The sequence below is a fragment of the Cryobacterium sp. Hh11 genome (genome assembly GCF_004404045.1).
Taxonomy (GTDB): domain Bacteria; phylum Actinomycetota; class Actinomycetes; order Actinomycetales; family Microbacteriaceae; genus Cryobacterium; species Cryobacterium levicorallinum.
Map to the genome: position 1 here is coordinate 114,238 of NZ_SOHF01000007.1, position 56,668 is coordinate 170,905.

The 56,668-nt window shown below is 65.4% G+C and carries 53 protein-coding genes and 1 pseudogene (2 of these 54 running past the window's edge); 28 read left to right on the plus strand and 26 right to left on the minus strand.

Annotation, left to right across the window (positions count from 1 at the left end; all coding sequences use genetic code 11):
• Together E3T46_RS02515 and E3T46_RS02520 are read left to right on the plus strand one after the other, a co-directional pair.
• On the plus strand, positions 1-215 hold the 3' portion of the coding sequence (locus E3T46_RS02515; protein WP_134577336.1) for a long-chain-fatty-acid--CoA ligase. It extends 1,471 nt beyond the left edge of the window; 215 of the gene's 1,686 nt are visible here — the last part of the coding sequence; its start codon lies off the left edge, out of view; it ends in the stop codon at positions 213-215.
• Between the two features lie 27 nt (positions 216-242).
• Entirely contained in the window at positions 243-665 is a 423-nt protein-coding gene (locus tag E3T46_RS02520) for a nitroreductase family protein (RefSeq protein WP_134577337.1), read from the plus strand.
• On the opposite strand, the gene E3T46_RS02525 is transcribed toward E3T46_RS02520, so the two are convergent.
• The 3 genes from E3T46_RS02525 to E3T46_RS02535 are packed head-to-tail and all read right to left on the minus strand — an operon-like array spanning position 662 to position 4,455.
• On the minus strand, positions 662-1,132 hold the full coding sequence (locus E3T46_RS02525; protein ID WP_134577338.1) for a hypothetical protein: 471 nt from the start codon (positions 1,130-1,132) through the stop codon (positions 662-664). The genes E3T46_RS02520 and E3T46_RS02525 overlap by 4 nt on opposite strands.
• A gap of 32 nt (positions 1,133-1,164) precedes the next feature.
• Positions 1,165-2,214 (minus strand): zinc-dependent alcohol dehydrogenase family protein, encoded by a 1,050-nt coding sequence (locus E3T46_RS02530; protein WP_134470835.1) that lies wholly within the window; start codon positions 2,212-2,214, stop codon positions 1,165-1,167.
• A 60-nt stretch (positions 2,215-2,274) separates the two neighbouring features.
• The gene (locus tag E3T46_RS02535) at positions 2,275-4,455 is read right to left on the minus strand and encodes an AAA family ATPase (protein ID WP_134577339.1); all 2,181 of its coding nucleotides are present in this window, start codon (positions 4,453-4,455) and stop codon (positions 2,275-2,277) included.
• Between the two features lie 271 nt (positions 4,456-4,726).
• Here E3T46_RS02535 and hisC point away from each other — a divergent pair, with 271 nt between their 5' ends.
• The 5 genes and pseudogenes from hisC to E3T46_RS18650 all read left to right on the plus strand — a co-directional run.
• Entirely contained in the window at positions 4,727-5,794 is a 1,068-nt protein-coding gene (hisC, locus tag E3T46_RS02540) for a histidinol-phosphate transaminase (RefSeq protein ID WP_134577340.1), read from the plus strand.
• Positions 5,795-5,865: 71 nt separating this feature from the next.
• Positions 5,866-6,861, plus strand: coding sequence for an ABC transporter substrate-binding protein (locus E3T46_RS02545; RefSeq protein WP_134577341.1), 996 nt, complete (start codon positions 5,866-5,868; stop codon positions 6,859-6,861).
• Positions 6,862-6,874: 13 nt separating this feature from the next.
• Positions 6,875-7,774 carry an ABC transporter permease gene (locus E3T46_RS02550; protein WP_134577342.1) on the plus strand — a complete coding sequence of 300 codons (900 nt, stop codon included), beginning with the start codon at positions 6,875-6,877 and terminating at the stop codon, positions 7,772-7,774.
• 7 nt (positions 7,775-7,781) lie between these two features.
• The gene (locus tag E3T46_RS02555; protein WP_134577343.1) at positions 7,782-8,573 is read left to right on the plus strand and encodes an ABC transporter ATP-binding protein; all 792 of its coding nucleotides are present in this window, start codon (positions 7,782-7,784) and stop codon (positions 8,571-8,573) included.
• A gap of 549 nt (positions 8,574-9,122) precedes the next feature.
• Positions 9,123-9,287 (plus strand): annotated as a pseudogene (locus E3T46_RS18650) (hypothetical protein); the annotation flags it as partial.
• A 28-nt stretch (positions 9,288-9,315) separates the two neighbouring features.
• Here the strand turns inward: E3T46_RS18650 and E3T46_RS02570 are convergent.
• Genes E3T46_RS02570 through E3T46_RS02585 form a run of 4 tightly spaced genes read right to left on the minus strand, consistent with a single transcriptional unit; the run spans position 9,316 to position 12,565 of the window.
• Positions 9,316-10,086, minus strand: coding sequence for an alpha/beta fold hydrolase (locus E3T46_RS02570; RefSeq protein WP_134577344.1), 771 nt, complete (start codon positions 10,084-10,086; stop codon positions 9,316-9,318).
• 2 nt (positions 10,087-10,088) lie between these two features.
• Complete coding sequence (locus E3T46_RS02575) at positions 10,089-10,418, minus strand: biotin/lipoyl-containing protein (RefSeq protein WP_134577345.1); 330 nt, start codon at positions 10,416-10,418, stop codon at positions 10,089-10,091.
• Positions 10,411-11,493, minus strand: coding sequence for an alpha-ketoacid dehydrogenase subunit beta (locus E3T46_RS02580; protein ID WP_241980414.1), 1,083 nt, complete (start codon positions 11,491-11,493; stop codon positions 10,411-10,413). The genes E3T46_RS02575 and E3T46_RS02580 overlap by 8 nt, the downstream gene beginning before the upstream one ends.
• Positions 11,486-12,565 (minus strand): thiamine pyrophosphate-dependent enzyme, encoded by a 1,080-nt coding sequence (locus E3T46_RS02585; RefSeq protein ID WP_134577436.1) that lies wholly within the window; start codon positions 12,563-12,565, stop codon positions 11,486-11,488. The genes E3T46_RS02580 and E3T46_RS02585 overlap by 8 nt, the downstream gene beginning before the upstream one ends.
• 235 nt (positions 12,566-12,800) lie before the next feature.
• On the opposite strand from E3T46_RS02585, the gene E3T46_RS02590 reads away from it, so the two are divergent.
• The 4 genes from E3T46_RS02590 to E3T46_RS02605 all read left to right on the plus strand — a co-directional run bounded on the left by E3T46_RS02590 (position 12,801) and on the right by E3T46_RS02605 (position 19,041).
• Positions 12,801-13,316 carry an Lrp/AsnC family transcriptional regulator gene (locus E3T46_RS02590; protein WP_134577346.1) on the plus strand — a complete coding sequence of 172 codons (516 nt, stop codon included), beginning with the start codon at positions 12,801-12,803 and terminating at the stop codon, positions 13,314-13,316.
• Positions 13,317-13,501: 185 nt separating this feature from the next.
• Positions 13,502-16,960: a DEAD/DEAH box helicase gene (locus tag E3T46_RS02595; RefSeq protein ID WP_134577347.1), complete on the plus strand. Its 3,459-nt coding sequence runs from the start codon at positions 13,502-13,504 to the stop codon at positions 16,958-16,960.
• Between the two features lie 168 nt (positions 16,961-17,128).
• On the plus strand, positions 17,129-18,451 hold the full coding sequence (locus E3T46_RS02600) for a glycosyltransferase 87 family protein (protein WP_134577348.1): 1,323 nt from the start codon (positions 17,129-17,131) through the stop codon (positions 18,449-18,451).
• Positions 18,448-19,041: a histidine phosphatase family protein gene (locus E3T46_RS02605; protein WP_134443384.1), complete on the plus strand. Its 594-nt coding sequence runs from the start codon at positions 18,448-18,450 to the stop codon at positions 19,039-19,041. Before E3T46_RS02600 ends, E3T46_RS02605 begins: the two co-directional genes overlap by 4 nt.
• A gap of 113 nt (positions 19,042-19,154) precedes the next feature.
• Here the strand turns inward: E3T46_RS02605 and E3T46_RS02610 are convergent, their stop codons facing one another.
• The 5 genes from E3T46_RS02610 to dnaK form a co-directional block, all read right to left on the minus strand.
• On the minus strand, positions 19,155-20,321 hold the full coding sequence (locus E3T46_RS02610) for a methyltransferase (RefSeq protein WP_134471945.1): 1,167 nt from the start codon (positions 20,319-20,321) through the stop codon (positions 19,155-19,157).
• 75 nt (positions 20,322-20,396) lie between these two features.
• Entirely contained in the window at positions 20,397-20,813 is a 417-nt protein-coding gene (locus tag E3T46_RS02615) for a MerR family transcriptional regulator (protein ID WP_092447960.1), read from the minus strand.
• A gap of 2 nt (positions 20,814-20,815) precedes the next feature.
• On the minus strand, positions 20,816-21,817 hold the full coding sequence (locus E3T46_RS02620; protein WP_092447961.1) for a DnaJ C-terminal domain-containing protein: 1,002 nt from the start codon (positions 21,815-21,817) through the stop codon (positions 20,816-20,818).
• Entirely contained in the window at positions 21,810-22,424 is a 615-nt protein-coding gene (locus E3T46_RS02625) for a nucleotide exchange factor GrpE (RefSeq protein WP_134577349.1), read from the minus strand. The genes E3T46_RS02620 and E3T46_RS02625 overlap by 8 nt, the downstream gene beginning before the upstream one ends.
• Before the next feature lie 9 nt (positions 22,425-22,433).
• Positions 22,434-24,308 (minus strand): molecular chaperone DnaK, encoded by a 1,875-nt coding sequence (dnaK, locus tag E3T46_RS02630; protein ID WP_134577350.1) that lies wholly within the window; start codon positions 24,306-24,308, stop codon positions 22,434-22,436.
• Positions 24,309-24,511: 203 nt separating this feature from the next.
• Here dnaK and E3T46_RS02635 point away from each other — a divergent pair, with 203 nt between their 5' ends.
• From E3T46_RS02635 to E3T46_RS02645, 3 genes are all read left to right on the plus strand, one after another.
• Positions 24,512-25,822, plus strand: a complete 1,311-nt coding sequence (locus E3T46_RS02635; RefSeq protein WP_134577351.1) for an MFS transporter — start codon at positions 24,512-24,514, stop codon at positions 25,820-25,822.
• 138 nt (positions 25,823-25,960) lie between these two features.
• Positions 25,961-27,082, plus strand: a complete 1,122-nt coding sequence (locus E3T46_RS02640) for a Gfo/Idh/MocA family oxidoreductase (protein ID WP_241980415.1) — start codon at positions 25,961-25,963, stop codon at positions 27,080-27,082.
• Positions 27,083-27,127: 45 nt separating this feature from the next.
• Entirely contained in the window at positions 27,128-27,808 is a 681-nt protein-coding gene (locus tag E3T46_RS02645; RefSeq protein WP_134443390.1) for an FCD domain-containing protein, read from the plus strand.
• Positions 27,809-27,814: 6 nt separating this feature from the next.
• On the opposite strand, the gene E3T46_RS02650 is transcribed toward E3T46_RS02645, so the two are convergent.
• Complete coding sequence (locus tag E3T46_RS02650; protein ID WP_134443391.1) at positions 27,815-28,480, minus strand: transaldolase family protein; 666 nt, start codon at positions 28,478-28,480, stop codon at positions 27,815-27,817.
• A gap of 131 nt (positions 28,481-28,611) precedes the next feature.
• On the opposite strand from E3T46_RS02650, the gene E3T46_RS02655 reads away from it, so the two are divergent.
• The 11 genes from E3T46_RS02655 to E3T46_RS02705 all read left to right on the plus strand — a co-directional run bounded on the left by E3T46_RS02655 (position 28,612) and on the right by E3T46_RS02705 (position 40,384).
• Positions 28,612-29,583: a ribokinase gene (locus E3T46_RS02655; protein WP_134577352.1), complete on the plus strand. Its 972-nt coding sequence runs from the start codon at positions 28,612-28,614 to the stop codon at positions 29,581-29,583.
• 3 nt (positions 29,584-29,586) lie between these two features.
• On the plus strand, positions 29,587-30,447 hold the full coding sequence (locus tag E3T46_RS02660) for a GntR family transcriptional regulator (protein WP_134577353.1): 861 nt from the start codon (positions 29,587-29,589) through the stop codon (positions 30,445-30,447).
• A 72-nt stretch (positions 30,448-30,519) separates the two neighbouring features.
• Positions 30,520-31,107 carry a glucose-6-phosphate isomerase family protein gene (locus E3T46_RS02665; RefSeq protein WP_241980416.1) on the plus strand — a complete coding sequence of 196 codons (588 nt, stop codon included), beginning with the start codon at positions 30,520-30,522 and terminating at the stop codon, positions 31,105-31,107.
• The gene (gene xylB, locus E3T46_RS02670) at positions 31,104-32,603 is read left to right on the plus strand and encodes a xylulokinase (protein WP_134577354.1); all 1,500 of its coding nucleotides are present in this window, start codon (positions 31,104-31,106) and stop codon (positions 32,601-32,603) included. Before E3T46_RS02665 ends, xylB begins: the two co-directional genes overlap by 4 nt.
• On the plus strand, positions 32,603-33,559 hold the full coding sequence (locus E3T46_RS02675) for an NAD(P)-dependent oxidoreductase (RefSeq protein ID WP_134577355.1): 957 nt from the start codon (positions 32,603-32,605) through the stop codon (positions 33,557-33,559). The genes xylB and E3T46_RS02675 overlap by 1 nt, the downstream gene beginning before the upstream one ends.
• 2 nt (positions 33,560-33,561) lie before the next feature.
• Positions 33,562-34,215: a bifunctional 4-hydroxy-2-oxoglutarate aldolase/2-dehydro-3-deoxy-phosphogluconate aldolase gene (locus E3T46_RS02680; protein WP_134577356.1), complete on the plus strand. Its 654-nt coding sequence runs from the start codon at positions 33,562-33,564 to the stop codon at positions 34,213-34,215.
• A complete protein-coding gene (locus E3T46_RS02685) occupies positions 34,212-35,126 on the plus strand; it encodes a shikimate dehydrogenase (protein WP_134577357.1) in 915 nt (304 codons plus the stop codon). Before E3T46_RS02680 ends, E3T46_RS02685 begins: the two co-directional genes overlap by 4 nt.
• Complete coding sequence (locus E3T46_RS02690) at positions 35,123-36,076, plus strand: aryldialkylphosphatase (RefSeq protein ID WP_134577358.1); 954 nt, start codon at positions 35,123-35,125, stop codon at positions 36,074-36,076. The genes E3T46_RS02685 and E3T46_RS02690 overlap by 4 nt, the downstream gene beginning before the upstream one ends.
• An 87-nt stretch (positions 36,077-36,163) precedes the next feature.
• Positions 36,164-37,126, plus strand: coding sequence for a LacI family DNA-binding transcriptional regulator (locus E3T46_RS02695; RefSeq protein ID WP_134577359.1), 963 nt, complete (start codon positions 36,164-36,166; stop codon positions 37,124-37,126).
• 64 nt (positions 37,127-37,190) lie between these two features.
• Positions 37,191-38,750 (plus strand): FGGY-family carbohydrate kinase, encoded by a 1,560-nt coding sequence (locus E3T46_RS02700; protein ID WP_174845370.1) that lies wholly within the window; start codon positions 37,191-37,193, stop codon positions 38,748-38,750.
• Complete coding sequence (locus E3T46_RS02705; RefSeq protein WP_134577360.1) at positions 38,747-40,384, plus strand: fucose isomerase; 1,638 nt, start codon at positions 38,747-38,749, stop codon at positions 40,382-40,384. The genes E3T46_RS02700 and E3T46_RS02705 overlap by 4 nt, the downstream gene beginning before the upstream one ends.
• Before the next feature lie 74 nt (positions 40,385-40,458).
• Here the strand turns inward: E3T46_RS02705 and E3T46_RS02710 are convergent, their stop codons facing one another.
• The 3 genes from E3T46_RS02710 to E3T46_RS02720 form a co-directional block, all read right to left on the minus strand.
• Positions 40,459-41,439 carry an ABC transporter substrate-binding protein gene (locus E3T46_RS02710; RefSeq protein ID WP_134577361.1) on the minus strand — a complete coding sequence of 327 codons (981 nt, stop codon included), beginning with the start codon at positions 41,437-41,439 and terminating at the stop codon, positions 40,459-40,461.
• A gap of 169 nt (positions 41,440-41,608) precedes the next feature.
• Positions 41,609-42,628, minus strand: a complete 1,020-nt coding sequence (locus tag E3T46_RS02715; protein WP_134577362.1) for an ABC transporter permease — start codon at positions 42,626-42,628, stop codon at positions 41,609-41,611.
• A gap of 5 nt (positions 42,629-42,633) precedes the next feature.
• Entirely contained in the window at positions 42,634-44,145 is a 1,512-nt protein-coding gene (locus tag E3T46_RS02720; protein WP_134577363.1) for a sugar ABC transporter ATP-binding protein, read from the minus strand.
• A 210-nt stretch (positions 44,146-44,355) separates the two neighbouring features.
• On the opposite strand from E3T46_RS02720, the gene E3T46_RS02725 reads away from it, so the two are divergent.
• Positions 44,356-45,225 (plus strand): sugar phosphate isomerase/epimerase, encoded by an 870-nt coding sequence (locus E3T46_RS02725; RefSeq protein WP_134577364.1) that lies wholly within the window; start codon positions 44,356-44,358, stop codon positions 45,223-45,225.
• 49 nt (positions 45,226-45,274) lie between these two features.
• Here the strand turns inward: E3T46_RS02725 and E3T46_RS02730 are convergent, their stop codons facing one another.
• Genes E3T46_RS02730 through E3T46_RS02745 form a run of 4 tightly spaced genes read right to left on the minus strand, consistent with a single transcriptional unit; the run spans position 45,275 to position 48,784 of the window.
• A complete protein-coding gene (locus E3T46_RS02730; protein ID WP_134443405.1) occupies positions 45,275-45,688 on the minus strand; it encodes an RbsD/FucU domain-containing protein in 414 nt (137 codons plus the stop codon).
• 15 nt (positions 45,689-45,703) lie between these two features.
• Positions 45,704-46,552 carry an amidohydrolase family protein gene (locus E3T46_RS02735; RefSeq protein ID WP_198418253.1) on the minus strand — a complete coding sequence of 283 codons (849 nt, stop codon included), beginning with the start codon at positions 46,550-46,552 and terminating at the stop codon, positions 45,704-45,706.
• Complete coding sequence (locus E3T46_RS02740) at positions 46,549-47,505, minus strand: aldo/keto reductase (RefSeq protein WP_134443406.1); 957 nt, start codon at positions 47,503-47,505, stop codon at positions 46,549-46,551. The genes E3T46_RS02735 and E3T46_RS02740 overlap by 4 nt, the downstream gene beginning before the upstream one ends.
• Positions 47,498-48,784, minus strand: a complete 1,287-nt coding sequence (locus E3T46_RS02745; protein ID WP_134577365.1) for an L-fuconate dehydratase — start codon at positions 48,782-48,784, stop codon at positions 47,498-47,500. The genes E3T46_RS02740 and E3T46_RS02745 overlap by 8 nt, the downstream gene beginning before the upstream one ends.
• 109 nt (positions 48,785-48,893) lie before the next feature.
• On the opposite strand from E3T46_RS02745, the gene E3T46_RS02750 reads away from it, so the two are divergent.
• Entirely contained in the window at positions 48,894-49,766 is an 873-nt protein-coding gene (locus tag E3T46_RS02750) for a fumarylacetoacetate hydrolase family protein (protein WP_134577366.1), read from the plus strand.
• Positions 49,759-50,508, plus strand: coding sequence for an SDR family oxidoreductase (locus E3T46_RS02755; protein ID WP_134577367.1), 750 nt, complete (start codon positions 49,759-49,761; stop codon positions 50,506-50,508). Before E3T46_RS02750 ends, E3T46_RS02755 begins: the two co-directional genes overlap by 8 nt.
• 109 nt (positions 50,509-50,617) lie before the next feature.
• Here E3T46_RS02755 and E3T46_RS02760 read toward each other — a convergent pair whose 3' ends face one another.
• The 6 genes in view from E3T46_RS02760 to E3T46_RS02785 are tightly spaced (at most 32 nt apart) and all read right to left on the minus strand, a layout consistent with a single transcriptional unit that may run on beyond the window.
• Positions 50,618-51,721 carry a C45 family peptidase gene (locus E3T46_RS02760; protein WP_134577368.1) on the minus strand — a complete coding sequence of 368 codons (1,104 nt, stop codon included), beginning with the start codon at positions 51,719-51,721 and terminating at the stop codon, positions 50,618-50,620.
• The gene (locus tag E3T46_RS02765) at positions 51,718-52,554 is read right to left on the minus strand and encodes an ATP-binding cassette domain-containing protein (RefSeq protein WP_134577369.1); all 837 of its coding nucleotides are present in this window, start codon (positions 52,552-52,554) and stop codon (positions 51,718-51,720) included. The genes E3T46_RS02760 and E3T46_RS02765 overlap by 4 nt, the downstream gene beginning before the upstream one ends.
• Positions 52,551-53,354, minus strand: a complete 804-nt coding sequence (locus E3T46_RS02770) for an ABC transporter ATP-binding protein (protein WP_134577370.1) — start codon at positions 53,352-53,354, stop codon at positions 52,551-52,553. Before E3T46_RS02770 ends, E3T46_RS02765 begins: the two co-directional genes overlap by 4 nt.
• On the minus strand, positions 53,354-54,241 hold the full coding sequence (locus tag E3T46_RS02775) for an ABC transporter permease (RefSeq protein ID WP_134577371.1): 888 nt from the start codon (positions 54,239-54,241) through the stop codon (positions 53,354-53,356). The genes E3T46_RS02770 and E3T46_RS02775 overlap by 1 nt, the downstream gene beginning before the upstream one ends.
• Positions 54,238-55,176, minus strand: coding sequence for an ABC transporter permease (locus E3T46_RS02780; protein ID WP_241980427.1), 939 nt, complete (start codon positions 55,174-55,176; stop codon positions 54,238-54,240). The genes E3T46_RS02775 and E3T46_RS02780 overlap by 4 nt, the downstream gene beginning before the upstream one ends.
• A 32-nt stretch (positions 55,177-55,208) precedes the next feature.
• On the minus strand, positions 55,209-56,668 hold the 3' portion of the coding sequence (locus tag E3T46_RS02785) for an ABC transporter substrate-binding protein (RefSeq protein WP_134577372.1). It continues 169 nt past the right edge of the window; only the last 1,460 of its 1,629 coding nucleotides appear in the window; its start codon lies off the right edge, out of view; its stop codon occupies positions 55,209-55,211.

A 56,668-nucleotide genomic window follows, 5' to 3' on the forward strand; every position in this document is an offset into this window, starting at 1 on the left:
GTCTGCCGAGCGCGAACGGCGGCGAAGACGTCGTGGCCGTGGTCGTATTGGCTGGCGGCGCCGAACTCGACGTGGCCGCGGTGCGCGAGTACTGCCGCACCCGGCTCTCGGCGTACAAGGTGCCGCGCCGCATTGTCGAGGTCGACGACCTGCCGCGCAGCCTCCTCGGAAAGGTGCTGCGCCGCGAGGTGCGGGGCCGGCTACAGGGCAAGTAGACCGGTTGGGCTCCGTCGGCGAGCAACATGCAGCCGGCTCGGTTCATTGTTGCCCGCCGCGGCTCGGCGAGCTTTGCGAAGATCAACGATCTTCTCAGGGGCTTCAACAAGGCGTGGGCCGACGCGGCATCCGTTCTGATCGTCAGCGTGGCGAAGCTGTCGATCGATGAGACCCGCGAGAACCCGTGGGCACGCTACGACATCGGTCAGGCCGTTGCCCACCTGTCGATCCCGGCCCAGCACGACGGACTGCACACCCACCAGATGGGCGGATTCGATGGTGCAGCCATCGCCGCAGCGTTCAACCTCCCCGAGGATCAGGCCGTCGTCACCGTCACGGCGCTCGGAGTGCTGGGCAATGCCGACGATCTCACCGCCGAGCTGCGCGAACGCGAAGTTGCCCCGCGCAGCTGCACGCCGCTCACCGAACTGCTGCTCGTCAACGACTAGCTCGCAGCGCGTGGCCCCCGGAGTAACAGCGTCGGAATCAACGAACCGACAATGATCAGGGCCGTGAGCCACACGAGGTGTACGTCGAGCGGGAACGGCCAATACATGGTCACCCCCACGCCGGCAAGGGTGACAATGAGTGCCCCCAGGGCCGGCCCCCACACTCTCCGCCACGCCACCACGAGGGCGGCGGCGGGTAGCCAGTAGGCGACTTGGCTGCCCGCGCCCATGCCCCGAACCATGTCGGCCGGTGCCAGCAGAAACGACACGGCGTCGACCCAGGGCCCGAAGAACATCGCGGCGCAGTGAAAAACCAGGGCAAGCCCGCTGACGAACGCCACCACAGCCCCCAGCCATCCCACGCGCACCGAACGTTCTCGCAGCAGCGGGTGCCCCACCACGAGCCGCAGAATCGCGGCGGCGATGGCGAAGGCCAGTAACCCTCCCCAGAGGAACGGTTGGTTCACAATTGTCCCTCCAGAGCGGGCCAGACGGTGGGTCAGGGGCGGAGCAGCACCTTGATGGCGCGGCGCTCGTCCATCGCGGCGTAGGCCTCGGCCACCTCGGCCAGCGGCAGCTGCAGGTCGAACACCCGGCCCGGGTTGATCTGGCCGGAGAGAACCTCGGGCAGCAACTCCTCGACATAGCTGCGAACGGATGCGACACCACCGTTCACGCCCACGTTTGTTCCAAACAGGGTGCGGATCGGCAGTTCGGCGCCGCCGTTGGGTACGCCGACGTAGCCGACCATTCCGCCGGGGCGAGCCGATCGGATGGCCTGATCCATGGATTCCTGGGTTCCGACGCACTCGAGCACGTAGTCAGCGCCGACGCCGTCGAACAGGGCCTGCACGGCGGCAACGCCCTCATCGCCGCGCGCCTCGATAATGTCGGTCGCACCGAATTCGCGGGCGACGGCCTGGCGGTCGGCGTGGCGGGACATGGCCACGATGCGGCTCGCGCCGAGGCGCTTGCTCGCGAGAATGGCGCAGAGTCCAACAGCTCCGTCACCGACGACGACCACGGTGCTGCCCGGTTCCACGCCGGCCGAGACGGCCGCGTGGTGTCCGGTACCCATGACGTCGGCGAGGGTGAGCAGGCTCGGAACGAGGTCATCGCTCGGAACTGTCGGCGTGGCAACGAGCGAACCGTCGGCGTGGGGAACACGCACGCGCTCGCCCTGGGCTCCGTCGGCGAATCCGCCGAGCTGGTCGTCCGCGCCCCACCAGCCGCCGTTGAGGCAGGAGGTGCTCACACCGTTCTGACAGTTGACGCAGGTGCCGTCGCAGTCGTAGAAGGGCGCAATGACGAAGTCACCGACCTTGACGGTCGAGACGTCGGGACCGATGGCTTCGACGATGCCGACGAATTCATGGCCGATCCGGTGCGGTTCCTTGGTGGGGGCGATACCCCGGTACGGCCACAGGTCTGACCCGCAGACGCAGGCCGCAGTCACGCGAACAATGGCGTCACCACCGGTCGAGAGTACGGGTTCGGGAACTTCTTCGAGGCGAACATCCCGTTCGCCATAAATCACAGTTGCGAGCATGAATTAAGCGTAACCCGCGACTCTGGACATCTCCCTTTTACACGCGAGAGCGGGAATCGGCTAGAGCAGGTCCTCCTCGAGGGGAACGTCCAACAGCGCGGGGGCGGATTCGACGGTGAGCGAGTCCCCGTCGGCTTCCAGACTCACGAGCACCGTGTCGCCGTCGCGAATCTCCCCGGAGAGCAGCGCCCGCGCCAGGCGGTCGTCGATCTCGCGCTGCATGAGGCGTCGCAACGGACGCGCACCGTAGATCGGGTCATAGCCGCGTTCGGCCAGCCAGCGGCGGGCATCCGGTGTCACTGCCAGCTCGAGCCGGCGCTCGGCCAGGCGCTTCTGCAGCCGGTCGACGTCGAGTTCGACGATCTCACCGAGCTCATCGGTGGTGAGCGAGGAGAACACCACGATGTCGTCGAGCCGGTTGACGAACTCGGGCTTGAAGGCCTGCCGCACGAGGCCTTGCACGGCCTGTTCCTTCTGCTCCACCGACAGGGTCGGATCGACCAGAAACTGCGAACCGAGGTTCGAGGTGAGCACGAGGATGGTGTTGCGAAAGTCCACCGTGCGGCCCTGGCCGTCGGTCAGCCGGCCGTCGTCGAGCACCTGCAACAGCACGTCGAATACCTCGGGATGCGCCTTCTCCACCTCGTCGAACAGAATCACCGAGTACGGGCGACGCCGCACGGCCTCGGTGAGCTGCCCACCCTGCTCGTAACCGACGTAGCCCGGAGGCGCTCCGACCAGGCGCGACACCGAGAACTTCTCGCCGTACTCGCTCATGTCGATGCGCACCATGGCTTTTTCATCGTCGAATAGAAACTCGGCGAGCGCCTTGGCGAGCTCGGTCTTGCCGACGCCTGTCGGGCCGAGAAAGAGGAAGGATCCGGTCGGCCGGTCGGGGTCGGAGATTCCGGCGCGTGAACGCCGCACGGCGTCGGCGACCGAGCGAACTGCCCGCTTCTGCCCGATCAGGCGGTGGCCGAGCTCGTTTTCGAGGTTCAATAGTTTTTCGGTTTCGCCCTGCAGCAGCCGGCCGACCGGAATGCCGGTCCAGGCGGCGACGACAGCGGCGATGTCCTCGCTCGTGACCTGGTCGTTGACCATGCGGGGTCCGACTGATTCTTCTTTTTCGGCGTCGGCGAGCGCGCGTTCCATCACCGGAATATCCCCATAGAGCAGCCGGGAGGCCTTTTCGAGGTCGCCTTCCCGCTGAGCCCGGTCCGATTCGATGCGCGCGGTGTCCAGCCGCTCGCGCAGTTCGCCGACCCGGTTGAGCGAGGCCCGCTCGGCGTCCCAGCGCGCCTGCAGTTCCCCCAGGTTCGCCTGGCGCTCCGAGAGGTCGCTGCGCAGTTTTACCAAACGTGCTTTCGACGCGTCGTCTTTCTCCTTCTTCAACGCCAGTTCTTCGAGCTTGAGCCGGTCGACGCTGCGCCGCAGCTCGTCGATCTCCACCGGAGAGGAGTCGATCTCCATGCGCAGCCGGCTCGCGGCCTCATCGATCAAGTCGATGGCTTTGTCGGGCAGCTGGCGGGCGGTGATATACCGATTCGAGAGGGATGCCGCGGCCACGAGGGCAGAATCGGCAATCGTCACCTTGTGGTGGGCTTCGTAGCGTTCCTTGAGCCCGCGCAGAATGGCGACGGTGTCTTCGACCGAGGGTTCGCCGACGAGCACCGGCTGAAAACGGCGCTCGAGCGCGGCATCCTTTTCAATGAATTCGCGGTACTCGTTGAGGGTCGTAGCGCCGATCAAGCGCAGTTCGCCGCGGGCGAGCATGGGCTTGAGCATATTGCTGGCCGCGACGGAGCCTTCGCCGCCGCCCGCGCCCATGAGCGTGTGCAGTTCGTCGACGAAGGTGATGATCGCTCCGTCGGCGTCATTGATCTCCTTGAGCACGGCCTTGAGCCGTTCCTCGAACTCGCCGCGATACTTGGCGCCAGCCACGAGGGCGGCCAAGTCGAGCGAGACCAGCTGTTTGTCCTTGAGCGAGTCGGCAACGTCACCGGCCACGATGCGCTGGGCCAGCCCCTCGACCACGGCGGTCTTACCGACGCCGGGTTCGCCGATCAAGACCGGGTTGTTCTTGGTGCGCCGGGTGAGCACCTGGCTGATCCGGCGAATCTCGGCGTCGCGCCCGATCACCGGGTCGAGCTTGCCGCTGCGGGCGATGTCGGTGAGGTTCACCCCGTAGAGCTCGAGGGCCGTCTTGGCGTCTTGCTGCGGTGGTCGCTGACCGGCTTGCATGAGCTGTCTCCTCTAAAGTTGAGCCTTCCTGGCTCAAGTTTAGTACCCCCAGACTGACCTCCGAAATAGGCCGCCGAAAATTACAAAACTGAACAACTTGTTCAGCCAAGCCCGCTGAACACCAGTCAGATAGTGCAGTTTGTGACGTGCTGATTAGTCGAATTGTCAAACTTCTGCTGCATCACTACGCTCTGAACCAGACCCGTCATTGCCGACGCTTTACTCGACGCGCATGTCTGGCACACCCATTCCGAGTTGAGGTTGAAAAGTTATGGTGCAGCAACGCGAAGCCATCAGCAGACTGCCCGCCTATAAGCAGGGCGCCGCAGCGGGCGATTCCGGAGCGTTCAAGCTCTCCTCGAACGAGAACCCGTTTGCACCGCTCGCCTCGGTGACCGAGGCAATCGCATCCGCTCTCGGGGAGATTCATCTGTACCCGAGCATGGCCGTCGCCGAAGTCACCGACCGTATTGCGGCCCGGTTCGACGTCTCGAGCGACAACGTGGCCTTCGGTGCCGGGTCGGTCGAGGTGCTGTCCCAGATCATCCACGCGAGCGCCGGGGCCGGTGACGAGGTCATCTTCGCCTGGCGGTCATTCGAGGCTTACCCGATTCTGGTGCAGGTCGCCGGTGCGACGCCGGTGCCGGTCGCGCTCACGAGCGATGAGTGCCACGATCTGAACGCTATGGCCGATGCCATCACCGCGCAGACGCGACTGATTTTGGTCTGCAACCCCAACAACCCGACCGGCGCCTTCGTCACCAGCGAGGAACTGCACGCGTTTCTGGCCCGGGTCCCCGAGAACGTGCTGGTCGTCGTCGACGAGGCCTACGTGCACTTCAACCGTGACGCCTCCTCCGCTGTTGGCATTGATTTCTTTCGCCGTTACCCCAACGTGGCCGTGCTGCACACCTTCTCCAAGGCCTATGGCCTGGCCGGCCTGCGCATCGGCTACGCGATCGCACCGACTGCTGTTGCCGCGAACCTGCGCCGGGTGGCCCTGCCGTTCGGCGTAACCGCGCTCGCCCAGCGCGCGGCCCTCGCCTCCCTCGACGCGGAGGCCGAGCTGACCGTGCGCATCGACCAGATCGTCGCCGAACGCACCCGGGTGCTCGGGTCATTGCAGGCGAGCGGATGGCGCGTAACCGACTCGCAGGGAAACTTCGTCTGGCTCCGCACCGGCGACGACACCGACCGGGTGAACGCTGCGTTCATCGCCGAAGGCATCCTGGCCCGCGCTTTCCCCGGCGAAGGCCTGCGCGTGACGATCGGCACGGCCGAGCAGAACGACCGCTTCCTGGTCGCCGCCGCGGCAGCCCTGGTGCCAGCCACCGCCTAGCACCCCCTCACCGTTCGGCCGCAGGTTCCCGCGCGCCGTAGCAGCATGAATTCAAAGGAGAATTTCCCAGCATGAAGCACACCAAATCCCTGTCAGCCCTCGCTCTCGTTGCCGCCGGCGCCCTCACCCTCAGCGGCTGCGCGGCCAGCGAGCCGACAGCATCCGCTTCAGACGACCTGATCACGATCGGCATCAGCCAGATCGTGCAGCACCAGGCGCTCGACGACGCCCGCGAGGGTTTCAAGCAGGCCTTCGCTGACGCCGGCTACGTCGAGGGCGCCGACATTGAGTTCGACGAGCAGAACGCGCAGGGCGAGCAGGCCACCGCGAGCACCATCGCCGCGAAGTTCGCCGCCGACAAGGTCGACCTCGTGCTCGCGATCGCCACGCCCACCGCGCAGGCCGCCGCGCAGACGATCATCGACATTCCGGTGCTGTTCACCGCCGTGACCGAGCCGGAGGAAGCCGGACTGGTCGAGAGCTGGGAGAAGCCGGGCAGCAACATCACCGGCACCAGCGACCTGAACCCGGTCAAGGAGCAGCTCGAACTGATTCAGGAGATTCTGCCGGACGCCCAGTCGGTCGGCATTATCTACAGCTCGGGCGAGGTCAACTCCGACGTGCAGGTTGAACTCGCCAAGGAGGCAGCCAACGACCTCGGCCTGACCATCAAGGAAGCCACCGTCACCAACTCGAGCGAGGTCGCCCAGGCCACCGAGTCGCTCGGCGACGTCGACGCCATCTACATTCCCACCGACAACCGCGTCACCGAGGGTCTCGAAGCCGTCATCCAGTATTCCGAGGCCAACCAGATTCCGCTGTTCGGCGCCGAAAACGGCCAGGTCGAGCGTGGCGCCATCGCGACCTACGGCATCAGCTACACCGACCTCGGCTACCAGACCGGCCAGATGGCCATGCGCATCCTCGAAGACGAAGAAGACCCCGCCGACATGCCGGTCGAGACCCTCGACACGATCGAGTTCATCCTCAATCCGGCCGCTGCCGAGCGGATGGGAGTGACCCTCACCGAGGAACTCATCGCCAAGGCCGACCGAATCATCGAGTAGAAGGACTAACCAGATGAATGCGGCTCTCGAACTCGGCCTGCTCTACGGAATCATGGCGTTGGGTGTCTACCTGACGTTTCGAATCCTCAACTTTCCCGACCTCACGGTCGACGGAAGTTTCACGACCGGGGCCGCGGTTGCCGCGTCGCTCATTATCAATGGTGTGCCGGCTCCCCTCGCCACCCTCGCCGGGGCGGCGTCGGGAGCGGTGGCCGGCCTGGTCACCGGTGTGCTGTACACCAAGGGCCGCATCGACGGCCTGCTCGCCGGCATCCTCACGATGATCGCCCTGTGGTCGATCAATCTGCGCATCATGGGCAAATCCAACCTGCCGCTCTTGCGCGAAGACACCCTGATGACACCACTGCGGGACGCCGGCCTGCTCGGCGGAGTCTGGAGCATCCTGCTCTTCGCCGTCGCCGCCCTGGTCATCAAGTTCGCCATCGACTGGTTTCTCAGCACCGACCTCGGCCTGTCGATTCAGGCGACCGGCAATAACGAGCAGATGATCCGCAGCCTCGGCGTCAACACGCACCGCACCACGATTCTCACCCTCGCGATCTCGAACGGGCTCGTCGCGCTCTGCGGCGCGCTCATCGCGCAGTACCAGGGTTTCGCCGACGTCAGCATGGGCATCGGCCTCATTCTGGTCGGACTCGCCTCGGTCATCGTCGGTCAGGCCGTCTTCGGCCGGCGCACCATTTTTCTCGCCTCGCTCGCCGTCATCGGCGGAGCCGTCATCTACCGCCTGGTGATCTTCTTCGCTCTCGGCGCCGGCCTCAACCCCAACGACATGAAGCTCATCTCGGCGCTGCTCGTCGTCGCCGCCCTGCTGCTGCCGCGCTGGGGCTTCCTAAAACGCGTGCCCTCGCTGCGCGAGATGCGTTCCGCCGCCGCAGTGAAAGCGAACTAGGAGTCTCATGCTGCTCATTCAGAACATCACCAAGACCTTCTTTCCCGGCACGGTCAACGAACGCGTCGCCCTCAACGACGTGTCACTGCAGCTGAACACCGGTGATTTCGTCACCGTTATCGGCAGCAACGGCGCCGGAAAATCCACCCTGCTCAATATGATCAGTGGCAAGCTGCCGATCGATTCCGGCGACCTGTCGATCGACGGCAGTTCCGTCAAGCGGATGCCCGACTACGCGCGAGCCGCGTACGTCGGCCGCGTGTTTCAGGACCCGATGGCCGGAACCGCGCCCGACCTGAGCATCGAGCAGAACCTCGCGCTCGCGCTGCGCCGCGGTCAGCGTCGCGGGCTCGCCTGGGGTGTCACCCACAAACGTCGGGCGTTCTTTCGCGAGGAGTTGCTCTCGCTCGAGCTCGGCCTCGAAAACCGACTCAAGGCTCGGGTCGGGCTGCTTTCCGGCGGCCAGCGGCAGGCGCTGTCGCTGCTCATGGCGAGCTTCACCCAGCCGCGCATCCTGCTGCTCGACGAGCACACCGCCGCCCTCGACCCGCAGCGGGCCGAATTGGTCACGACGCTCACCGAAAGCATCGTCGCCAAGCACCATCTCACCACGCTCATGGTCACGCACAATATGGAACAGGCGCTGCGCCTCGGCAACCGGCTCATCATGATGCACGAGGGCCAGATCATTCTCGACGTCGACGCCGAGCGCAAGGCCACCATGACGGTGCCCGACCTGCTCGCCGAGTTCGCGAAGATCAAGGGCGCGTCCCTCGACGACCGGGCGCTGCTCGGGTAATTTGCGACGGCAAGGAGCGCCGGTTCGGCCCTGCGGAATTGCGCAGGCCGGGCGGCGCTTCGTGGGTCAGGGACTCAATCGCGGCTGGCTCGGCGGCGTCTGAGCCGGACAGGGCGCAGAGAGCGAACGGTGGTGGAGCCACGTGCTGTGGTGCGGCGCCAGAGTATCCGCATTCACCCGGCGCCGTTCACAACTGCGGATACTTGTGGATCATCAGCTGAACGGTGGCACGGGAGACGAAACGAACTCAAATATGCAAGTTCTCTTGGAGTACAAACTGTTGCAAGACTTCGCTCACGATACGCACTGACCTAGAAACTGAACGGGCTCTACTGGCGCTGACCGGTGACGGACTGTCCCGCTCGGAGGCCGGTTGGATGGCGATCATGGAGGCTGAACGTACTCACCGCCGCGCTCGACTCCGGGCCGAGTCCGAAGCGCTCCGGAACGATCCGGAACGATCCGGAAGACGCCGAGTGACCCTCGTGGACACGAGCAAACTGGGGTGCGGTTCGCTGTGGTCCTGCAGCCCGACGACGTGAGGCGTCATTTCGCCCCGAGGTCGAAATCAACGGCACGAAGACCAGAGTGTTGGTCGAGCAACTGACAGCGGTCAATCAGGAAATCCGGCTGGGTGAGTTCGCCGGTCGCTTGAATGGCTCGAAAATGCGCGCCACAGACGCGACTCTGCAGAACCTGCTGCGTCCGGACTGACCGCTAGTTACGGGGGCGGGCCGTTCCGCTACGACTGGTAGCGAGCGAGAAACTCGATCGCAGCTTGTTTGAAGGCACGGGAGCTGACCGCGTTCATATGGGTACGGGCCGGCAGCCACAACACTTCGGAATCGGCGGCGAGCGCCGCGAGTTCGGCTGTGCCGGTCGCGAGCACGTCGCGGTCGCCGGTGACGAAGAGAAGGGGCCGAGACGGAACGGATGCGCCCGGCTCGAACCGCTCAGCCTTGATCGCGGCGACCAGCCGCAACAGGGCCTGGGTGTTCGAGCCCGGAGCGAGCTGCATCAGGGTCATCAGTGAGGCGGTCGACTCGTGCGCGATCGCGCTGGAAGCCGACAGAAACAGGGCGGCTGCTTCGAGGTCGAAGTCGGCGAGCGGGTCCTCGGAGCTCATGCCGCCGAGCACCGCGCGATTGACCAGGTCGGGCCGCTCGGCGGCGAGTTCCCAGACCAGGCGCGAGCCGAGCGAGTACCCGACCAGGTCGACACCGGATGCGGGCTGGCCGGCCTCGCGGGGCCGGGCGCCGGCCAGGGTGAGCACCTCGAGAACCGCCGCGCGCAGGCGGCTGGGGGCGTACGCATCCGTTTCGGTCGGTGCAGCGCTTGCGCCGTGACCAACCAGATCGATGGTGATGACGCGCCGGCCGGCGCTCACGAGGTCACGCACCCAGCCGGTCGCCTCCCAGTTGAGGGCGGTGGACGAGGCGAAGCCGTGCACGAGCAGCACCGGGGCAAGGCCCGCGTCGAGTTCGGGTTCGTGCTGGCGCCAACTGGTGAGCATGTCTAGTCCTCGTCGAGAACGGCGGTGAGGCGCACGCGGCGTTTCGGCGCGGCCTCTGCCGGCACAGTGCCGACGATGCCGGCCGAGTCGTCGGCGACCGTGAAGGTGATCAACGGTGTGTCGACGAGCACCACGTCGCCGGGCTCGCCGTGCAGGGTGTGCACGATACCGGCGATCGGTGACGGCAATTCCACCGACGACTTCGTCGTTTCAACCTCGACGAATGGCTGGTTGCGTTCGACTTGGTCACCCACCGTGACGAGCCATTCGAGCACGGTCGCCTCGAGCAGTCCCTCACCGAGGTCGGGCAGGGGAAAAGAGATTTCAGCCACGGCGGTACTCCAATACTCGCTGAACTCCGAAGAGAATTCGATCAATGTTCGGGATGTACTCGTCCTCCAGATCGCCAGACGGGTACGGCACGTCGAAGCCGGTCACGCGCTCGACCGGCGCCCGCAGCGTGTCGAAGCAGCTCCGCGAGACGAGCGCGGCGACCTCGGCACCGAGGCCAATGGTGCGCGGCCCCTCGTGCACGACGATGGCCCGACGCGTGCGTGAAACGGATGCCGCCAGCCCCGCTTCGTCGATCGGCTTCAGCCAGCGCAGATCGAGCACCTCGAGTTCGATGCCATCTTCCGCGGCCAACTCAGCCACCTGGAAGCAGCGGGAGACCATTGAGCCCCACGCGATCAGGGTCGCGTGCTTGCCCGGACGGGCGATCACCGAGCCCTCGAGGGAGGCGCGGCCGGTGAGCGGGCCATCCGTCCCCCCGGAGATGCCATCACCGACCACGTTGTCGACCAGGTTGACCCCGGCCTTGTTCCAGTAGCGCGCCTTGGGCTCCATGAAGATGACCGGGTCGGGCATCGAGACGGCGTGCTTGAGCAGGTGATAGGCCTGCTGCGGGTTGGCCGGCGACACGACCTTGAGTCCGGGCACGTGCGCGAACAGCGATTCGAGGCTCTCACCGTGGTGTTCGGGGGCGCGGATGCCGCCAAAGCTCGGCACCCGCAGCGTCACCGGCATCGGCAGGCGTCCGCGGCTGCGATAGTTCATGCGGGCCAGCTGCGTGATGATCTGGTTGACGGCCGGGTAGGCGAAGCCGTCGAACTGCACCTCGGGGATCGGGTGAAAACCGGCCATGGCCAGCCCAATCGCGGTGCCGAGAATGCCAGATTCTGCGAGCGGAGTGTCAAAGACTCGGTTCGCCCCGAAGCGCTGCTGCAGGCCGTCGGTGACCCGAAAGACTCCGCCGAGCACGCCGACGTCTTCGCCGAAGATGAGGGCGCGCTCATCCGTCTCGAGAATCTCACCGAGCGCGCGGTTGATGGCCTGCTGCATGGAGAGCTGCAGGAGCGGGGTCTCCCGCACGAGTTCGAGGACGGCGCCGTTCATAGACTCAGACATGCTCGGATTCCTCTCTCCACTGGCGCGCCTGGGCGCCGAGCGTCGGGGTTGATTCTTGAAAAACGAAGTCGAACATTTCGCTTCCGGGCCGGCTTTCGAGGGCCACGACACCGTCGCGAATCTCGTCGGCACGCGCCTGGGCGTCGGCGTCAGCCGCGGCGAAAAAGGCAGAGTCAGCCACGTTGTCGGCCAGCAGCACCGCGCGAAACCGGCTGAGCGGATCTTCGCCGCCGTCGGTTTTCTCGTCCTCGAGGGTGCGGTAGCGACCGGGGTCGTCGCTCGTGGAGTGCGGACCGCGCCGGTAGGTCATCGCCTCGACCACGACCGGGCCGAGGCCCGCGCGAGCGTGGGCGACCGCGCGTCGGGTGGCGTCCAGCACGGCGAGCACGTCGTTGCCGTCGACCTGCACGGCTGGCATGCCGTAGCCGGCAGCGCGTGCGGCCACCGAGCCTCCGGCCACCTGCTGTTCGGTCGGCACCGAGATGGCCCAGCCGTTGTTCTGCACGAAGAACACCACCGGCGCCTTCAGAATGGCGGCGAAGTTCATCGCCTCGTGCACGTCACCCTGCGAGCTCGCGCCGTCGCCAAGAAAGGCCAGGCCCACGCCGAGGCCGGTTGTTGAAACGGATGCCGCACCGCCCGTTGCCGCAGCCGTCCCGTTCAACGTCTGGCAGTTCAGGGTCTGCCCGTGCGCCCAGCCCACCGCGTGCAGAACGGATCCGCCGACAACCGCTTGAAAGGGCGCGAAGTGGGTGGCCCCGGGGTCGTAGAGCCCGCCGTGCCAGATCGCTTTGTGGGTCGACATGTACTCGACCATGTTCACGCCGACCGTGTAGGCCACGCCCATCTCACGGTAGGTCGGAAAGATGAAGTCCCGGGTCTTATCGACGCCGAAGCCGGCACCGACCTGGGCTGCCTCCTGGCCGAGCATCGGCGCGTAACCGGGAATGAGACCCTGGCGCTGCCACGCCACGGCATCGCGGTCGAGCTGACGCACGTTCGCCAGCATCCGATACAGGTCGCGCAGCTGATCCGGGGTGAGGTCGCCGACATCCGCACTCTGCATCTGCATCTGCCCTGAACGCAGGGGAAGGGTGTCGAGGGCGTGAGTCGCCATGCTGGCTCCTTCTGATCGTTGACTGGGCGGGCTACAGCAAAGTTAGTGACTTTGCCGAGCGTCTGCCACAGTGACCATTTGAAGTGCACACTCTGTGAATAATTGTGTGCATTTTCAACGAAACACCATACAGTTGGTACACCCCCCGCTCGGCAACGATGCCCGACCGGACCACCGAAAGGTCACGCTCATGGATGTCGACTCGCTGGATGCTCGACTCGTCACACTGTTCTGCGAGCGGCCGAAGCTCTCGGTGCTCGAGGCCTCACGGCGGCTCAAGGTGGCCAGGGCAACCGTGCAGGCCAGGCTCGACCGGCTAATGAGCCGCGAGGTGATCAAATCCTGGGCGCCGACCCTGAACCCGAGCGAGTTCGGCTACCCGGTCACCGCCTACTGTTCGCTCACCGTGCGGCAGGACTCCGGCCACGCGGTTGTCGTTGCGGCTCTCGCGAAGATTCCCGAGATTCTGGAGTTGCACACGGTCTCCGGCGACAGCGACATGCTCGCCCGGGTCGTCGCCCGGTCGAACGCCGACGTGCAGCGCGTGCTCGACCTCATCGTCGCCACTCAAACGGTCGTGCGCTCCTCGAGCGTGATCGTGCTGCAGACCCACATCGAGGCGCAGGCCCTGGCTCTGCTGCAGGCCACTGCCGCCGGCACTCTCTCCACTCCTGGCACGCCGGTGCAGCCCGTCGATCGTGGCTAATTCAGGATAATTTCGGCGAGCGATCCCGCGGCTCCCGAACCAATGCGACGCAACTCCCCCCGGCTCAGGAAATTTCCTGAATTAGCCACCAGGCAGCCCCGTGAGACACCACGCTGAGCTGAGCCGCTCAGGCTCGCGTGAGACAATAAGGGTTGGTCCCTTTTTCTTACGGAGCTCCCTCACCTATGGCCCATTCCCTCAGCACTCACGAGATCGCCCGCATCGTCGGCAGCCAGTCGTTCTCGCGCGGTGAACGGTACGCCCGCAACGGACACGTCACCGAACAGTCCTGGGCCCCGTCGGGAACACACCTCACCGGACGCGTCAGCGGCACCAGTCCCCAGCCGTACACCGTGCTGGTCTCGTTCACCCTCAATGCGGCCGGCCAGGCCGTTCGAGCCAGCGGAACGTGCACCTGCCCGATGGCCAGCAACTGCAAGCACGTCGCCGCCCTGCTGCTGGCAAGCCGCAGCACGCCCGCGGAGCTGAATGCCGAGCGCGCGGCGTCCAACGTGCGTGCCATCGGCGACCGCCGCACCCCCGTCTTCGAGTCGACCTTCGTGCCGGCCGCGTATCAGCCGTCCACCCCGGCCCCCGTCGTTCCCATTCGCCCGCCGGTCCCGGCCTGGCGCGCCGCCCTGGCCCCGCTCGCGAAGCCGAGCGGCGCCGAGACGGTCACGAGCACGGCCCTCGCGCTGCAATTCGACCTGCTTGATCCCGCCTACAGCCCGAACCGCCGCACCGGGCCTCGCCGCCTCGGCGCACGCCCCATGGTGATGGGCAAGAAGGGCAAGTGGATCCGCGGCTCCCTCACCTGGGACAACCTGTCCTGGACTCCCGGCACCTACAACCGTGGCCACCGCAAAATCCTGAACGCCCTCTACGCCCTCTCGGCCACCGGGCAGCGTTATTACAGCTACACCGACCACTGGCTCTACCTCGACAACTTCGAGAACAAGGCCCTCTGGGATCTGCTGCACGAGGCCCAGCTGAGCGGTCTGCCACTCGTCTGCGCAACGGATGCCCAGAATCCCGTCCTCCTCTCCCCCACGCCCGCCTCGCTCGAGGTCGACATTCGGCGGGACGATGACGGCCTGCAGCTGACCCCCTTGCTCGTGTTGAACGAGAAGCTGCACCGCGGCGCCGAATTCGGTTTTCTCGGCGATCCGGCGCACGGCGCCTACACCTGGACCGCCCCGGCCGACCCGCTCGCGACCGGCAATCAGCTTATCCTCGCCCCGCTGACTGCCACGGTGAACTCCGAGATCCGCGCCCTGGCCGTGACCGGCGGCTTCGATATTCCGGCCGACGACGAGGTGGCCTTCCTCACCGACTTCTACCCCTTTCTTCAGCAAAAACTCGTGCTGACCAGCCATGACGCATCGTTTGAGCTGCCCAAGACCGCTCGCCCCCAACTCGCCCTCACGATCACGCACCAAACGGATGCCCGCATCACCCTGGCCTGGGAGTGGCAGTACGTCGCGCCCACCGACCAGGCCGCAGCCGTCCCGACCGACGCCGTCGAAATAGAGCCCGCCCCCGTGCTCTACCGCCACCCGCTGCGCCCGACACCCAACGACACCCGCTTTCGCGACGCGACCCGCGAGGGCGACACGCTGCGAGACGTCGAACGCGCCATCAGCTCGTTCGAGCAGCTCTGGCAGCCGGCAACCCCGATCAGTGCGGCCCGTTTGCTCGAGCACGCCGAGCTGCAGGGCGCCGTCATGATCACCTTCCTCGGTGAAGCCGTACCCCGGCTCGCGGAAGATGGCGTCATCGTGCAGGTCTCCGCTGACGCGCCAAGCTATCGCGAGGCCGACGAAGCGCCCGTGATCAGCCTGGCCACCACCGAGAGCACCGATACCCGCGACTGGTTCGACCTCGCCGTCACCGTGTCGATCGAGGGCGAAGACATTCCCTTCGACGACCTGTTTCGGGCACTGGCCACCGATCAGGACCTGATGATCCTCGACAGCGGAACCTATTTCAGCCTCGACCGGCCCGAGCTGCAGCAGCTGCGCCGCCTGATCGAAGAGGCCCGTGGTCTTCAGGAGAGCAACGCCGGCACTCTCGGCCTCAGCCGCTTTCAGGCCGACCTCTGGGACGAACTGCAGCTGCTCGGCGTGGTCGCCGAACAGGCCGCTACCTGGCGCAGCGCCGTCGAGGGCCTCGCCGCCCTTCAGGGTCTGGCGGAAGCCGCTCCCATCGCCGAACGCCCGCTCCCGCCGGCCGTGCACGCCACCCTGCGCGCGTACCAGCAGACCGGGTTCGACTGGCTCAGCTTTCTCTACGACCACCAGCTCGGCGGCGTACTCGCCGACGACATGGGGCTCGGCAAGACCCTGCAGGCGATCGCCCTGATCGCCCACGCCCGGGACAGCGAACGCGCGCAGCCGGGCACCGTGCGCAAGCCGTTCCTCGTCGTCGCGCCCACGAGCGTCGTCTCCAACTGGGCCACCGAGTGCGCCCGGTTCGCTCCCGACCTGGCGACAGCAGCTATCACCCAGACCGCCGGAAAGCGCGGCTCCAGCCTGCAGGACGTGATGGGTGAAGCGGATGTCGTGATCACCTCGTACACGCTTTTTCGCCTCGACTTCGAGGAATACAACGCCCAGGACTGGGCCGGACTGCTGCTCGACGAGGCCCAGTTCGTGAAGAACCACCAAAGCAAGGCGCACGTCTGCGCCCGCCGGCTGCGCACCCCGTTCAAGCTCGCCATCACCGGCACGCCGATGGAAAACAACCTGATGGAGCTGTGGTCGCTGCTCTCCATCACCGCGCCCGGCCTGTTCCCGAGCCCGAGCCGCTTCGCCGACTACTACCGCAAGCCCATTGAAACGGATGCCGACGGTGAGCGGCTCACGCAGCTGCGCCGCCGCATCCGTCCCTTCATGCTGCGCCGCACCAAAGCCCAGGTGGCGAGCGACCTGCCCGAGAAGCAGGAGCAGGTGCTGGAACTCGACCTGCACCCGCGGCACCGCAAGGTCTACGACATGCACCTGGCCCGGGAACGCCAGAAGGTGCTCGGCCTGATCGAGGACATGAACGCGAACCGGTTCGAGATCTTTCGCTCGCTCACCATGCTGCGCCAGCTCAGCCTCGATGCGAGCCTGTACGACAAGAAGTACGACAGCGTTCCCTCGACCAAGCTCGACGCCCTGCTTGAGCTGCTCGAAGACACCGTCGCCGAGGGCCACCGCACCCTCATCTTCAGCCAGTTCACCCAGTACCTCGGCAAGGCGCGGGACCGGCTCGACGCGGCCGGCATCAGCTATTCCTACCTCGACGGCAAGACCCGCAATCGAGCCAAGGCCATCAGCGACTTCAAGGAGGGCTCGAGCTCCGTCTTCCTGATCAGCCTCAAGGCCGGCGGATTCGGCCTCAACCTCACCGAGGCCGACTACGTTATTCTGCTGGACCCGTGGTGGAACCCGGCGACCGAGGCACAGGCGGTCGACCGCGTACACCGCATCGGCCAGACCAAGAACGTCATGGTCTACCGATTGGTGTCGAAGGACACCATCGAGGAGAAGGTCATGGCCCTCAAAGCCACCAAGGCCCGCCTGTTCGAAAGCGTTATGACCGATGGTGCCCCGGCCGGCACCGCCCTGACCGCCGCCGACATCCGAGAGCTCCTCGCCTGACCCCTCCACCCCCTGCGGTCGGGGCCCGGGCCCGGAAAGCGGGCCCATGATAGATCATGGGCCCGCTTCCACAACCTGGGCCCGGGGGATGGCCATCCGTCACCAGAAGTTCACTCGCCACCCCTAGACTGCCCGCGACTCCCCACCCCGCGCTGCAGAAACGGTGACATGTCTAGAACCTTCGATTGGATCGACGCCCGCCTCGCCACGGCGCTCACCCCGAGCCGCCGTCTCACCCTGCAACGACCGCGCACTCTGGCCCTGGGGTTCCTGGGCCTGCACGCGGTCTTTCTCGTCGCGCTGCTCCCGACCATCCTCACCGGCCGGGTGCTCGGTGATCTCCCGCTCTACCGACAATGGGCCGAACTCGGCCTGGGCAACGGTTTCTGGCAGGGCCTCGACGTGGCCTGGGTGTATCCGATCGGGGCCATGCTGCCGATCGCGTTCGCCGGCATCGCCGGGCCACTGCTCTACCAATTGCTCTGGTTTCTGATGACGGCAGCGCTCAACGCCGTCGCCGTCGGAGCCCTGACCGATTGGGGACGCCGCCGCAGCGGCTACAAGCCGGCCTGGTACTGGTTGCTGTGCTCGTTCCTGCTGAGCCCGGTCGGGCTGTTACGCCTGGAAGGAGTCACCGCACCGATCGTCATCGTCGGACTCGTGCTGCTCGCGCGTCGACCGGTCATAGCCGCGCTCCTGCTGGCCCTCGCCACCTGGATCAAGGTCTGGCCGGCTGCCGTTTTCCTCGCGGTCGTCACGGTATGGTCGCGAAAACTGACGATGGTCCTGACCGGAGCGGCGTTGTCGGCGGGGGTGGCGGCATCCGTTTGGCTGCTCGACGCTGCGCAGTTTCTCACCGGATTCGTCACCGAACAGACCGACCGTGCGCTGCAGCTCGAGGCTCCGGTCACGACTCCGTGGGTGTGGCTGGCCTCGCTCGGCCAGCACGACACGGTCATCTACGAAAACTTTGCCATCGCGACCCGCGAGGTGAGCGGCCCCGGGGCCGGTCTCGTCGCCTCCCTGATGACACCGGTCATGTTCGGTGCCATCGCGGCGATCTTCGTGCTGATGGTCATTGCTCAACGCCGACAAGCGGATGCCGCCGAGCTGCTGCTGCTCGGTTCCCTGGCCCTGGTCAGCGCATTCATCGTCTTCAACAAGGTCGGGTCGCCGCAATACATGCTCTGGCTGGTGCCGATCGTCGCGGTCGGCGTTGGCCGCAGCTGGGCGGCCTGGCGGGTGCCCGCCGTGCTGATGCTGGCCATTTCAGCCCTGACGACGTTGATCTTTCCAATCTTCTACCTGCCCCTGATCGACGGCAACCTATTTTCGCTGCTGCTGCTCACGGCGCGCAACGGGCTGCTCGTCGCACTCGGCGGCTGGTCCATCGTCGCACTCGCACGGTCGGCCCACACCGCACCGCGGAACGAGGCCGCCGCTGGCGCGCGGCGCGCACTCCCAGTCGGCCAAGGCAGAATAGACGGGTGACCACGACGACGACCTTCGCCCTCATCCGCCACGGCCAGACCGATTGGAACGCCGCCGCGCGCATCCAGGGCGCCACCGATATCCCGCTGAATGACGTGGGGCGCGGTCAGGCAGCGGATGCCGTCGCTCCCCTGAAACGCTACGACTGGGATTTCATCGTCTCGTCCCCGCTCTCCCGTGCTGCGGAAACCGCCGACCTGATCGGCGAGCGGCTCGGCCTCGACACGGCCCGCCGCCTCCCGGCACTGATCGAGCGCAACTACGGGCCGGCCGAGGGTTTGAGCGCTGGCGCCGAACTCGAAGCCCTGCGTTTTCCCGGCGGGTTCCACGGTGCCGAGACCGAACAAGCCGTCGCCGCACGCGGCATCGACGCCCTGCGCGACCTCGCCCGCGAGCACCCCGGAGCGCGCATCATTGTGGTCGCGCACGGCACGCTCATTCGTTTGAGCCTCGAAAACGCGCTCGACCAGCCCATCGGCAGCATTACCAACGCCTCGCTCAACGTTGTGCAGCACCACCACACACACGCTGATGGATCGACCGCCTGGCAGCTCGACGTTCTGAACGGCGAGCCGCTCGTACGCGCCTGAGCGCGCCCGAAATATCACCGCAGACCGGCAGACCAGTGTCTGCCGGTCGTCACCATCCGCTGATCGAGCTTGCCGAGATCGCCGCAGGACCGCCGTAAGCCGCCCCGAAAAAGCTAGCGACCGGTCGACACCGTCACCGTGAACTTGGTGTTGCGGCCGACTTGGCGGGTCGAACCGACGATGCGGGTCAGCATCGGACGGTAGCCGAGGTGCGTGTTCCAGACCGTCCACAGTTCGCCGCCGGGCGCAAGCACTCGGGCCGCGTCGATGAACAGCTTCTCGGCCAGGCCCGCGTGCACGGATGCGCCGATGTGAAAGGGCGGGTTGAGCAGAATCAGGTCGGCGGAGTCATCAGCCTGGCCGGACAGGCCATCGGCCCGCACGACGGTGACTCGTTCGGCGAGCGCGTTGGCGTCGACGGTGGCACGAGCGGATGCCACGGCAACGGCCGATTGGTCCGTCGCGAGCACCCGCAGCAGGGGTCGCTGCGCCGCGAGCGCCGCGGCGAGCACGCCGGTGCCGCAGCCGAGGTCGATGGCGCGCTCGGCATCGGGCTTCATCCGGTCGAGCACCTCGAGCAGCGCCCGGGTGCCGATGTCGATGCTGGTTCCGGCGAACACTCCGCCGTGGCCGCGCACCACGAGGTCGAAGTCCTCGTGCTTCTCGCTGTGCGGCCAGTCGGTCGTCGACGTGGTGAGCGGCGAGGAGGCGATGAGCACGCGGGACTTCTGGCGAGCCGGGCGCACGTTGAGGGCGCCGAAGTGACGGCGCAGCACCTCGTTCATGCTCACGGTCATGTGCTTGATGCGGCCGCCGGCGAAGACGATCACGTCGGGGGCGGCGTACTTGGCGATGGCGCCGGCGATCTCATCGAGGGCGTCGAGGCTTTTGGGCAGCTGCAGCAGCACGACGTGGGCGTCGGCCAGTAGCTCCTCGCCGAGCGGAAGGGAGCGGTAGGCATCCGTCAGATTGACGCCGGAGGCGTTGCTGTCAAGCGCGTACTCGCCCGAGAGGGCGTCCTGATAGACGCGGATGCCGCGGGCATCGTGCAGTGCGGCGGCGCCGAGGGTGAGGGCGCCATAGCGGTCCTCGAGCACGACGACTCCACCGCTGCGGTAGGCGGCGATCGCACCGGCGGCCTCATCGAGGATGAGCCGGTCGCTGGCGTCGACGGCGAACAGGTTCTCGGCCTCGATGTCGGGGCGACGTCGCAGCCGATCGAAGTCGAAGTCATTGGTGTTCCGCAGCGCGGACTGGTCGTGCGTGCCCGATTCGGACATGGTTCCCCCTGAAAGTGGTGCCGGTGCAACCAGTTCGTGCTGTGAAAGCGAAACGTGGAGCTAGGTGTTGTAGAACTACGTGTGGTCTCGCGGCCGCCAGATGACAATCTGGTTGCTGCGTCTGGTGCGGGTCCCCGCCTTCATCGAAATGACGTCGCCGGCCGAGCCAGCCGCGAAAACGCGGCGGCCCGGACGGTTCAGCAATTCGTCGGCGAGCGTCGATTCCAACTCGCGCAGGCGTTTTTCGAGCCCGCGCACGTGATCCTCGAGTTCGAGGATACGACGGATGCCTTCCAGACTCACACCTTCTGAGCCCAAGAACGCAATTTCACGGAGCTTTGCCACGTCGAGCATGGAGTAGCGACGGCTCTTTCCGGGGGTGCGTTCCGGGCTGACCAGGCCCAGGCGATCGTATTGGCGCAGGGTTTGCGGGTGCATTCCCGCAAGCTCTGCTGCCGTGGAAATCACGAAAACCCGGGTGGTCTCGTCCATGACTAGCCCTTCGCTCGCGCGATCAGTTCATCGCGCGGATTTTCCTTGGGCAGTGCCTCGGCGAAGGCTGCGAGCTTTTCTTCCGCATCCTTTGACAGGTGTGACGGTACAGCGACCTGCACGATGGCGAGCAGGTCGCCGGTGCCCTTCGCCGTGGTGACGCCGCGACCCTTGACCCGCAGCACGCGTCCTCCGGGAGTGCCGGGGGCCACGCGCAGTTTGACCGGGGCACCACCGAGAGTGGGCACCTCGATCGTCGCACCGAGGCTCGCCTCGACGAAGGTGACCGGAACGGTCACCCGCAGGTTGAGACCGTCCCGTTCGAACACCGGGTGCTTGCGCACGGTGATCGTCAGCACGATATCGCCGGTTTCTCCGCCGTCGGGGCTGGGCTGGCCCTTGCCGCGCAGGCGAATCTTCTGCCCGTCGGCGACGCCGGCTGGCACCTTGACCTTGATCGGCCGGCCGTCCTGGGTCTGCAGACTGATCTGGTCGCCCTGGGTAGCCGTGATGAAGTCGATGGTCGTCGACGCGATCACATCGCGGCCTCGGGTAGGCGCGCCCGATCCGCGGTAGCCGCCGGTGGGGTTGCCGAAGCCGCCGCCACCGCCGCCACCTCTGCCGAACATACCCCCGAGGATATCGTCGAAGCCACCCTGCTCGAAGGTATAACTTTGCTGACGGCTTCCGCCGCCGAACATGCCTCCGAAGGCGTCCTCAAAGCCACCGCTCTGGGCTCGGCCGCCGGGCGCGGCGAACCGCGCCCCACTGCCCATGGCCCGCACGGCGTCGTATTCCTTGCGCTGCGCGGCATCGCCCAGCACCGAGTGCGCCTCGCTCAGTTCCTTGAACTTCGCCTCGGCGGCGGGGTTCCCCGGGTTGGAATCCGGGTGGTACTTACGCGCGAGCTTGCGGTACGCCTTCTTCAACTCGGCCGGCGTGACATCTTTCGATACCCCGAGAACCTTGTAGAAGTCCTTGTCAAACCAATCCTGGCTAGCCATCGCTCGGTACCTGAACGACGACCTTGGCCGCGCGCAGCAGCGTGGAGCCGAGGTAGTACCCCGTCTCCGCGACGTCGCCGACGGTTTCCACGTCGACCGCTGCACTCGGCTGCTGGAAGATCGCCTCGTGCATGGTCGGGTCGAAGGGTTCGCCGACCGTGCCGAACGAGGTCAGCCCGAGCCGTTCAACGCTCGAACGCAGTTTGGCTGCGATCGTGGCGAAGGCCGAGTCAGGCACGAGATCGCCGTGCTTCTCAGCACGGTAGATGTCGTCCAGTACCGGAATAAGCACCTTGACGATATCCCCGGTCACGCGCTCTTTCTCGATGGCCCGGTTGGCTTCGGTGCGCCGACGATAGTTGGCGTACTCGGCCGTCACGCGCTTGAGGTCGGCGAGGTGTTCGCTCGTCGGCTCAGCAACTTCGCGTTCCGCCGCGTCCAGAATGTCCTGAACGGTCAGTTCGTCTTCTTCGATCCCGTCGGCTACAGCACTGTCAGGTTCAGAAGCGGATGCTGCATCAGCAGCGGCCGCGCCCGCGGCGGCGGTGCCGTCATCGGGCACCCCCGCAGCGGACGCGTCGTTGTCTGGATGTTTCTTGTCAGCCATGGTTGCGGCCTACTTCTTCTTCTCGTCTTCGTCGTCGTCAACAACTTCGGCGTCGACAACGTCTTCGTCCTTGTTCGCTTCGGCAGGAGCCTCGTCGGTGCTGGTCTCATCAGCGCCGGCTGCGGCATCCGCCTGGCTGGACTTGTAGATGGCTTCGCCGAGCTTGCCCTGGCTTTCGTTGAGCTTGTCAAACGCGGTCTTCACCGCGTCGTCGTCGTCGCCGGCGAGAGCGGACTTGAGGGCATCGACATCAGCCTGCACCTCGTTCTTCACGTCCTCGGGGAGCTTGTCGACGTTGTCCTTGATCAGCTTCTCGATCGAGTAGGCGAGCTGCTCGGCCGTGTTGCGGGTCTCGGCGACTTCGCGCAGACGCTTGTCTTCTGCGGCGTGCTCTTCACCCTCGCGCACCATGCGCTCGATGTCTTCCTTCGCGAGCGAGGAACCGCCCGTGATGGTCATCGACTGCTCGGTTCCGGTGCCCTTGTCCTTGGCGGACACGTGCACGATGCCGTTGGCGTCGATGTCGAAGGTGACCTCGACCTGCGGAATGCCGCGCGGCGCCGGCGCGATGCCGGTGAGCTCGAAGGTTCCGAGGTTCTTGTTGTCGCGGGTGAACTCACGCTCGCCCTGGAAGACCTGGATCGCAACGGACGGCTGGTTGTCGTCGGCCGTGGTGAAGGTTTCGCTGCGCTTGGTCGGGATGGCCGTGTTGCGCTCGATCAAGCGCGTCATGATGCCGCCCTTGGTTTCGATGCCGAGGCTCAGCGGGGTGACGTCGATGAGCAGAACGTCCTTGCGCTCGCCCTTCAGCACGCCGGCCTGCAGTGCGGCGCCGACGGCGACGACCTCGTCCGGGTTGACACCCTTGTTCGGGTCCTTGCCGCCGGTCTCGCTCTTGACGAGCTCGTAGACGGCGGGCATCCGGGTGGAACCACCGACGAGAACGACGTGGGCGATGTCACCGACCTTGACGCCGGCCTCACGAATGACGTCCTGGAAGGGCTTCTTGGTGCGGTCGAGCAGGTCCTCAGTCATCTTCTCGAACTGGGCGCGGGTGAGCGTCTCGTCGAGGTTGGCCGGGCCGTTTTCGGTCAGCGACAGGTAGGGCAGCTGGATGCTCGTCGACATGCTCGAGGAGAGTTCCTTCTTGGCCTGCTCAGCGGCTTCTTTGAGGCGCTGCTTGGCGATCTTGTCCTTGGACACGTCAACGCCGGTGGTCTCCTTGAAGCGCTTGATCAGGTGATCAACGATGCGCTGGTCCCAGTCGTCGCCGCCGAGGCGGTTGTCGCCGGCGGTCGAGCGCACCTGGATGGTGGAGAAGTCGTCGTCCTTGCCCACCTCGAGCAGCGACACGTCGAAGGTTCCGCCTCCGAGGTCGAAGACCAGGATGAGCTCGTCTTCCTTGCCCTTGTCGAGACCGTAGGCCAGCGCGGCGGCGGTCGGCTCGTTGATAATGCGCAATACGTTGAGTCCGGCAATCTCGCCGGCCTCCTTCGTGGCCTGACGCTCGGCGTCGTTGAAGTACGCCGGCACGGTCACGACGGCGTCGCTGACCTTCTCGCCCAGGTACTGCTCGGCGTCACGCTTGAGTTTGGCGAGGATACGCGCGCTGATCTCCTGCGGGGTGTACTTCTTGTCGTCGATCGCGACGGTCCAGTCAGTGCCCATGTGGCGCTTGACGCTGGAGATGGTGCGGTCGACGTTGGTGACGTTCTGGCGCTTGGCGGTTTCTCCAACGAGAACTTCGCCGTCCTTGGTGAATGCGACCACCGAGGGGGTGGTGCGCAAGCCCTCAGCGTTGGCGATGACGGTGGGTTCTCCACCTTCGAGCACGGACACCACCGAGTTTGTGGTTCCGAGGTCAATACCTACTGCACGAGCCATCTGGGTTGTTCTCCTTCAATCATGTGCGAAACGAACTGCTAAGTAATCTCAAGACTTGAGCCTCGATGACTCAAGTATTCCAGAGCCGTTTCGTCCCTGTCAATTTCTGCGGCTGAAAGTTGAGTGTGAGTGGCTCAACTTTCAAAGCGGATGCCGCTGGTCGGCAAATCCGGATACTTACCCCGGGGCAGTAGATTGTGCACATGACCGAGACTGTCGCCGTAGACGCGGGTGCCCCTCCAACGCGTGGTCGGGTGGCGGCCTGGGCATTCTGGGACTGGGGGTCGGCGGCCTTCAACGCGGTCGTTACGACGTTCGTCTTCAGTGTCTACCTCACCGGTTCAGCGTTCGGCGACGAAGCCGTCGTTTCCGCGCAACTGGGCTGGGCCCTCGCCATAGCCGGACTCCTCGTCGCCGTGCTGGCACCGATCACGGGGCAGCGCTCCGACACCTCCGGCCGGCGCAAATTCTGGCTGGGGGCCAATACCTTCGCCGTCGTCGGCCTCACCACAGCGATGTTTTTCGTTGAGGCCAGCCCCAGCTATCTGTTGCTCGGGCTCGTGCTGCTCGCGGCCGGAAATGTATTCTTCGAGTTCGCCAGCGTCAACTACAACGCGATGCTCGGCCAGGTATCGACTCCCCGCACCATCGGCAGGGTCAGCGGCTTCGGCTGGGGCATGGGGTATCTGGGCGGCATCGTGCTGTTGCTCATCGTCTACTTCGGTTTCATCGCTCCCGAGTTGGGGTTGTTCGGCGTGACCAGCGAGAACGGCTTGGCCGTGCGGGTCACCATGTTGGTGGCCGCCGCCTGGTTCGGACTCTTCGCGCTGCCGCTATTGCTGCGCGTCCCTGAGCACCGCGCCCCCGCCGCCGAACGGCGAGTCAAGGTCGGCTTCTTCCAGAGCTACGTCGTGCTCGCTCGCGACATCAAGCGGCTGTGGACCACGAGCCGCCAGACCGTATATTTTCTGCTGGCGAGCGCTATTTTTCGTGACGGTCTGGCCGGCGTGTTCACCTTCGGCGGCGTGCTGGCGGCATCCGTTTTCGGCTTCTCACCGGGCGAAGTCATCATTTTCGCCATCGCCGCCAACGTGGTGGCCGGCATCGCCACCATGGCGGTCGGGGTGCTCGACGACCGCCTGGGCGCGAAGCCGGTGATCGTGACGGCCCTGGTGGGCCTGCTCGTGAGCGGCATGCTGGTCTTCCTGCTGCACGACGGCGGCCAGATCGTGTTCTGGACCGCAGGCCTCGCCCTGTGTCTGTTCGTCGGGCCGGCCCAATCTGGCAGTCGCACCTTTCTCGCCCGGCTCATTCCGGCCGGGCGCGAGGGCGAGGTGTTCGGGCTCTACGCCACGACCGGCCGCGCCGTGAGCTTTCTGGCACCCACCGCCTTCGCCGTCTTCGTGTCGATCTTCGGCGCCACCTACTGGGGAATCCTCGGCATCATGCTCGTGCTGCTGCTCGGCCTGCTCCTCCTCCTGCCGGTCAAGGCATCCCAGCAGCAGATCGTCTAGCGCGGGGCTCCGCGCCAGTTCTGGCTGGTGCGATGACCGGTAACGGGCGCGGTGAGCGGATGCCGGCGCGCGCGTCAGGCGTTGAGGCTACTTGCTAGCATTGCCGAGAGTGTGCGGTTCAGCAATTCATCAGGGCTTTTGCTTCTCGCACGTCACAATCCCGGCATCGCCGCCGGCGCATGGCTCAACGCTCAACGCTCAACGCTCAACGCTCAACGCTCAACGCTCAACGACAGCTTTCGGAAAGAAGACATCGTGCTCCGTATCGGCATTCTGGGTGCGTCAGGAATCGCCCCCGCAGCTGTCATCCACCCGGCTGCGCGCCGAGAAGACGTCGCCATAGTCGCCGTCGCCTCGCGCCGTGCATCAACCGCCGCCGCCTACGCAGCAACTCACGGCATTGAACGTTCCTACGACGACTACCGCGCGTTGCTGGCCGACCCCGACATCGACCTGGTTTACAACTCCCTGCCCCCGTCCGAACACGCCGAGTGGTCCATCGCGGCACTCGAAGCCGGCAAGGATGTTTTGTGCGAAAAGCCGTTCGCCATGAACGCGGTGCAGGCCGAGCGGATGCTGAAAGCGGCCGATGCCACCGGCCGGCGGCTCATCGAGGCCTTCCACGACCGCTACCACCCGCTCAGCCTCGAAATCGATGCCCTGGTCGCCTCGAAGCGATTGGGCGACATCGTCTCGCTGCGCGCGGATTTCTCGGTCAGCAATGCTTTCGAGCCGAGCGGCATCCGTCACGATCCGAAACTCGGCGGTGGGGCGCTGATGGACCTGGGCTGTTATCCGCTGCACTGGGTTCGCGCACTGATGAATGAGGAGCCCACCGTCGTCAGCGCGATCGCCGCAACGAACCCACTCGGCGCTGACAGCAGCATTGACACGGAGCTACGCTTCCCGTCGGGGACAACCGCGCGCATCACGGCGAGCATGGATGCCGGCCCGACCGAGATATCAACGCTCGACATCGTGGGCACCCTCGGCACTCTGCACGTGAACAATCTCGTCTTTCCCTCCGCGGGCCACAGCATCAGCGAAACCATCGACGGGATAACCCGCGTGAGCACCGTGCGCGGCCGGACCACCTACGATCACCAGCTCGAAGCGATCATCGTGGGCCTGAAGAATCACACGGCGCTGCCCACGGAGGGCGCTGACTCGCTGAACAATATGATCGCCATCGATGCCATCTACGCCGCGGCCGGACTCGATCGAAGCTTCGTCGAGGAAAGCCCGGCAGCTCCGCGCTGAGTTTCTCCCTCCACCGGGAACCTGTCTCAAAGGTAGGATCTCTCCATGGCTGTGACCGACGAAGCGATCCTCAAGATCAAGGACATGATCTTGTCCGGTGAGATCAAACCCCGGGACAAGCTCCCCCCGGAGAAGGAGCTGAGCGAGCGGCTGGGGCTCTCGCGCAGTTCTCTCCGGGAAGCCGTCAAGGCGCTGGAGGTGATCCGTGTGCTCGACGTGCGGCGAGGCGACGGAACCTACGTCACGAGCCTCGAGCCACGTCTGCTGCTGGAAGCGATGACCTTCATCACCGATCTGCACACGGACTCATCCATCCTGGAGCTGTTCGCGGTGCGCCGCATTCTGGAGCCGGCCGCAGCGGCACTGGCCGCCGTACGGATGAGCCCCCAGGAGCTGGCCGAGTTGCGGGCGCTTCTGGAACTGGTGAACGAGTCGACCGATGTCGAGGGTCTGGTGGCGGCAGACATCCACTTTCACGGCGCCATCGCGGCGGCGGCCGGAAATACCTATCTGGCGAGTCTGATCGACTCGCTGTCGAGCCACACGATTCGCGCCCGGATCTGGCGCGGACTCACCCAGGAACACTCCGTCGAACGCACACTGGCCGAACACAAGGCGATCGCCGACGCCCTGGAACGCCACGACGCAGACCTCGCGCAGGCCCTGACCACCGTGCACATCTCGGGAATCGAACAGTGGCTGCGCGACGCGGTGGCCGCTGCCTGAGGCGGACTAGGCTCCCTGCAAACCGCGCGCAACGGCCGCCTCGAACTCCTCGCTCGAACGGTCGCTCACATCGTGGTGCAACACCGCCAGGATGACCGCCGGTGCGGCCGTGAAATACGGCACGCCCACCGCGGCGAGCGCCACGATCGCGTCCGGCGTGCGCAGGCTCGCTGCCAACACATCGGTGCCGGACCCGGCCACGACGGCCGTCATCACCGCTATCTCGGCGATACCGTCCAGACCGCTATCCTGCATCCGCCCGAGGTACGGCGCGATATAGCGCACGCCCAGAGTCGCCGCCATCAGCGCCTGGGCCGGCGAATAGACCGCGGTCAGCAGCACCGGCGCACCGGCTCTGCTCAGCTCGGCGGCGACGACGAACCCTTCGCGTGTGGCGGGGACCTTGACGACGACCTCGGGTCCGAGCGCCAGTATCCCCTCGGCAGTGCGGAGCAGTGCGCCGCGGCTCTCACCCCAGGCCTGGAAGAAGACTTCGTGTGCGCCCTCCGCGATCCAGCGCGCATACAGTTCCGGGGCATCCGCAACCGAGCGGTCAGCCCGCTCGAGAATCGTGGGGTTCGTCGTCACGCCGTGCACGAGCCCATCACGAAGCAACTCGCCGACCTCGTCGGCTTCTGCACTGTCAACATACAAGCGACGTTCTCGGCTCATGTGGGAGCTTCCTTTCGATCCGCCGGCTCTGGCTGATACTCGACAGTAGCAACGAGACACTGGGATCTGTCCCGACCTGTCCGGTAATGTAATTACACGTCAAAGCGACGCCAGCGGTGCGAAAGGAAAAAATGAGCCAGACAGAGTCGTCGGCACCCCCATCCGGTGGAGTCCTGATCGTGGGGAGCATCACGGCCGACCTCACTACTTTTTCGCACCGTCTTCCCGCTCGGGGCGAGACCATTCTGGGGGATGACTTCACGCTCGTGCTGGGCGGGAAGGGCGCCAACCAGGCGATCGCCGCGGCCCTCGCCGGGAGCTCGGCACACATGGTCTCGTGCGTGGGCACCGATCTGTTCTCGCCGCTGTTGACCGAAGGTCTGCAGAACGCCGGGGTCAACACCGAGCACGTTCGTCGAGTCTCCGGACCCAGCGGAATCGCCCACATCCGGGTTGATGATTCCGGCGAGAATGACATTGTCATGGTGCCCCTCGCGAATTCCTCCCTCAGTGAAGCGCAGATCGATGCCGCGTTCAGTGCCCGGGCCGGGTCATCGACGGTGCTGTTGACCCAGCTTGAGATTCCGTGGGCACTCACGCAGTATTCGATTCGAAAAGGGCACGAGGCCGGACTCACCGTGATCCTCGACCCGGCCCCCGCGACCGTGCTCGACGATGCGATCTGGCCGCTCATCGACATCGTGACACCGAACGAGACCGAGGCCAGGCTGCTGACCGGCATAGTCGTGACCGACCTCGAATCCGCCACCGCCGCGGGACGATGGTTCGTCGACCGGGGCGTTCGCTACGCGCTGATCACCATGTCGGCGGCAGGCGCGCTCCTGGTGTCTGCAACCGAGATCAAACATTTCGACGCGATTCCCGTTCAGTCTGTTGACACAACGGCAGCAGGGGATGCCTTCGCCGGATACCTCGGTGCGGCCCTCGCCCTCGGTCACGACCTGCCGGATGCCATCGGCCGCGCCATGGCCGCCGGCGCACTCACCGTGACCAAGCGCGGCGCCTCACCCAGCCTCCCCTCGCGCGCTGACGTCGAGACTCTGCTCACTCGCCACACCGCTATGCGCGCGATGAAAGCCTGACCGATGACCAAACAGACGCACGCCACTCACCTCGATCCGCACAACCCGCCGGGAATCGATCGCCAGGCGGCGACGCCCATGTATCACCAGCTCAAGAACCGCATCCTCGACGATATTGCCAGTCAGGGATTGCGGGCCGGCGACATCCTTCCGGGCGAGCACCGGTTATGCGAGCAGTTCCAGGTTTCGCGCACGGTCGTGCGGCAGGCGCTGGCCCAGCTCGAGTACCAGGGGGTGATCGAACGAGTCAAAGGCAAAGGCACATTCGTCGCGCGTCAGAAGGTGCCGGAAAGCCTCGTGCACACGCTGACCGGTTTATACGAAGAAGTCGCCGCCCGCGGGGGGCACGTTCGCAGCGAGGTGCGCCGACAGGAGATCATCGAGGCAGACGACGACGTTGCCGATTCGCTCGCAGTGCCGCCGCGATCGCCGGTCGTCGTGATCGAACGGCTGCGCTATGTCGACGAAGAACCGTGGTCCTGGACCACAACGTATTTGCCGCACGATATCGGGTTGCTGGTTTTGCAGGAAGACCTTCGAGATCAATCGCTCTATGCGCTGCTGGCCAACCACGGAGTTCGCGCGGTACGCGGTGTTCGGTCCGCTGAAGCAGCATCCGCCGATCGCGCGCAGGCGGCACTGCTGAAGGTCGGAATCGGCCGGGCCCTGCTCGTGCTGCGCAGCATTAGCTATGACGAAAACGAACAGCCGATGGAGTATTTCATTGCCCATCACCGCGGTGACCGCAGTCGTTTCGAGTTTCAGCTGAGTGCGTCGTCCGCCACCCAGAGCACGGCAGCGCTGCGCCATACCGGGATCCCCGCCGCGGAGGCCGCTGCTACGACGGATGAATACAACCTGTAATTACACGTGACATGTAATTACAGGTTACGCTGAACCGGCAGCACCGCCGCTGCCGCTGAGCCAGGAGACGACGTGTCTGATTACTCCGAACTGCCCGTTTTGCCCATGAGTATCCGTTTCGATCACGCTGCCGGCACCCTCAGCCCCGCCGGACCGACTCTCACCAGGCGCATGTCCGACCTCGAAGGCCTGTTCCTCGACCAGGATGCCTGGCTCTCGGCCCTCGCTGACGGCGACCCGATCGTCTACTCGGTCGTGTCGAGCCGCGTCCCGGAAATCGACCGCGAGCTTCCCCAATCGATCACGACCATTCAGCCCGGCGTCACCGGCGGTGAATTCTGGATGACCAAGGGCCACCAGCACCCCAACCATCAGGGCGAAATCTACCTCGGCATTTCGGGCAGCGGCGGCCTGCTCATGTTTGACGGAACCAGCACAAACTGGGTGGACATGACCCCAGGCACCATCGGCTACATTCCCCCGGGCTGGGCCCACCGCAGCGTCAATGTCGGCAAGGAACCGTATTCGTTCCTCGCCGTCTACCCCGGCGGCGCGGGTCATGACTATGGCTGGGTACTCGAGCACGGTCTCGGCCAGCGAGTATGCACAGAAAACGACGGTGTTGTCTTTCGGGATTACTTCACGGGCGCCCGGCCGTGATCATCTCGCACGACCTCGGCACCACCGGGAACAAGGCATCCCTGCACCGCGACGATGGACGGCTTGTGACCTCCGTCACCGTGAACTACAGCGCCCGCTTCGCCGACAACGGCGTCGCGGAGCAGAACCCCGACGACTGGTGGCGGGCGGTCGTGGAAGCCACCCGGGGTCTGCTCGCGCGGTCCGGCACCGACCCGGCACAGGTGACCGGCCTGGTGGTGAGCGGCCAGATGATGAGCGCGGTGCTGCTGGATGCCGCATACCGGCCCGTTCGCGCCGCGCTCATCTGGGCCGATACCCGCAGCACGGCCCAGACCGAACATCTCGAACGCGTCATCGGCCAGGATCGGGCGTACGCGTTGACGGGGCATCGCCTCAACCCCACGTACTCGCTGGAAAAAATCATGTGGGTTCGCGACAACGAGCCCGAGACATTTTCGCGGGTTCGCCACTTCTGTTTGGCGAAAGACTTCGTGGTGCAGCGACTCACCGGGCGTCTGGTCACCGATCGCTCCGACGCCTCCGCCACGAACGCCTACGATCAAACCCGCGGCGAGTGGTCGACGGAAATGCTGGAGGCTGCCGGTCTTGACGCTCGTCTCTTCCCCGACATCCTTGACGCCACCGCCGTCGTCGGCACCCTCACCCCCGAAGCGGCACGCGAGACCGGATTGGCGGTCACCACGCGCGTTGTGCTCGGCGGCGGCGACGGCCCGATTGCGGCGGTCGGTGCGGGCATCGTGGCACCCGAAGACGGTGCCTACGTGTGTTTGGGGACCTCGTCCTGGATCTCCTTCGCAAGTGCCACGCCGGTGCACGACCCGCTGCGGCGAACCATGACCTTCGACCATGTGGTTCCCGGCCAGTACGTGCCCACGGCAACGATGCAGGCCGGCGGCGGCGGCCTCGCCTGGGTGTCGGAACTCCTCCACCCCGAGCCCTCCAGCACAGGCCTCGCCGCCCTGGTCTCCGCAGCATCGACGGCATCCGCTTCGTCGAGCGGGCTCTACTTTTTGCCCTACCTGCTTGGCGAGCGCTCACCCTATTGGAATCCGGATGCCGCCGGATCCTTCATCGGAATCAACCGTCATCACGGACGCGCCGAAATGACGCGGGCCGTTCTCGAGGGCGTCGCCTTCAACCTGTTCACCTGCCTGCAGGCCTTCCGGGACTCGGGCTCCGCCATCGAGCGCGTTGATGCGATCGGCGGCGGGGCCGCCAGTGATGCCTGGCTGCAGATCCTCGCGGACGTCTGGGGAATCCCCGTGCGACGGCGCACCATCGTTGAAGAGGCCAACAGTCTCGGCGCCGCGGTCACGGCGGCAGTCGGGCTTGGACTCGTCGATGACTTCGGGGCGGCTCGCGGCCTCTCGGAGGTGTCCGCGGAGTTCTCCCCCGACCGTGATCGTCACGCCGAGTACCTCGCCCGCTATGCCGTTTTCGTCGAGGGCTACGAGTGCCTCCAACCGTGGTTCGCCACCCGGGCAGGGCGCTGATGGGCACCGTTCTGGTCACCAGTCGGTCCTTTTCGTCGGGCAACAGCGATGAAGCAGGCCGTCTTTCGGATGCCGGCCACACGGTCGTCACGGGCCCGGCCAGCCACGAGCTCGACGTTCTTCAGGGCCTCCTGCGCAACGCTGTCGGGTGGATCGCCGGAACCGGTGAGATCACTCCGGAACATCTCGACGCGGCGCCACAACTGCGCGTGATCGCCCGTTACGGGGTGGGCATCGAATCCGTCGACGTTGCCGCGGCAGAAGAACGTGGAATCGTCGTCACCAATACGCCCGGCGCCAATAGTGACGCGGTCGCCGACCATGCCGTCGGCCTCATGCTCGCGATCTTGCGCGGCACGACGGCGGGAGACCGTCGCGTTCGAGCCAACGACTGGACTGTGCACCGCGGGCGAGAGCTCGGTGCCCTCACCGTCGGCATTGTCGGATTCGGCCGAATCGGCCAGGGTGTCGCTCGACGCCTCCGTGGTTTCGGCCCACGGATCGTCGCGCACGATCCCTGGCTGAGCAATGACGCCATCAGCGACGGAGGAGCGATGCCGATCGGAGTGCTTGCCATGGCGGAGGAGTGCGATCTGGTCACCCTGCACAGCCCCGGCGGCACCTGCATCGTCTCCGATGCCTGGCTTGCCCACGCGCGGCCGGGGCTCGTGGTCGTCAACACGGCGCGACCGGAACTCGTCGATGAACATGCTCTCGCACAGGCCCTCCGCTCGCAGCGCATCGCCGGGTTCGCCGCCGACACCCTCGCGGGCGATACCCGGGGGCTGTCCTCCCCTCTGCTGGCGGCCGAGCTGCAGGACCGAGTGATCGTCACCCCGCATTTCGGCGCCCAGACCACCCAGGCCGTCGACACCATGAGTTCGATGGCCGTGAGCAACCTACTCTCCGTTCTCGCCGGCGATTCCCCCGCCAATCCCGTCTCCTCGAAAGCGTGATCATGCAGAATTCCTTAAATCGCCTCGCCGGCACCCGCATTCTGGCCGTTCTGCGCGCCCCCTCCGCCGACGTAGCCCTGCGGGCAGCGGATGCCCTCGTGGCCGGCGGGGTCACCGGGCTGGAGATCACCTACTCCACCCCCGACGCGCCCGCCGTCATCCGCGAGCTGTGCGCCCGGTACGGCGACACCGTCTACCTCGGCGCGGGCACGGTCACGACCGCCGATGAAGCGCGCCGAGCAGCGGATGCCGGCGCGGCCTTTCTGGTCAGCCCTGGCACCCGGCCCAAGCTCACCGCGGCGATGAAGGCCACGGGGCTGCTCGTGATGACCGGGGCGCTCACTCCGAGTGAAATCATGGCCGCGGCGGAATACGGAACCGATGTGGTGAAGATATTTCCTGCCTCACTCGGCGGCCCGGCCTTTCTCCGGTCCCTTCGCGGACCGTTCCCGGCTGTTCCGTTCATGCCGACGGGCGGTGTCACTCCGGGCAACATCGGCGCCTGGTTCGATGCCGGAGCGATCGCAGTCGGAGCCGGCAGCGATTTGGTCTCTGCCGCCGATCTCGCCGCCGGGCGCTACGACAATATCCAACGTCTCGCCGCTCAATTCGTGTCCGCCGGCACCCGCCTGGACCCGGCAGAGGTACGGGCATGAGCGGCTATATGGGATTTGTCGGGGTGAGCACCGAGAAATCGTCGATCATGAAAATCTTTCCGACCTGGGCCGATATCCTCGGTCTCCCGACGCGCACGCTGATCGGTCACGACCTGGCGATCGACGCCACACCCCAGCAGTACGTTCACCTCGTGCAGCAGATCAGGGACGACCCGAATCACTGGGGCGCCCTGGTGACCACCCACAAAATGGGTCTGTTTGCGGCCACCCACGACCTGTTCGACGAGCTCGACGAGTTCAGCACCGTCGGCGGAGAACTCTCGAGTATTGCCAAGAGAAATGGCCGGCTCATCGGCCACGCCAAGGACCCCCTGACGGCGGGGCTCGCCGCGCAGGAATTCCTCCCCGACGATCACTTCACCCGCACGGGAGGCCACGTCGTGTGTCTGGGTGCCGGCGGTGCCGGCGGCGCCCTCTCCTGGTATCTGGCCGGGCGGGCCGACCGGCCAGAGCGGATCGTTGTCACCGATACGGACCAGGGTCGACTTGACCATTTGCGCGCGGTGCACCTTCGCCGCGGAACTCCCGCCGAGCTGATCCGTTTTGTTCTGGTCGAAAGCCCCGAAACCACAAGGACCGTGCTTGCCGATGCCCCCGCGCACAGCCTCATCGTCAATGCCAGCGGGCTCGGTAAGGATCGCCCGGGCAGCCCAGTTCCGGACGACACAAGGTTTCCCGAAGCTGCGTATGTCTGGGAGTTCAATTACCGCGGCAGCTTGGAGTTTCTGGCGCAGGCACGTGCGCAAGCGGATTCCGCGGAGCTCACCGTCATAGACGGCTGGCGCTACTTCATCCATGGCTGGTCGCAGGTCATCGCCGAGGTGTTCACTATCGAGCTCACCGACGACCTGGTGAGCCGCCTCTCCGAGGCCGCGCTGGCTGCACGATGAACATGATTCGCAGCGTTCTCGGCGACGTCGATCCAGCCACGCTGGGTCTGGTCGACTATCACGAGCACCTCTTTCAGGTCAGTCCGCTGCTGCTCGGTGACGAGCTGAACGACGAGGCGGCATCCGGCAGTGAAGCCCGACTGTTACGGGCGAGCGGGTTTGATGCCATGGTCGACGCGACCCCGGTCGGGCTCGGTCGCAACCCGGAGGCGGTGGCTCGAATCAGTGCTTCGTCGGGGCTCACCGTGATTGCCGCAACCGGCGCCCATCGCGATGCCCACTACTCGGCCGAACACTGGCTTCGTCAGCTGGATGCCGGCAGTCGCGCCGCCCTGTTCCTGGCCGACCTGCACGACGGCATGCCGATACGAGATGATCAGCCGACACGGGCCGTGACGCCGACCGGCGATCCCGTGCGCGCCGGTCTGCTGAAGGCCGGGATCGGTTACTGGTCGATCTCGCCGTTCGAACGGCAAACGCTCGAGGCGGTTGCCCTCGCTCACGCGGCGTCCGGGGCGCCGATCATGGTGCACCTGGAATACTGCACGGCGGCCCACGAAGTGCTCGATCTGCTGGAGGGTTTCGGTGTGCCACCGCAACGAGTTGTGCTCGCGCACGCTGATCGCGACCCGAACCCCGCCCTGCATCTGGAGCTGGTGGCCCGGGGCGCCTGGCTCGGCTATGACGGCATCGCCCGCCCGCGCACGCGCAGCGATGCCGAACTACTCACGCTCACCGAAGCCGTCGTCGCTGGTGGTGGCCTGAACCGGCTGCTGATCGGCGGCGACGTGGCGCGCCGGAGCCGCTACGTCTCCTACGGGGGAATGCCGGGCTTGGCCTATCTCGGGAACCGCTACCTTCCCGCCCTGCGCGCCCGGATCGGGAACGAGCAGGTGGAGCGGATACTCCGCACCAATGCCGCACAATTTCTCACCTGGACCCCGGCGTGAACTGCGCCGGTGCCGCTTCTGTCGCGCCCGCGCGGCGGGCGCCGATAACGTTCAGTAAGGTTGAGTCGCTTGCAGGAAAGGACCTACATGGCCACGATTTATGACGTCGCCGCGCTTGCGGGAGTCTCCCCGGCCACCGTGTCCCGCGTTTTCAACGGCATCACCGTCTCGGCGGAACGCAGCGACCGGGTTCGTGCGGCGGCCGAGCGGCTGTCTTTCACGCCCAACCGCACCGCTCGCACGCTTCGAAAGCAGTCGTCTGAGGTCATCGCGCTGATCATTCCGGACATCGAGAACCCGTTCTTCACGGCATTGGCGCGCGGCGTGGAAGACGTGGCTCAGCAATCCGGCTACTCGGTCGTGCTGTGCAACACCGATGAGGATGCCGCCAAGGAGGCCCGTTATCTCGATGTCGTCGTCTCAGAGAACATGGCCGGCATCATTCTCGCCGCCGCAACCGATCAGGTTAATCTGACCCCCCTCATCCGGCGCGGGCGCCCCGTGGTGGCCGTTGATCGCAGCCTGCCTGAGATCGATACCGTGACCGTTGACAACGTCGCGGGCGGACGCGATGCGACGCGGGCCCTGCTGGAGCAAGGCTTTCGGCGCATCGGCTGCATCACGGGGCCACGCGGCGGCAGAACAGCCGAGGCCCGCGCCGACGGTTGGCGAGAGATCGTCGATGCCGATGCCGCGGCGTCAGGGAGCGTTGACCGGTATTTGCGGCACGCCGATTTTCGCGTGGATGGCGGCCATACGGCGATGTTGGAGCTGCTGAATCTGCCGGAACCACCGGACGCCGTTTTCGTCGCGAACAACCTTATGGCCGTCGGAGCCCTGCGAGCACTGATCGAGCGGGATCTCACCCCACCCGTAGTGGGTGTCGCCAGTTTCGGTGACCTGCCGTTTGCCACTCTGTCGCCCCGTGGGGTGACCGTGATCCCCCTGCCGGCACGCCTGCTCGGTGAAGCCGCAGCTCGGCTGCTGATCGAGCGCCTTCGCGGTGACGATCAACCTCCTCGCACCATCACACTCAGCAATCTCTCCTGATCAGACCTCCGCGTTCAGGGGCCGCATTGTTGACCCTGAAATCGATTTCATTTAGGCTGGCTCCATGAGCATTGATGCGATTATCGGCGTAGATATCGGCACGTCCAGCAGCAAGGGCGTGCTCGTGACGCTCGACGGAACCGTGCTGCACTCGGCCAGCCGATCGCACGACCCGTCCCGGCCCCGAGACGGCTGGGTCGAGATGGATGCCGACCTCTGGTGGAGCGAATTCGTCGCCATCTCCCGCGAACTGCTCGATGCGGCCTCAGACGACAACGTTCACATCATCGCAGTGGGAGTCAGTGGAATGGGGCCGTGTGTCCTGGTCACCGACGCCTCCGGAATTCCGCTGCGACCAGCCATCCTCTACGGGATTGACACCCGTGCGACCCAGCAGATCGCCGACCTCACCCACGCGCTGGGCGGCGACGACGTCATCATGGCTCGCGCCGGGTCGGCGCTGTCAACCCAGGCCGTTGGCCCCAAGCTGGCCTGGCTCGCGGACAACGAACCCGCAGTCTTCGCTCAATCACGCCGGCTCTTCATGCCGAGCTCCTGGCTGGCCTGGAACCTCACCGGCGCCTACGTGCTCGACCACCACTCCGCCAGTCAGTGCACCCCGCTCTACGACGCCGGCGCACACGCTTGGCACGAACCATGGGCGCGGCCGCTAGCCGGACCGATCGAACTCCCGGCCCTGTGCTGGCCCGGCGACATCGCTGGCCACATCACGGATGCCGCCGCCGCCGAGTCGGGGCTGCCCGCGGGCATCCCCGTGATCGCCGGCACGATCGACGCCTGGTCCGAGGCGGTGAGCGTGGGCGCCCAGCATCCCGGAGATCTCATGCTCATGTACGGAACCACCATGTTTCTGGTCAATACGGTTCCTGAACCGGTCACGGCCGTCGGCCTCTGGGGCACGGTCGGCGCCTTCCCCGGCACGCATAACCTCGCGGGCGGCATGGCCACGTCGGGTGCGATCACCGGTTGGCTGCGCGACCTGCTCGGCGCCGGTGACTTTCCCGAGCTGCTCGCCCTGGCGGCGGCATCCGGTCCGGGGGCGCGTGGGTTGCTTATGCTGCCCTACTTCGCGGGGGAACGCACCCCGATTCAAGATCCCAATGCCCGCGGTGTCATCGCCGGCCTGACCATTTCCCACACGGCGGGCGATCTGTACCGCGCCGCCCTGGAGGCGACGGCATTCGGAGTGCGGCACAACATCGAAGCCATGCAGCTGGCCGGCGGTTCGATTGAGCGCATCGTGGCCGTCGGCGGCGGCGCCCAGGGCGACCTCTGGACCCAGATCGTCAGTGATGTCACGGGGCTTCCTCAGGTGATCCCGAGCGTGCTGATCGGAGCGAGCTTCGGCGCTGCCTTTCTCGCCGCTCTCGCCGTCTCAACTGCAGATATCGACTCGTGGAACCCGCCCGCCGAGGTGCGACAGCCCGATCCCGCGGTTCGTGCCGATTACGACGAGCTGTACGGGTTGTATCGCGACCTGTACCCGGCTACCCGGGATATTTCCCACTCCCTCGCCGCTCGGCAGAGCCGAGCGGATTCCCCTTCCCTTTCACCGACCGCGACACAAACCGACACCAAATATCAGAAAGCGAGTCATGTATGACCAGCTACCTCCTGCCCACACCGCTCACCCGGGCATCGACGCCCGAGCGCACGATTTTCACCGTGACGAGCGGAGACCTCCGCCAGGCTGCGAACCTCAAGTGCTGGCCCACCCAGCAGCAACTCGAAGCGGACTTCGGTTCAGCGGTGAATCGGTTCGGTTGGAGCGTAAAGCGAGGGCACGCCGCCGACACTGCGAGCGGCCACGGTTTCATCGACAGCCAGCGCATGGGCATCGAGGTTTTCAAGACCATCCCCAGTGACGCCCCGATTGTGGTGGTTGAGGCCGTCTGGCAGTACAGCCACCATGTGCTCGCCGGCCTGCGCGCCCACCGGGGCCCCATTCTCGTCGTGGCCAACTGGGCCGGAGACTACCCCGGACTGGTCGGCCTGCTCAATCTCACCGCGAGCCTCACCAAGGCCGGCATCGCCTACTCCTCTCTCTGGAGCGAGGACTTCACCGACGAGTGGGCCGTGTCGCAGCTTGAAACCTGGCTGGAGACCGGACGGATCATTCCCGACGAGAGCCACGTTCGCGATCTTCCCGCGCTTGATGCGGCCAGCCCCGAAGTCGCCCTCGGCGTTGCCCTGGCGCACCAGTTGCAGCAGGAACAAGCCATCATCGGAATCTTCGACGAGGGTTGCATGGGCATGTACAACGCCATCATCGACGACGAGCTGCTCAACCCGCTCGGCATCTACAAGGAGCGCCTGTCCCAGAGCGCCCTGTTCGCCGAAATGGCCCTGGTCACCGACGCGGAAGCCGACACGGTCAAGGCCTGGCTGGACAACGCCGGGTTCACGTTCCACTTCGGCCCGGACGATGCCACCGAGCTCACCCCCGCCCAGGTGCACAGCCAGTTCAAGATGTACATCGCCGCGCTGCGCATATCGGATGACTTCGGCCTCGACGCCGTCGGTATTCAATACCAGCAAGGCCTCAAGGACCTCGTGCCGGCCAGCGACCTCGCCGAAGGCCTCCTGAACAACGTCGAACGCCCTCCGGTCTTCTCCCGTGACGGCCAGCGCGAGCTGTACGCCGGAGCGGCTCTGCCGCACTTCAACGAAGTGGATGAGGGAGTGGCTGTCGATGCGCTGATCACCAACCGGGTCTGGACCGCCATGGGGCTCGACCCGGCGAACACGCTGCACGATGTGCGCTGGGGCGAGGAGTACAACGGGGAGTTCGTCTGGGTTTTCGAGATTTCCGGATCGGTTCCGGCCTCTCACAACGGCGGCTACGACAAGAGCTACAGCATGCGTCAGCCACCGATGTTCTTCCCGCTGGGCGGAGGAACACTCAGCGGAGTGTCCAAACCGGGTGAAATCGTCTGGTCCCGCGTTTTCATCATGGATGGCGTGCTGCACGTGGACCTTGGCCGGGGTCACGTCGCGGACCTCCCCGCCGCTGAGACCCAGCGCCGCCTGGATGCCACCGACCCGCAGTGGCCGATCATGCACGCTGTGCTGAACGGCGTCACGCGCAACCAGCTGATGGGCCGACACAAGGCCAACCACGCGCAGGTTGTCTATGCACCGGATGCCGACACCGCGGACCGCGCGCTGGTGGCCAAGGCGGCACTCTTTGCAGAGCTCGGCGTTCTCGTACACCTGTGCGGTGACGTCGCCGTCTAATTACATCCGCTGATCACACAAAGCAGCCCCCACCCGATCGGGTGGGGGCTGCTTTGCGTGATCAGGCCGTGTGACTACTTGTAGAGAACGGCTGCGATCTCAGGGTCTTCCATGTTGGTCTTGTCGAACCAGAAGTATCCGGTGTCGATGATCTTCGCGGGAGTCTTGCCATTGATAGCGTCGAAGGCGGCCTGAACCGTTGCCTCGCCGATCCCGATGGGGTTCTGCGTGATCGCGCCGGCCATCAGGCCATTGGTGATGGCATCCATCTGAGCCTGACCGGAGTCGAAACCGATGACGGTGAGTTCACCGGCAGCCAGCCCCAGCTCGCCGACCGCGTTCACGATACCGATGGCCGAGCCCTCGTTGGTTCCGTACAGGCCCTTGAGGTCAGGGTGTGCGGCGATCATGGCCTTGGCGATATCCGCCGACTTCAGGTGGTCACCGTCGCCGTACTGAATGTCAACGATGGTGATGTCCGGGTACTCCGCCGCCATCTGGTCGACGAATCCGTCGCGACGTTCGACACCAGTGGAGTTGATCTGGCTGTGACCGACGATGCCGACCTCACCCTTGCCGCCGATGAGCTCGGCCATGTGGTCGGCCGCGAGTGCGCCGGCGCCGAGGCTGTCGGTTTTGGCGATGCTCAACGGGTACTCACTGTTGCAACCGGCGTCGAACTGAACCACGGGAATCTCCGCCGCCTTCGCCGCGTCCATCAGTGACACGCACGCTTCGGGGTCGAGCGCCGCGTAGCCGATGGCATCGGGCTTCTTGTCGATGGCGGCCTGCAGCATCTGCAGCTGGCTGTCGACCTCGGTTTCGGAGGCGGGACCCTCGAACGTTACGGTCACGCCGAGCTCGGCGGCCTTGCTTTCAGCCCCGCTCTTGACGGCCTGCCAGAACTGGTGCTGGAAGCCCTTGGAGATCAGGGCGATGTACGGCTTGTCGCCGTTCGCGGCATCCGCTCCGGCATCGGTACCGCCGGCCGAACAGCCGGCCAGGGCGAGCGAGATAGCAGCCGCAGCGGCCAGAAAGACAATTTGCTTTTTCATCGATTAACTCCATTGTTTCTTCGGCGGACAGCTGTGTAGCAGTCACGTAATGCTAGCGAGATAAGTGCGAAAAATACGGGATAAGTACAGGCAGGTACACGATCGTTACATTGCCGTAATCACGCGGATGCAACCGATTTCAGAAATCGACGTGCATGCCCCGTGACAGCTAAGAATTACCCCGGCGCTGACGCAGTGCATCGGTGAATACCGCGATCAGAATAACGACACCGATGACCACGTTCTGCCATTCGGTTTGAATCGACATGATGCGCAGACCGTTGATCAGCACGCTCATGATCAGGGCGCCGATCAGGGTGCCGAGAATCGATCCCCGACCACCCAACAGCGACGTTCCGCCGATGATGACGGCGGCGATGGCCTGCAGCTCATAGCCGGTGCCCAACTGAGGCTGGGCGGAATCCAGCCGGGCTCCGATGACGACCCCGGCGATTCCGGTGAACAGACCCGCGACGGTGTAGATCACGATCTTCCACTTGCGAGTGTCCACCCCCGACAGCCGGGTTGCTTCCTCATTGCTGCCGATGGCGAAGGTGTAGCGACCGAGCAGTGTCTTGCTCAGCAGCACATAGGCCAGCACGGCGAGCGCGAACAGGATGAGGACCGCGTTGGGCAGGCCTGGGATGACGGAACCGAGCGCGATGTTCTTGAACCCGGCGACGCCGCTGAAGTAGATCGGACGCACTCCCGAGATGACGAGCGCGAGGCCCTGCGCGATGAGCATCATCGCGAGGGTCGCAATGAACGGCGGCAGCCGCAGCACGGCGATATTGAAGCCGTTGACAAAACCCATCAACCCGCCGGTGAGGATTCCACCGATCACTCCGACGATGAGCGGCAACTCCATGTTCACCAGGAAGATACCGGTCATGACCGCCGCGAGCGTCATGCCCGTGCCGATGGACAGGTCGATTCCGCCGGTGATGATTACGAAGGTGGTGCCGAGGGCGAGAATGCCGATCACGGCCGTCGAGAGCAAAATCCCGGAGATATTGCTCCAGGTGAAGAAGTTGCTGCTCGCAATGGAGAAGAACACGAGCAGCACGACGAGCGTCGCAAAGGCGAGCGACTGCTGGATCTGAGCGCGCAAGAAGGTACCGGCCGAACGACGCGGTTCCGGGGCCCCTCCGACAACGCGTGTCTGGTCAGTTACGGGGGTAGCGTTCATGGCCGTCACAACTCTTTCTCGTCACCCGTACGGGTGGCGTAGTCCATAATTTTTGCCTGGTCGGCATCTTCGTTGTCGAGAATTCCGGTGATTCGGCCGTTGGCCATCACCACGATGCGGTGCGACAGGCGCAGCACCTCCGGCAGTTCGGAAGAGATCATGATGATCGATTTGCCGGCGTCCACGAGATCGTTGAGCAGCTTGTAGATCTCCTCCTTGGCTCCAACGTCAATACCCCTGGTGGGCTCGTCGAAGATGAGGATGTCGCAATCACGCGCGAGCCATTTGGCAATGACGACCTTCTGCTGGTTTCCACCGGAAAGGTTTTTGGTCGTCGCCGAGATCGAGGGGGTTTTGATGCGGAGCGACCCGACGTAGTCACGCGACGTCTTCTTGCCCTTCATGGTGTGCACGAAGCCCAGGGCATCGGTGTAGTCGCGCAGGGACGCGAGCAGAATATTGGTGTTCACGTCTTGTTCCAGGAGGAGCCCGTAGGCTTTGCGGTCCTCCGAGAGGTAACCGATCCCGTGCGCGACCGCATCGGAGGGCTGGTTGATCTTGACCGGCGTGCCGTTGATGTGCACCCGACCGCCCTCGGACAGGTCAGCGCCGATGATGGCCCGGGCCACCTCCGTGCGGCCGGCACCCATCATGCCCGCGAAGCCGAGAATCTCGCCACGCTTGAGCTCGAAGGACACATCCCGAAGCAGCTTGCGGGTGTTCAAACCCTCCACCTTGAGCACGACCTCATCCTTGCCGTGTCCACGCGGTTTCGGCCGGGCGTTCTCTTCAATGTGGCGACCGACCATCATCTCGATGATCGTCGGGATGTCGAATTGTTCTTTCTGCAAGGTGCCGATGTACTCCCCGTCGCGCAGCACGGTGACCCGGTCGGTGATCCGGCGCAGCTCGTCCATCCGGTGCGAGATGTAGATGATGCCGGTGCCGGCGCTTTTCAGCGCCTCGATCAGCCTAAAGAGCGTTTCGGTCTCCACGTCGGTCAACGCGGACGTGGGCTCATCCATGATCAGCACCTTGGCATCGAAGGACAGCGCCTTGGCGATCTCCACCATCTGCTGCTTGGCGACGGTAAGGGTCTCCACGAGGGCCTTCGGGTCCAGGTTGATGCCCAGGCGCTTGAGCAGCTCATCCGCTTTGCGGTTGAGTGCCCGCTCGCGCAGAAACAGTCCGCCGCGCGGTTCGCGTCCGATGAAGATGTTCTGCGCGATGGTGAGGTGAGCCATCAGGTTCATCTCCTGGTGAATGATGCTGATGCCCAGCGCCTGCGCGGTCTTGGGGCTGTCAATGTTCACCTCGACCCCATCGAGGAAAATGCTGCCCTCGTCCTTGGTGTAGATCCCGGACAGAATCTTCATCAGGCTCGACTTGCCGGCGCCGTTCTCGCCGAGGAGCGCGAGCACCTCCCCGCGATCGAGCTCGAATTGGACGTCTTTAAGCGCCTGAACGCCCGGAAAGCTTTTGCTGATTCCGGTGACTTTCAACAATTGGTTTGACATACATCACCTACTTCATCGGAGGATGGTCCTTGGCCATGAGCCACTTGATCATGACAGAAATTGCATCAAAGATCCGACCAATCGCGAAACAATTGGTTGGTTATGAGTTGTATCCTAATGTATCTAAAACCCGGCCATGAGCAATAGTGTCAAGGTGATGGTTTTTCGTAACACAGAATTCGATGAAGAAATTTGAGAAAGAAGCCCCACATGCAAATCGGTGCCCATGCCCTAGTATTCACTGGGACTTTTGATGAAGCAGGCCTGACCTTGGCCATTGAGAAGACCAAACAGGCGGGCTTCGATTTGATTGAAATTCCGCTGATGAACCCGGCGACATTCGACCGTGCCCTGGCAAAACGACTGTTGTTCGACTATGACCTGCACGCTACAGCGTCGCTCGGCCTGAGCCAATCAACAGACCTTACCAGTGCAGATCCGGCCTGCGTCGCCGCCGGCGAACGGATGCTTGAGGAGTGCCTGGATATCGTGCAGGTGTTCGGAGGCACACGGTTGTGCGGCGTGATTTACAGCGCAATGCAGAAATATATGGAACCGGTCACCGCGTCAGGTCGGGCGTCGAGTGCGGCCGCGATCAACCGGCTGGCGGCCCGGGCAGCCGGGCTGGGCATCCACTTGTCGCTTGAGGTCGTCAACCGGTACGAAACGAACCTGATGAACACCGGGCGGGCAGCGCTGGAGTTTCTCGATGAGATCGATCACGACAACGTCTCCGTGCACCTCGACACGTACCACATGAACATCGAGGAATCCGATCTGTTCTCCCCGGTGCTCGACGTCGCCGACCGGCTGGGATACGTGCACATCGGAGAGAGCCACCGTGGCTATCTGGGTTCGGGAACCGTGGACTTCGGATCCTTCTTCCGTGGCTTGGCACGGATCAACTATGACGGGCCGATTGTGTTCGAGTCCTTCTCCTCCTCCGTCGTCAATCGTGATCTCAGCCGCACCCTCGGCATCTGGCGCAACCTCTGGGAAGACTCCGATGACCTGGCGGCACACGCCAATACCTTCATCCGAAACCAGCTCCGGGCCGTGCAGTCAATTTCACTCCAGTAAGCCATCCCTGGCCTTCCGGCCGCCGCTGCGACCGGAAGGCGCATAGGGGCTACTCGTGCCCGACGAGCCCCTTGCGCACGATGACACAACCGTAGGTGCGCGTTTCGCCGGTGCGCACGATGACATAGGCATCAGCGACATCCCGATAGAAGTCGAATCGGTCGACGAACCGGGCGCCGGTCAGGTCGATCCGCGCCGCTTCCAACAGCTCAGTCTGCACCGGAAGAACCGCGCCATCGGCCGAGGTCATGAGGTCCACCGCCGGGGAATCATCGAGCGGTAAGACGCTGCGGATGGCAGCCAGAACCTCCGGCGCCGTGGTGCCGGGAAGCTCCACCAGACGGTTGGCCAGCCGTGCGGCCGGAAAGTGAGCGTCCACGACGATGACCTTGTCCGAGTGCCCCATTTCCTCGAGGTGCTTAAGCAGATCGCCGGTCAGGAGCGGGTTGATTCCAATGAGCATTGCAGGTTCCAATCGTTAGTCGGTCAGGTGGTAAATCCGTGCGGCGGTGCCGCCGAGAATGCTCGCGCGTTCCGGCGGGCTCAGTTCAGCGGCAAGCTCACTGATCACCTGCCAGGTTGGCTGGTAGCCTCCGTGCGGCTCGGTGATGGGCCAATCGCCGCCATACATGAGGCGGTCGGGGCCGAAGAGGTCGAGGGCTATCTGCCAGACGTCTCGGAGTGCATCGATCAAATACGGCGCCGTCTCCGTTCGCAATCCGGAGAATTTCGCCACGGTTCCGGGGTGCTCGGCAACCCGGCTGAGGGAGCGCCGCCAATCAGCGAAATCGTCCCTACCGCGCGGCGGCGTTCCAAGATGGTCGACCACGAGCGTCAGTTCGGGCAGAGCGCGCACCAGCCGCTCGGCCTGGTCGAGATGACGAGGCCAGGGATCATGAAGGTCAAAGGGCAGTCCTCGCGTCGCAAGGATGGACAGAGACTCGCGTACCTGCGGCAGGTCGAGAAAATCCGCTCGGGGGTCGTCATTGATCAGGTGGCGCACACCGCAAAAGGCCCGGTGCTCGCCCCAGCGCTCGAGGGCATCGATGCTCCTGCGCACATCCTCGAGTGGAACCCAGCCGACGACGCCGCGAACCCAGGGGTGGCTCATCGCCACCTCGAGCAGATACGCCGTGTCGACGAGTGAATCCTCCGCCTGCACGAGCACGGCGCCGTCCATTCCGGCCGTTGCGAGTTCAACCTGCGCCTGCTCGGCAGTCCAGCTGGCGTACAAGGCGCCGTGTTCGGGGCCGAGCCATCCGTACTCCGACACGGTCAGATCCCACAGGTGCATGTGCGCGTCGATGCGCTCGCCCGGTGCGGTCACGCCGGGATGAGGTTCTGTTCGGTGAGCCGCTGCCAGAGTTCGCTCGGGATGACCTCGGCCATCCGCTGCGCATTCTGGGCCAGCTGGTGTGGGCTGCTCCCGCCGACCACGACACAGCGCACCATGTTGTCGCGCAGCGAGTATTGCAGTGCGGCGGCGGGCAGTGACACCCCAAAATCTTGACAGACTGCGGCGATACGCTGAACCCGGGCGAGCAATTCAACCGGAACGTCGGCGTAATCGTAGCGGGCGTCTGATCCGGGGCGATCGGTGGCGAGCAGCCCGGAGTTGAACACGGAGGCATTGACGATTCCGACGCCGTAGTGTCGGCAGGCCGGTACGACCTCGGCCAGCGCCGACTGATCGGCCAGCGTGTACCGGCCCGCGATCATGATGAGGTCGAGCGCGCCGGTTTGCACACATGCCAGCAGCGCGGCCGTGGCCATGGACCCCACCCCGATGCGGCGCACCAGCCCGGCCGCGCGTAACCCGACCAGGGCTGGAATAGCCCGGTCGAGCCCGTCCTGAAGGTCATTGCGTTCGGGGTCGTGCAGGTAGACCACATCAAAGCGATCCAGGCCGGTGCGCTCGAGCGACTCATCCAGGCTGCTGCGGATGCCGTCGGGCGAGAAGTCCCAGACGCGCTTCAGCTCGGCGGGCACCGCGAAATCATTGTCCAGATCGAGCCGGCCCGCACCCTCCGGGTTCGGCCGCAACAGTCGGCCCACTTTGGTCGACACGGTGAATTCATCCCGCGATTTTGTGGCCAAAAACGCACCGAGGCGACGCTCCGACAGGCCGAGGCCGTAGTGCGGGGCGGTGTCGAAGTGCCGAATTCCGGCGTCCCATGCCGCGCCCAGAATCAGGCTGGCTTCGGCATCCGTTATCGCCCGGTAGAGGTTTCCCACATTGGCCGCGCCATAGCCGAGCCGCCCGGGAGTGAATTCAGTCATTTCTGATGAAAGCGTACTCGTCGCGGCTGGCGGCCAGCATCTCGGTGCCGGCCCCCGGCGCCGTCGGAGCCTGGTAAGCGCCGCCCCGCAACGCGACAGGGGTGACGAAGTGTTCATGCAGGTGGTCGACGAATTCGATCACCCGGCCGTCCTTGGTGCCGGAGACGGCGACGAAGTCGAACATTGACAGGTGCTGAACGGCTTCGCACAGCCCCACCCCGCCGGCGTGCGGACACACGCGCACGCCGAACTGGGCGGCCAGCAGGAGAATCGTGATGTTCTCGTTCACCCCGCCCACGCGGGTGGCGTCAATCTGCAACACCTGCAGGGCATCGGCCTGGAGAAACTGCTTGAACATGATGCGATTGGCCATGTGTTCACCGGTCGCAACGGGAATCGGCGCCACACCGCGGGCGATGGCCGCGTGCCCGAGAATGTCATCCGGACTCGTCGGTTCTTCGATCCAGGCCACATCGAATTCGGCGAGGTGCGACATCCACTCGATCGCCTCGCTGACGCCCCAGCGCTGGTTGGCGTCGACACCGATGCGAATATCCGGTCCGACCGTTTTCCGGGCCAGGCGCATCCGTCGAATGTCATCGTCGAGGTTGCCGCCGACCTTGAGCTTGATCATGCCGAATCCCTCATCGACCGCCTCTGCTGCGAGTCGGGCAAGCTTTGCGTCGCTGTAGCCCAACCATCCCGGCGTCGTCGTGTAGGCGGGGTAACCGGATGCCAGCAGCTCCGCTTCACGTTCGGCCCGCCCGGGCACCGCGGCGCGCAAGATACGCAGCGCATCGTCGGGGGTGAGCACCTCCGTGAGGTAGCGAAAATCCACCAGCTCCACCAGCTGCTCCGGTGTCATGCGGGAGAGCAGCTGCCACAGCGGCAGCTGCGCGCGTTTCGCCTTCAGATCCCAGAGCGCGTTCACAACGGCGCCGATGGCCATGTGCATGACGCCCTTCTCCGGTCCGAGCCAGCGCAACTGCGAGTCCCACACGAACTCGCGCCAGGTCGCGCCCATGGTGGCGAGCAGGTCTTCCGTGTTGCGGCCGACCAGATGCTCCGCCAGCGCGTCGATCGCCGCAACCTGCACATCGTTGCCGCGCCCGATCGTGAAGACGAAACCGTGCCCCTCCAGGCCATCCTCCGCATCGGTGATGATGCGCACATACGCCGCCGAGTAGTCCGGGTCCGGGTTCATCGCGTCGGAGCCGTCGAGCGAGGTGGAGGTGGGAAAGCGTACGTCGCTGGTCTGCAGTGCCAGAATTTTACTCACGAAATTTTTCTCCTTGGTCAGCTCCCCGAGCCTAAACATCCGATGTATAGAATGTCAATCGAGGACTTGATCCGGTGCTGCCGGACACTCAACGACGAGAGTTGGCCCCATGAAGTTTGCCCGCCTGGGTCCGATCGGCCAGGAAACCCCAACGGTGTTGGTCGACGGCACGTACTTTGACCTGACCACGATCACCGCGGACATTGACGGCGCCTTCCTCGCCGGCACCGGCCCGACGGCGGTTCGGGCGGCGTTGGCGGCGGGTTCCCTCCCCTCGCTACACGACGCGCAAGCGCTGCGGATCGGGGCACCGATCGCCCGACCGAGCGCGGTGATCTGCATTGGTATGAACTATGCCGCTCATGCGGCCGAATCCGGCTCCCTTCCGCCCGAGATCCCGATTATGTTTTTGAAGACTCCCAATACCGTGGTCGGGCCCAACGACACCGTCGAGATTCCGCGCACGAGCACCAAAACCGATTGGGAAGTTGAACTGGGCGTGGTCATCAGCCGCCGTGCGTCATACCTGGCCAGTCCGGCAGACAGCCTCGGCCATATTGCGGGCTTCGTCACCGCCAATGATCTCTCGGAACGTGACTTTCAGATGAGCGTCTCCGGCGGGCAGTGGTCGAAGGGCAAGTGCGCGCCCGGCTTCAACCCGACCGGCCCGTGGCTGGTGACGCCCGATGAAGTCGATTACCAGAACCTGTCCCTGCGCAGCTGGGTGAATGGCGAGCCGCGGCAGGACTCGACCACCGCGGACCAGATCTTCAGCGTGGACTACGTGATCTGGCACCTGAGCCAGTATCTGACGCTCGAGCCCGGGGACCTCGTGCTCACCGGCACGCCGGAGGGCGTCGCGCTGTCGGGACGCTTTCCCTATCTCCAGGCCGGAGACACCTGCGAAATCGAAATCGAGGGGCTCGGTCGACAACGCCAAGAATTCGTCCCGACCTCCATTGAAAGGCGCCAGCATGAATGAGTTCGAGGACCTCGTCGCCGTCGTCACCGGCGGCGCGTCCGGAATCGGCGCCGCCATCGCCGACCGCCTGCACGCCGGCGGTGCCCGGGTGGCCGTGCTCGACCTGAACCCGCAAGGGGCGGCTGCGGAGCACTTCGCGGTGCGGACCGACATTGCGGACTCGGCCTCCGTCGACGACGCGATCGCCGCGGTCGGGGCGGAATTCGGACGAATCGACATCGTCGTCAACAACGCTGGGATCGGCGCTCAGGGAACGATCGCTGACAACGACGACGAGGAGTGGGCGCGCGTTCTGAACATCAACGTGGTGGGAATCGCCCGGGTCACGCGCGCCGCGCTGCCGTGGCTGCTGCGTTCGCCGTCGGCGGCAATCGTGAATACGTCGTCGATTGCCGCCACGGCGGGGCTGCCGCAGCGTGCGCTGTACAGCGCCTCCAAGGGCGCAGTGCTCGCTCTCACCCGCGCGATGGCCGCCGATCACCTGCGCGACGGCATCCGCGTCAACTGCGTGAGCCCCGGTACGGCGGACACTCCCTGGATCGGCCGTCTGCTCGAGAAGGCAGCCGACCCCGAGGCCGAGCGAGCCGCTCTCAACGCCCGTCAGCCGCACGGCCGCCTGGTCGACGCCATCGAGGTCGCCGACGCGGTGGCGTATCTGGCCAGCCCACGTTCCGGTTCCACCGTGGGCATCTCCTTGGCGGTCGACGGTGGAATGCAGCAGTTGCGGCTTCGGCCGGAGTGACGCCCGACATTCTGGCCAGAAGCGTCATCGCGCCAGCTGCGGGCCCTCGCGCCAGTTCTAACTGGCGCGGCGACCCGTAACGGGCGCGGTGAGCGGATGCCGGTGCGCGCTACCCCGCGACCAGGGTCGTGACGGGCGCGTTCTCGTCGACGGCGGCCAGAGGCGACCCGGCCGACACGGTCATCGTGCGCGCCGCGGCATCGAGGGTGATCGTGGCCAACGTGGCCCAGCGGTCGCCCAGCGTGGCACCGGGGGCGGGCACGCAGCACAGTTCAGCCACGTCGCCAGGGCGCGAAACCAGGTAGGGAACGAGTTCGGCGGCCACCGTGGGCAACGGCGCGACCCTGGTTCGCTCCAGGAGCATCCCGAGCCGCAATTGTGAGTCGGGGTCGTAGAGTCCCGGTTTCTCGCCCTGGCCGAGGCCCCCGTCGAGAAAGTGGTTGGTGTGCAGCAGCATGCCGTTGCGCGGCTGCACCACCTGCGAGCCGGTCGGGTTGAGCTCGACCGTCACGGCGGCATCCGGGGTGAGCACAGTGATGGCGCTCGACGTGCTCACCGGTGCCGTCTGGAGAATCTGAAGCGCCTCTTCGAGGGTGCCTGACTCGGCGAGCACGCGCGCGCCAACCAGGTGCACGGGCACGCCGTCGGCGCGGTCGGATTGGTGGCCGAGGATATTGAGCATGATGCCGACCCCGGCGTCGTTGATTCCGATCTTGCTGAGAATGCCGTGTTCGGTCAGGCCGACGAAGCTGTGCGGGGTGCCCTGCACGTGCTGCAGGTGCCAGCAGCCGGCGAGTTCATCGTGCCAGTCCCAGGTCTGCGCGCCGACCGGGCTGGCCCGGGTGCTGACGATGGTCGAGCACTCGCCCGGCTTGGTACCGCTCGCTCCGCTTGCACCAGAGAGGATCTCGGTGCGCGCGTTCAGTGCGGCGATCTTCCATAACTGCTGACCACTCGCATCAGCCGTACCGCGGAGTTCCGCGGCGAGCGCCGGGCTCCACGCTTCGGTCGCGATGATGGCGCTTTCGGCGTTCGTCTGAACGACGCGCAGGTCGATGCCGGCCCCGGCGAACAAGCGTTGATAGACGCCAATGCCGGTCTCGAGGGAGTCCCCCAGCCGCAGGCCGCGCTGGCGGCCGCGCTCGTAGGCATCCGTCGAATCAATGCTGAGCAGTTGCGGGGCAAGTGGGCGGCCGAGTCCGTGCAGGCTCATGAGGCGATCTCCTCGCGCAGGGCACGGATCATGCCACGCTGGGGTTTCCAGCCGGGGCGCGGCGCGCACTCGAGCAACAGTTGGGTATACGGATGCTGGGGGTTGCCCAGCACTTCCGCCGTCGTTCCCCGCTCCACGATCACGCCGCGTCGCATGACGACGACGTGATCGGCGATCTGCTGAACCACCGACAGGTCGTGCGTGATGAACAGATAGGTGAGGCCCTTCGCTGCCCGCAGCTCGGCGAGCAGCTGCAAGATTTGCGCCTGCACGGTCACGTCGAGGGCGGCGACCGATTCGTCGAGCACGATCACGGCGGGATCGGCGGCGAGCGCGCGAGCGATCGCCACCCGCTGCCGCTGGCCACCCGAGAGCTCGTCGGGCCGGGCGCCGAGGTGCCGGGGCTCGAGTCCGACCTGCTCGAACAGCTCGGCGCACCGTTCGCGCCGGGCGCGAGCGCCAAGGCTAGAGTGGGCCCGCAACACCTCGTCGACCGCGGCACTCACCGGCAGGCGGCGGTTCAGGGAGCTCTGCGGGTCTTGGAACACCATCTGAATCTGCCGGGCGCGCCTGCGCAGCTCCCGGCGGCGAGCCTTCGGGGCGACCGGGCGACCGACCAGGGTGACCGTGCCGGCATCGGCCCGCTCCAGTCCCACGATGATGCGCGCGAGTGTCGTCTTTCCCGACCCGGATTCGCCGACCACGGCGAGGCAGCTGCCGGCCTCGACCGTCACCGAAACGCCGTCGAGGGCCGTGACCGTGCGGCCCCGGCCGGTGCGGAAGATCCGGGTCAGCGACTCCACGACGATGGCCGGTTGAGTTGTCTGGCTCATGCTTGTCCTCCCGCGCGGGTCCAGCTGATTCTGGCGGGGCGGGATGCCATCAGGGCGCGCGTATAAGGATGCTTCGGATGGTCCCGCAGTTGTTCGGGCACGCCGGTTTCCACGATTTCGCCGTCCTTCATTACGTTGATGCGATCGCACACCGCAGCCGCCAGGTCGAGGTCATGGGTCACAAAGAGCATGGCCATGCCGAGTTCGCGGCGGCAATCGTCCAGAATGGCCATGACCTCGGCCTGAGTGGTCACGTCGAGGGCGGTGGTGGGCTCGTCCGCGAGCATGAGCCGGGGCTTGCCCGCAATGGCGCCGGCGATGACGACGCGTTGCAGCATGCCGCCCGACAATTGGTGCGGGTAGGAGCGCAGCACCCGATCGACCTCATCGATGCCGACCTGTTCCAGCAGCTCCCCGGCCCGGATCCTTGCGGCCCTGGTGGCGAGCCCCTGGGCGTCGTGCATGCCCTCCAGCAGATAGCGTTCCACCGGAAGCACGGGGTTCAGCACCGCATGTGGATTCTGGGCGATCATCGACACGTCGCGGGAGCGCATCCGTCGCAGGCCTTCGCCCCGCAGGCCGAGCACGTCTTCGCCATCGAGCAGGATCTGCCCCGTGACGGTGGCATTGGCCGGGGCCATGTGCAGAATCGAGCGCAGAGTCATTGATTTGCCGCTGCCGGATTCCCCGACCAGCCCCACGGCCTCGCCGGTGGCCACGGTGAGGGAGACGTTGCGAAGAATGGAGAGGTCGGCGTATTTACCGGCCAGGGTGAGCGAGAGGTTGTCGATCTGGAGCATCAGGCTTTCCTCCCCGCGGCGGCGCGGCCGCCGAGTTTCTCTCCGATATAGCCGAGTGAGGCGACGGTCAGCATGATGCAGAGGCCCGCCAGCAGACTCTCGGCCGGATACCCCTTGAGCAGGGACTGCTGGCCGTTGCTGACCATGAGTCCCCAGTCGGCGGCGGGCGGTTGCACGCCGAGGCCGAGAAAGGACAGCGCGGCGAGCTCGATCATGGCGAAGCCGAAGTTGATGGTGGCGCCGGTGACGATCAGCGGCGCGATATTGGGCAGCAGGTGACGCACCGTGATAACGACACCGGAGATGCCCTGCAACTGCGGCGATTGCACGTAGGGCAGGTTGCGTTCCCGCAGTGCCATGCTGCGAATGACCCGTGCCGTGTAGGGAATGTAGGCGATGGACAGGGCCAGGGCGGCCGTGGTGAGGCTCGGCCCGAACACGGCGATGGCGAGCACGGCGAGCAGCAGGTTGGGAAAGGCGAAGAGCAGGTCGAGCACGCGGCTGAGCAGGGAGTCGACCAGCCCGCCCCACCAGACGCTGACCAGGGCGATGAGCGTGCCGAGCACGGCCGTGACCGCTACGACGATGAGCGGCCCGGCCAGGCTCGACCTGGCACCCCAGAGCAGGCGCGAGAAAATATCCCGGCCGGCCTGGTCGGTGCCGAGCAGGTGCGCCGCGGTCATGCCGCTGTAGCGCTCGGTGACCGAGCCGACGGTCGGGTCGTAGGGCGCGATCACCGGGGCGAGCACGGCGCCGAGCAGCACGACCAGAACGATGCCGATCGCGATCAGGCCGAGCACGCCCATCCGCTCGTAGAGGGCCGACAGAAAGCGAGCGAGCGGGGTGGCGGGCGGTCGAGTGTGGGTGGGTAGAATCTGTGTGCTCATGCGTTGAGCCCCAATCTCACTCGCGGGTCGATACTGGCATAGAGCAGATCGACCAGCAGGTTGATGATGCCGAAGGCGGCGACCAGAATGATGGCGATCGCTTGCACGACGGCGAAGTCCTTGCGCTGCACCGCCCCGACCAGCAGGGTGCCGAGGCCGTCGAGGGTGAAGGCGTACTCGACCACGAAGGATCCGGCGATGAGTCCGGCGATGTGCACGCCGACGATGGTGCTCACCGGCAGCATTGAATTGCGAATGACGTGACGGCGCAGCACCAGGCCGCTGGGTACTCCGCGGGCCCGAGACATGGCGGAGTGTTCGCTGTCTCGCTCTTCGCGGATAGACGTGCGGGTGATGCGGGCGACGACGGCCGCCGAGGGCAGCGCGAGCGCGAACGCCGGCAGGGTGAGGTGCCAGATGCGATCGAAGAAACCGTCGCCGCTGCCGAAGACCGGAAACCAGCCGAGCGCGACGCTGAACACGCTCATCAGGATGAGCGCGGCGAAAAAGGTGGGAACGGCAAAGCCGAGGTTGGAGCCGAGCACGATGATCTTGTCGATCGCGCCGTCGCGCGTGCCGGCGATGACGCCGAGGCCGATGCCGAGCACGACAATGATCACGGCGGCGAGGGTGACGAGCATCAGGGTGGTCGGCAGCCGGTTGGCGAGCAGTTCGCCCACGTCTTGCCGGTTGCTCAGCGACTGCCCGAAGTCTCCGTGCAGCACATTGGTGATCCAGTTCCAGAACCGAACCAGAAAGGGGTCGTCCAGTGAATATTGTTCCCGAATGGCCGCAAGGACCTCCGGCGAGACCGTGCGGCCCTGCACCAGAAAGTTCTCGGGACTGCCGGGGGCGGCATACATCGCGGCGAAGACCAGAAAGCTCGACACGAAAAGCACCCCGGCGAGCGCCAGCAGCCTACGAAAAACAAACATCACGGAACGACCCTTTCAGCGGTGAACAGTGACTACTCGGCAGCGCCGAGGTCGGCAGCCCACGGGTAGTACAGGTAGACGAACGAGGCCGGCACGCCGGTAACCCGGTCGTTGAGGAAGAGCCGCACCGACGGGTCCACGATCGGAATCCACGGGAGTTCGTCCATGGCCAGACCCTGAATTTCATTCACGAGCGTGGCGCGCTCGTCGTCGTCGCTGGCGGCGCCGGCGTCGGCGAGGAGGGCATCCATTTCGGTGTTGCTATAGGCGTTGTAGTTCTGGCCGCCGGTGCTGCCGAGGATCGTGCGCAGGAATGCGAGCGGGTCAGCGACGTCGAGGTAGTTCGCGGTGACGAAGGCGTCGTGGCCGGCGCGTGCCTCCGGGTCGGAGAAGAACGCACCGAACTGGGCGCTCGGCACTCCCTCGGGAACAACCGTTAGCCCGAGCGCGGTGGCGCCGTTGGAGATCTCCGAGATAATGTCGGCGTAGTAGGTGCGCTCGGCCGGGTAGACGATGGAGATCGGCTGGGTCAGGTCGGTCGTGGCCGCCTTCAGTGCTTCTTTGGCGCCTTCAATGTCGACGGCAGTCGACGGCAGGTCGGCCCGGCCCTGTTCGAACACATCGCTGCCGTACGACCAGGAGTTGTTCGGAACGAGCGAAGCGGATGCCTCGGCGGTGCCCTCAAAAACCGTCGCGGCGATCGCCTCGCGGTCGGTGGCGAGCATGAGCGCCTGGCGCACGGCCGGGTCGGCGAAGGCTCCGTTGCCGGTGCCGATGATCGCGATGAGTTGCAGCGAACGACCGAGGATGAGGCTGCCGTCGGTGGCCGACTGCAGGGTGGCGATCGAGCCGAGCGGAACGTCATAGGAACCGTCGATGGCGCCGGTGGTCAGTGCGTTGGAGATCGCGGCGGCGTCGACAATGAAGCTGATGTCGACCTGCGCGGTCTTGGCGACCTTGTCGGTGTTCCAGTAGTTGTCGTTGCGCTCCAGGGAGATGCTCTGGCCCTGGTTCCAGGCGCCGACCGAATACGGGCCGGTGCACATGACGCCGCCCGAGGGAGTGCCGTAGCTTTCGCCGGCGGCGAGCCGGTGGGCCTGCTCCACGACGTTGCCGATCGGGGTGGCCAGATAGGAGTTGAAGGTGGAGTCGGGCTCGATGAGCGTGACGGTGATCTCCCAGTCGCCGGTCTTCTCGATCGAGGCAATATTGTCAACGACGCCGCCGGCCCAGTAGCTGCCCTCGTTCGGGTCGAGCTGACGGCCGAGGCTGTACAGCACGTCGTCGGCGGTCATGGTCTCGCCGTCCCAGAACTCGACGCCCTGGCGAATGGTGTACACCCAGGTTGAGGCATCCGGGCTCTCGACGCTTTCCGCGAGGTTCGGCTGCACGGTGTAGTCGGGCTGCAGCTGCATCAGGCCCTCGCACAGGTTGGCGACGACGGTGTTCTCCGCGTAGTTGTACGCCTTGATCGGGTCGAGCGAAGCCGGCT

Bases quoted from the DNA above. Each gene is read 5' to 3' on its own strand.
- E3T46_RS02695 (WP_134577359.1), top strand. From the start codon at position 36,164: ATGGCCACGATTTATGACGTCGCCGCGCTTGCGGGAGTCTCCCCGGCC.
- dnaK (WP_134577350.1), bottom strand. From the start codon at position 24,308: ATGGCTCGTGCAGTAGGTATTGACCTCGGAACCACAAACTCGGTGGTG.
- E3T46_RS02635 (WP_134577351.1), top strand. From the start codon at position 24,512: ATGACCGAGACTGTCGCCGTAGACGCGGGTGCCCCTCCAACGCGTGGT.
- E3T46_RS02780 (WP_241980427.1), bottom strand. From the start codon at position 55,176: ATGTTTGTTTTTCGTAGGCTGCTGGCGCTCGCCGGGGTGCTTTTCGTG.
- E3T46_RS02590 (WP_134577346.1), top strand. From the start codon at position 12,801: ATGGATGTCGACTCGCTGGATGCTCGACTCGTCACACTGTTCTGCGAG.
- E3T46_RS02545 (WP_134577341.1), top strand. From the start codon at position 5,866: ATGAAGCACACCAAATCCCTGTCAGCCCTCGCTCTCGTTGCCGCCGGC.
- E3T46_RS02650 (WP_134443391.1), bottom strand. From the start codon at position 28,480: ATGAGCCGAGAACGTCGCTTGTATGTTGACAGTGCAGAAGCCGACGAG.
- E3T46_RS02740 (WP_134443406.1), bottom strand. From the start codon at position 47,505: ATGACTGAATTCACTCCCGGGCGGCTCGGCTATGGCGCGGCCAATGTG.
- E3T46_RS02675 (WP_134577355.1), top strand. From the start codon at position 32,603: ATGGGCACCGTTCTGGTCACCAGTCGGTCCTTTTCGTCGGGCAACAGC.
- E3T46_RS02730 (WP_134443405.1), bottom strand. From the start codon at position 45,688: ATGCTCATTGGAATCAACCCGCTCCTGACCGGCGATCTGCTTAAGCAC.
- E3T46_RS02595 (WP_134577347.1), top strand. From the start codon at position 13,502: ATGGCCCATTCCCTCAGCACTCACGAGATCGCCCGCATCGTCGGCAGC.
- E3T46_RS02645 (WP_134443390.1), top strand. From the start codon at position 27,128: ATGGCTGTGACCGACGAAGCGATCCTCAAGATCAAGGACATGATCTTG.
- E3T46_RS02680 (WP_134577356.1), top strand. From the start codon at position 33,562: ATGCAGAATTCCTTAAATCGCCTCGCCGGCACCCGCATTCTGGCCGTT.
- E3T46_RS02620 (WP_092447961.1), bottom strand. From the start codon at position 21,817: ATGGCTAGCCAGGATTGGTTTGACAAGGACTTCTACAAGGTTCTCGGG.
- E3T46_RS02725 (WP_134577364.1), top strand. From the start codon at position 44,356: ATGCAAATCGGTGCCCATGCCCTAGTATTCACTGGGACTTTTGATGAA.
- E3T46_RS02755 (WP_134577367.1), top strand. From the start codon at position 49,759: ATGAATGAGTTCGAGGACCTCGTCGCCGTCGTCACCGGCGGCGCGTCC.
- E3T46_RS02580 (WP_241980414.1), bottom strand. From the start codon at position 11,493: ATGTCTGAGTCTATGAACGGCGCCGTCCTCGAACTCGTGCGGGAGACC.
- E3T46_RS02655 (WP_134577352.1), top strand. From the start codon at position 28,612: ATGAGCCAGACAGAGTCGTCGGCACCCCCATCCGGTGGAGTCCTGATC.
- E3T46_RS02555 (WP_134577343.1), top strand. From the start codon at position 7,782: ATGCTGCTCATTCAGAACATCACCAAGACCTTCTTTCCCGGCACGGTC.
- E3T46_RS02720 (WP_134577363.1), bottom strand. From the start codon at position 44,145: ATGTCAAACCAATTGTTGAAAGTCACCGGAATCAGCAAAAGCTTTCCG.
- E3T46_RS02770 (WP_134577370.1), bottom strand. From the start codon at position 53,354: ATGCTCCAGATCGACAACCTCTCGCTCACCCTGGCCGGTAAATACGCC.
- E3T46_RS02700 (WP_174845370.1), top strand. From the start codon at position 37,191: ATGAGCATTGATGCGATTATCGGCGTAGATATCGGCACGTCCAGCAGC.
- E3T46_RS02600 (WP_134577348.1), top strand. From the start codon at position 17,129: ATGTCTAGAACCTTCGATTGGATCGACGCCCGCCTCGCCACGGCGCTC.
- E3T46_RS02765 (WP_134577369.1), bottom strand. From the start codon at position 52,554: ATGAGCCAGACAACTCAACCGGCCATCGTCGTGGAGTCGCTGACCCGG.
- E3T46_RS02710 (WP_134577361.1), bottom strand. From the start codon at position 41,439: ATGAAAAAGCAAATTGTCTTTCTGGCCGCTGCGGCTGCTATCTCGCTC.
- E3T46_RS02610 (WP_134471945.1), bottom strand. From the start codon at position 20,321: ATGTCCGAATCGGGCACGCACGACCAGTCCGCGCTGCGGAACACCAAT.
- E3T46_RS02535 (WP_134577339.1), bottom strand. From the start codon at position 4,455: ATGCAAGCCGGTCAGCGACCACCGCAGCAAGACGCCAAGACGGCCCTC.
- E3T46_RS02760 (WP_134577368.1), bottom strand. From the start codon at position 51,721: ATGAGCCTGCACGGACTCGGCCGCCCACTTGCCCCGCAACTGCTCAGC.
- E3T46_RS02520 (WP_134577337.1), top strand. From the start codon at position 243: ATGCAGCCGGCTCGGTTCATTGTTGCCCGCCGCGGCTCGGCGAGCTTT.
- E3T46_RS02570 (WP_134577344.1), bottom strand. From the start codon at position 10,086: ATGCTCACCAGTTGGCGCCAGCACGAACCCGAACTCGACGCGGGCCTT.
- E3T46_RS02705 (WP_134577360.1), top strand. From the start codon at position 38,747: ATGACCAGCTACCTCCTGCCCACACCGCTCACCCGGGCATCGACGCCC.
- E3T46_RS02750 (WP_134577366.1), top strand. From the start codon at position 48,894: ATGAAGTTTGCCCGCCTGGGTCCGATCGGCCAGGAAACCCCAACGGTG.
- E3T46_RS02660 (WP_134577353.1), top strand. From the start codon at position 29,587: ATGACCAAACAGACGCACGCCACTCACCTCGATCCGCACAACCCGCCG.
- hisC (WP_134577340.1), top strand. From the start codon at position 4,727: ATGGTGCAGCAACGCGAAGCCATCAGCAGACTGCCCGCCTATAAGCAG.
- E3T46_RS02685 (WP_134577357.1), top strand. From the start codon at position 34,212: ATGAGCGGCTATATGGGATTTGTCGGGGTGAGCACCGAGAAATCGTCG.
- E3T46_RS02585 (WP_134577436.1), bottom strand. From the start codon at position 12,565: ATGCAGATGCAGAGTGCGGATGTCGGCGACCTCACCCCGGATCAGCTG.
- E3T46_RS02550 (WP_134577342.1), top strand. From the start codon at position 6,875: ATGAATGCGGCTCTCGAACTCGGCCTGCTCTACGGAATCATGGCGTTG.
- E3T46_RS02625 (WP_134577349.1), bottom strand. From the start codon at position 22,424: ATGGCTGACAAGAAACATCCAGACAACGACGCGTCCGCTGCGGGGGTG.
- E3T46_RS02615 (WP_092447960.1), bottom strand. From the start codon at position 20,813: ATGGACGAGACCACCCGGGTTTTCGTGATTTCCACGGCAGCAGAGCTT.
- E3T46_RS02530 (WP_134470835.1), bottom strand. From the start codon at position 2,214: ATGCTCGCAACTGTGATTTATGGCGAACGGGATGTTCGCCTCGAAGAA.
- E3T46_RS02690 (WP_134577358.1), top strand. From the start codon at position 35,123: ATGAACATGATTCGCAGCGTTCTCGGCGACGTCGATCCAGCCACGCTG.
- E3T46_RS02775 (WP_134577371.1), bottom strand. From the start codon at position 54,241: ATGAGCACACAGATTCTACCCACCCACACTCGACCGCCCGCCACCCCG.
- E3T46_RS02715 (WP_134577362.1), bottom strand. From the start codon at position 42,628: ATGAACGCTACCCCCGTAACTGACCAGACACGCGTTGTCGGAGGGGCC.